General features: G+C 58.0%; 54 protein-coding genes and 1 riboswitch. Of the genes, 8 read left to right on the top strand and 46 right to left on the bottom strand.

Annotated features, from left to right (window positions below; genetic code table 11):
• Positions 1 to 217: 217 nt before the first annotated feature.
• The 21 genes from ACFPPD_RS13005 to ACFPPD_RS12905 all read right to left on the bottom strand — a co-directional run bounded on the left by ACFPPD_RS13005 (position 218) and on the right by ACFPPD_RS12905 (position 22204).
• A complete protein-coding gene (locus ACFPPD_RS13005) occupies positions 218 to 1060 on the bottom strand; it encodes a flagellar hook-basal body protein (RefSeq protein WP_209745198.1) in 843 nt (280 codons plus the stop codon).
• 26 nt (positions 1061 to 1086) lie between these two features.
• Positions 1087 to 1953: a flagellar hook-basal body protein gene (locus tag ACFPPD_RS13000; protein WP_209745195.1), complete on the bottom strand. Its 867-nt coding sequence runs from the start codon at positions 1951 to 1953 to the stop codon at positions 1087 to 1089.
• Positions 1954 to 1980: 27 nt separating this feature from the next.
• Positions 1981 to 2979: a rod shape-determining protein MreB gene (gene mreB / locus ACFPPD_RS12995; RefSeq protein ID WP_209745193.1), complete on the bottom strand. Its 999-nt coding sequence runs from the start codon at positions 2977 to 2979 to the stop codon at positions 1981 to 1983.
• A 121-nt stretch (positions 2980 to 3100) separates the two neighbouring features.
• A complete protein-coding gene (spoIIID, locus tag ACFPPD_RS12990; protein ID WP_209745191.1) occupies positions 3101 to 3388 on the bottom strand; it encodes a sporulation transcriptional regulator SpoIIID in 288 nt (95 codons plus the stop codon).
• A gap of 204 nt (positions 3389 to 3592) precedes the next feature.
• On the bottom strand, positions 3593 to 4714 hold the full coding sequence (locus ACFPPD_RS12985) for an HD-GYP domain-containing protein (RefSeq protein WP_209745189.1): 1122 nt from the start codon (positions 4712 to 4714) through the stop codon (positions 3593 to 3595).
• Between the two features lie 157 nt (positions 4715 to 4871).
• Positions 4872 to 5618 (bottom strand): peptidoglycan DD-metalloendopeptidase family protein, encoded by a 747-nt coding sequence (locus ACFPPD_RS12980; RefSeq protein ID WP_209745187.1) that lies wholly within the window; start codon positions 5616 to 5618, stop codon positions 4872 to 4874.
• 83 nt (positions 5619 to 5701) lie between these two features.
• Complete coding sequence (gene spoIID, locus ACFPPD_RS12975) at positions 5702 to 6853, bottom strand: stage II sporulation protein D (RefSeq protein WP_209745184.1); 1152 nt, start codon at positions 6851 to 6853, stop codon at positions 5702 to 5704.
• A gap of 690 nt (positions 6854 to 7543) precedes the next feature.
• On the bottom strand, positions 7544 to 8929 hold the full coding sequence (gene murA, locus ACFPPD_RS12970) for a UDP-N-acetylglucosamine 1-carboxyvinyltransferase (protein ID WP_209745182.1): 1386 nt from the start codon (positions 8927 to 8929) through the stop codon (positions 7544 to 7546).
• A 191-nt stretch (positions 8930 to 9120) separates the two neighbouring features.
• Entirely contained in the window at positions 9121 to 9378 is a 258-nt protein-coding gene (locus ACFPPD_RS12965) for a DUF1146 domain-containing protein (protein ID WP_209745181.1), read from the bottom strand.
• 35 nt (positions 9379 to 9413) lie between these two features.
• Entirely contained in the window at positions 9414 to 11498 is a 2085-nt protein-coding gene (locus ACFPPD_RS12960; RefSeq protein ID WP_209745179.1) for a S8 family serine peptidase, read from the bottom strand.
• A 426-nt stretch (positions 11499 to 11924) separates the two neighbouring features.
• Positions 11925 to 13484: an NADH-quinone oxidoreductase subunit N gene (locus ACFPPD_RS12955; RefSeq protein ID WP_209745168.1), complete on the bottom strand. Its 1560-nt coding sequence runs from the start codon at positions 13482 to 13484 to the stop codon at positions 11925 to 11927.
• 1 nt (position 13485) lies between these two features.
• Positions 13486 to 15108, bottom strand: coding sequence for a complex I subunit 4 family protein (locus tag ACFPPD_RS12950; RefSeq protein WP_209745165.1), 1623 nt, complete (start codon positions 15106 to 15108; stop codon positions 13486 to 13488).
• A complete protein-coding gene (gene nuoL / locus ACFPPD_RS12945) occupies positions 15108 to 16976 on the bottom strand; it encodes an NADH-quinone oxidoreductase subunit L (RefSeq protein ID WP_209745163.1) in 1869 nt (622 codons plus the stop codon). The genes ACFPPD_RS12950 and nuoL overlap by 1 nt, the downstream gene beginning before the upstream one ends.
• A gap of 5 nt (positions 16977 to 16981) precedes the next feature.
• The gene (gene nuoK / locus ACFPPD_RS12940; protein ID WP_209745591.1) at positions 16982 to 17284 is read right to left on the bottom strand and encodes an NADH-quinone oxidoreductase subunit NuoK; all 303 of its coding nucleotides are present in this window, start codon (positions 17282 to 17284) and stop codon (positions 16982 to 16984) included.
• Positions 17285 to 17286: 2 nt separating this feature from the next.
• Positions 17287 to 17811, bottom strand: a complete 525-nt coding sequence (locus ACFPPD_RS12935) for an NADH-quinone oxidoreductase subunit J (RefSeq protein ID WP_209745160.1) — start codon at positions 17809 to 17811, stop codon at positions 17287 to 17289.
• 3 nt (positions 17812 to 17814) lie between these two features.
• Positions 17815 to 18261 carry an NADH-quinone oxidoreductase subunit NuoI gene (gene nuoI / locus ACFPPD_RS12930; protein ID WP_209745158.1) on the bottom strand — a complete coding sequence of 149 codons (447 nt, stop codon included), beginning with the start codon at positions 18259 to 18261 and terminating at the stop codon, positions 17815 to 17817.
• A 13-nt stretch (positions 18262 to 18274) separates the two neighbouring features.
• Positions 18275 to 19282: an NADH-quinone oxidoreductase subunit NuoH gene (nuoH, locus tag ACFPPD_RS12925; RefSeq protein ID WP_209745155.1), complete on the bottom strand. Its 1008-nt coding sequence runs from the start codon at positions 19280 to 19282 to the stop codon at positions 18275 to 18277.
• Positions 19282 to 20382 (bottom strand): NADH-quinone oxidoreductase subunit D, encoded by a 1101-nt coding sequence (locus tag ACFPPD_RS12920; RefSeq protein ID WP_209745152.1) that lies wholly within the window; start codon positions 20380 to 20382, stop codon positions 19282 to 19284. The genes nuoH and ACFPPD_RS12920 overlap by 1 nt, the downstream gene beginning before the upstream one ends.
• A gap of 6 nt (positions 20383 to 20388) precedes the next feature.
• The gene (locus tag ACFPPD_RS12915; protein WP_209745150.1) at positions 20389 to 21333 is read right to left on the bottom strand and encodes an NADH-quinone oxidoreductase subunit C; all 945 of its coding nucleotides are present in this window, start codon (positions 21331 to 21333) and stop codon (positions 20389 to 20391) included.
• Entirely contained in the window at positions 21330 to 21848 is a 519-nt protein-coding gene (locus tag ACFPPD_RS12910) for a NuoB/complex I 20 kDa subunit family protein (RefSeq protein ID WP_209745147.1), read from the bottom strand. The genes ACFPPD_RS12915 and ACFPPD_RS12910 overlap by 4 nt, the downstream gene beginning before the upstream one ends.
• The gene (locus tag ACFPPD_RS12905; protein WP_378082420.1) at positions 21833 to 22204 is read right to left on the bottom strand and encodes an NADH-quinone oxidoreductase subunit A; all 372 of its coding nucleotides are present in this window, start codon (positions 22202 to 22204) and stop codon (positions 21833 to 21835) included. The genes ACFPPD_RS12910 and ACFPPD_RS12905 overlap by 16 nt, the downstream gene beginning before the upstream one ends.
• 285 nt (positions 22205 to 22489) lie before the next feature.
• On the opposite strand from ACFPPD_RS12905, the gene ACFPPD_RS12900 reads away from it, so the two are divergent.
• Positions 22490 to 23173, top strand: a complete 684-nt coding sequence (locus ACFPPD_RS12900; RefSeq protein ID WP_209745140.1) for a hypothetical protein — start codon at positions 22490 to 22492, stop codon at positions 23171 to 23173.
• 558 nt (positions 23174 to 23731) lie between these two features.
• Here the strand turns inward: ACFPPD_RS12900 and ACFPPD_RS12895 are convergent.
• The 16 genes from ACFPPD_RS12895 to ACFPPD_RS12820 form a co-directional block, all read right to left on the bottom strand.
• Positions 23732 to 23908: a ferritin family protein gene (locus ACFPPD_RS12895; protein ID WP_378082419.1), complete on the bottom strand. Its 177-nt coding sequence runs from the start codon at positions 23906 to 23908 to the stop codon at positions 23732 to 23734.
• A gap of 103 nt (positions 23909 to 24011) precedes the next feature.
• Positions 24012 to 24854 (bottom strand): carbohydrate ABC transporter permease, encoded by an 843-nt coding sequence (locus ACFPPD_RS12890; RefSeq protein WP_209745133.1) that lies wholly within the window; start codon positions 24852 to 24854, stop codon positions 24012 to 24014.
• A gap of 10 nt (positions 24855 to 24864) precedes the next feature.
• Entirely contained in the window at positions 24865 to 25746 is an 882-nt protein-coding gene (locus tag ACFPPD_RS12885) for a carbohydrate ABC transporter permease (protein WP_209745130.1), read from the bottom strand.
• A 101-nt stretch (positions 25747 to 25847) separates the two neighbouring features.
• Complete coding sequence (locus ACFPPD_RS12880; RefSeq protein WP_209745127.1) at positions 25848 to 27212, bottom strand: ABC transporter substrate-binding protein; 1365 nt, start codon at positions 27210 to 27212, stop codon at positions 25848 to 25850.
• A 135-nt stretch (positions 27213 to 27347) separates the two neighbouring features.
• On the bottom strand, positions 27348 to 28955 hold the full coding sequence (locus ACFPPD_RS12875; protein ID WP_209745125.1) for a response regulator: 1608 nt from the start codon (positions 28953 to 28955) through the stop codon (positions 27348 to 27350).
• Positions 28952 to 30772, bottom strand: a complete 1821-nt coding sequence (locus tag ACFPPD_RS12870) for a sensor histidine kinase (protein WP_209745122.1) — start codon at positions 30770 to 30772, stop codon at positions 28952 to 28954. The genes ACFPPD_RS12875 and ACFPPD_RS12870 overlap by 4 nt, the downstream gene beginning before the upstream one ends.
• Before the next feature lie 165 nt (positions 30773 to 30937).
• Positions 30938 to 31339 (bottom strand): F0F1 ATP synthase subunit epsilon, encoded by a 402-nt coding sequence (locus ACFPPD_RS12865; RefSeq protein WP_209745119.1) that lies wholly within the window; start codon positions 31337 to 31339, stop codon positions 30938 to 30940.
• Between the two features lie 26 nt (positions 31340 to 31365).
• The gene (gene atpD, locus ACFPPD_RS12860; RefSeq protein WP_209745116.1) at positions 31366 to 32784 is read right to left on the bottom strand and encodes a F0F1 ATP synthase subunit beta; all 1419 of its coding nucleotides are present in this window, start codon (positions 32782 to 32784) and stop codon (positions 31366 to 31368) included.
• A 65-nt stretch (positions 32785 to 32849) separates the two neighbouring features.
• Complete coding sequence (atpG, locus tag ACFPPD_RS12855; RefSeq protein WP_209745113.1) at positions 32850 to 33710, bottom strand: ATP synthase F1 subunit gamma; 861 nt, start codon at positions 33708 to 33710, stop codon at positions 32850 to 32852.
• Positions 33711 to 33795: 85 nt separating this feature from the next.
• On the bottom strand, positions 33796 to 35310 hold the full coding sequence (gene atpA / locus ACFPPD_RS12850; RefSeq protein WP_209745110.1) for a F0F1 ATP synthase subunit alpha: 1515 nt from the start codon (positions 35308 to 35310) through the stop codon (positions 33796 to 33798).
• Positions 35311 to 35355: 45 nt separating this feature from the next.
• Positions 35356 to 35904, bottom strand: coding sequence for a F0F1 ATP synthase subunit delta (locus ACFPPD_RS12845; RefSeq protein WP_209745107.1), 549 nt, complete (start codon positions 35902 to 35904; stop codon positions 35356 to 35358).
• Positions 35901 to 36386, bottom strand: coding sequence for a F0F1 ATP synthase subunit B (gene atpF, locus ACFPPD_RS12840; RefSeq protein ID WP_209745103.1), 486 nt, complete (start codon positions 36384 to 36386; stop codon positions 35901 to 35903). Before atpF ends, ACFPPD_RS12845 begins: the two co-directional genes overlap by 4 nt.
• A 106-nt stretch (positions 36387 to 36492) precedes the next feature.
• Positions 36493 to 36708, bottom strand: a complete 216-nt coding sequence (atpE, locus tag ACFPPD_RS12835; protein WP_209745100.1) for a F0F1 ATP synthase subunit C — start codon at positions 36706 to 36708, stop codon at positions 36493 to 36495.
• A gap of 56 nt (positions 36709 to 36764) precedes the next feature.
• Complete coding sequence (gene atpB / locus ACFPPD_RS12830) at positions 36765 to 37532, bottom strand: F0F1 ATP synthase subunit A (RefSeq protein WP_209745097.1); 768 nt, start codon at positions 37530 to 37532, stop codon at positions 36765 to 36767.
• 4 nt (positions 37533 to 37536) lie between these two features.
• Positions 37537 to 37947, bottom strand: a complete 411-nt coding sequence (locus ACFPPD_RS12825; RefSeq protein WP_209745094.1) for an ATP synthase subunit I — start codon at positions 37945 to 37947, stop codon at positions 37537 to 37539.
• Complete coding sequence (locus ACFPPD_RS12820) at positions 37944 to 38192, bottom strand: AtpZ/AtpI family protein (RefSeq protein WP_209745090.1); 249 nt, start codon at positions 38190 to 38192, stop codon at positions 37944 to 37946. The genes ACFPPD_RS12825 and ACFPPD_RS12820 overlap by 4 nt, the downstream gene beginning before the upstream one ends.
• A 308-nt stretch (positions 38193 to 38500) precedes the next feature.
• Between ACFPPD_RS12820 and ACFPPD_RS12815 the strand changes: the two genes are divergently transcribed.
• The 4 genes from ACFPPD_RS12815 to ACFPPD_RS12800 are packed head-to-tail and all read left to right on the top strand — an operon-like array spanning position 38501 to position 42524.
• Positions 38501 to 39958, top strand: a complete 1458-nt coding sequence (locus ACFPPD_RS12815; protein ID WP_209745087.1) for a spore germination protein — start codon at positions 38501 to 38503, stop codon at positions 39956 to 39958.
• Positions 39955 to 41172, top strand: a complete 1218-nt coding sequence (locus ACFPPD_RS12810; protein ID WP_378082415.1) for a Ger(x)C family spore germination protein — start codon at positions 39955 to 39957, stop codon at positions 41170 to 41172. Before ACFPPD_RS12815 ends, ACFPPD_RS12810 begins: the two co-directional genes overlap by 4 nt.
• Positions 41173 to 41174: 2 nt before the next feature.
• Positions 41175 to 41402 (top strand): hypothetical protein, encoded by a 228-nt coding sequence (locus ACFPPD_RS12805; protein WP_209745084.1) that lies wholly within the window; start codon positions 41175 to 41177, stop codon positions 41400 to 41402.
• A 15-nt stretch (positions 41403 to 41417) separates the two neighbouring features.
• The gene (locus ACFPPD_RS12800; protein ID WP_209745081.1) at positions 41418 to 42524 is read left to right on the top strand and encodes a GerAB/ArcD/ProY family transporter; all 1107 of its coding nucleotides are present in this window, start codon (positions 41418 to 41420) and stop codon (positions 42522 to 42524) included.
• Positions 42525 to 42557: 33 nt separating this feature from the next.
• Here ACFPPD_RS12800 and wecB read toward each other — a convergent pair whose 3' ends face one another.
• Both wecB and upp read right to left on the bottom strand, forming a co-directional pair.
• Positions 42558 to 43676 carry a non-hydrolyzing UDP-N-acetylglucosamine 2-epimerase gene (gene wecB / locus ACFPPD_RS12795; protein ID WP_209745587.1) on the bottom strand — a complete coding sequence of 373 codons (1119 nt, stop codon included), beginning with the start codon at positions 43674 to 43676 and terminating at the stop codon, positions 42558 to 42560.
• 59 nt (positions 43677 to 43735) lie between these two features.
• On the bottom strand, positions 43736 to 44365 hold the full coding sequence (upp, locus tag ACFPPD_RS12790) for a uracil phosphoribosyltransferase (RefSeq protein ID WP_209745078.1): 630 nt from the start codon (positions 44363 to 44365) through the stop codon (positions 43736 to 43738).
• Between the two features lie 247 nt (positions 44366 to 44612).
• On the opposite strand from upp, the gene ACFPPD_RS12785 reads away from it, so the two are divergent.
• Both ACFPPD_RS12785 and ACFPPD_RS12780 read left to right on the top strand, forming a co-directional pair.
• Positions 44613 to 44906, top strand: a complete 294-nt coding sequence (locus ACFPPD_RS12785; protein ID WP_209745075.1) for an LSm family protein — start codon at positions 44613 to 44615, stop codon at positions 44904 to 44906.
• Between the two features lie 219 nt (positions 44907 to 45125).
• Positions 45126 to 46586: a methyl-accepting chemotaxis protein gene (locus tag ACFPPD_RS12780; protein ID WP_209745072.1), complete on the top strand. Its 1461-nt coding sequence runs from the start codon at positions 45126 to 45128 to the stop codon at positions 46584 to 46586.
• A gap of 92 nt (positions 46587 to 46678) precedes the next feature.
• Here ACFPPD_RS12780 and ACFPPD_RS12775 read toward each other — a convergent pair whose 3' ends face one another.
• The 7 genes from ACFPPD_RS12775 to thrC form a co-directional block, all read right to left on the bottom strand.
• Entirely contained in the window at positions 46679 to 47926 is a 1248-nt protein-coding gene (locus tag ACFPPD_RS12775) for a serine hydroxymethyltransferase (protein WP_378082476.1), read from the bottom strand.
• A 45-nt stretch (positions 47927 to 47971) separates the two neighbouring features.
• Positions 47972 to 48586, bottom strand: coding sequence for a TIGR01440 family protein (locus tag ACFPPD_RS12770; RefSeq protein ID WP_209745066.1), 615 nt, complete (start codon positions 48584 to 48586; stop codon positions 47972 to 47974).
• A gap of 183 nt (positions 48587 to 48769) precedes the next feature.
• A riboswitch (ZMP/ZTP riboswitch) is annotated at positions 48770 to 48852 on the bottom strand.
• Positions 48853 to 48896: 44 nt separating this feature from the next.
• Entirely contained in the window at positions 48897 to 49487 is a 591-nt protein-coding gene (locus ACFPPD_RS12765; RefSeq protein WP_209745064.1) for a low molecular weight protein arginine phosphatase, read from the bottom strand.
• Positions 49488 to 49522: 35 nt separating this feature from the next.
• On the bottom strand, positions 49523 to 50083 hold the full coding sequence (locus ACFPPD_RS12760; protein WP_209745062.1) for a manganese efflux pump MntP: 561 nt from the start codon (positions 50081 to 50083) through the stop codon (positions 49523 to 49525).
• A gap of 168 nt (positions 50084 to 50251) precedes the next feature.
• Positions 50252 to 51337 carry an L-threonylcarbamoyladenylate synthase gene (locus tag ACFPPD_RS12755; RefSeq protein ID WP_378082412.1) on the bottom strand — a complete coding sequence of 362 codons (1086 nt, stop codon included), beginning with the start codon at positions 51335 to 51337 and terminating at the stop codon, positions 50252 to 50254.
• Positions 51338 to 51423: 86 nt separating this feature from the next.
• Positions 51424 to 52110 carry a stage II sporulation protein R gene (locus ACFPPD_RS12750; RefSeq protein ID WP_209745060.1) on the bottom strand — a complete coding sequence of 229 codons (687 nt, stop codon included), beginning with the start codon at positions 52108 to 52110 and terminating at the stop codon, positions 51424 to 51426.
• A gap of 133 nt (positions 52111 to 52243) precedes the next feature.
• Positions 52244 to 53503, bottom strand: a complete 1260-nt coding sequence (thrC, locus tag ACFPPD_RS12745; RefSeq protein WP_209745058.1) for a threonine synthase — start codon at positions 53501 to 53503, stop codon at positions 52244 to 52246.
• A 113-nt stretch (positions 53504 to 53616) separates the two neighbouring features.
• On the opposite strand from thrC, the gene ACFPPD_RS12740 reads away from it, so the two are divergent.
• The gene (locus tag ACFPPD_RS12740; protein ID WP_209745056.1) at positions 53617 to 54540 is read left to right on the top strand and encodes a LysR family transcriptional regulator; all 924 of its coding nucleotides are present in this window, start codon (positions 53617 to 53619) and stop codon (positions 54538 to 54540) included.
• The last annotated feature ends 166 nt before the right edge of the window (positions 54541 to 54706 follow it).

Raw genomic sequence — 54706 nt, 5'->3', positions numbered from 1 at the left:
TTGATCACGAAGATTTTCAGGAAGCCGATTCGGCGTCGAATCTTGAATGCTGCACGGGACTTCCGGTTCTCACGTAGGTTTGCCTACGCTCCGATCCTCACTCCCTAGCTTCTTTCAACCTTCTCGGTGCTGAAAACCGGGCTTTTTGAACACTCACTTTTAGCGCGCGACGACGCGGGACGTCCGACACCTTATCTCGGCCGTTCCGCCTCCGGTCTTAGCCGCGCAGGTTGTTCGTCATCCCCATCATCTGTTCGCTGGAGGATAGCGCCCTGGCGCTGAGCTGATAAGCCCGTTGCACGATCATCAAATCTGTCAGTTCTTCCGTCATGTTCACGTTCGATTGCTCTACGAAGCCTTGGCGAACCGAGATGCCGCTCTCTCCGTTCGGGAGTCCGGCGATCGTGCGAACGACGTTGTCGGGATCGACGTCGGAAGGGATGCCGTACAGGTTATCCGAGACGGCTTGGAGCAATTCCGGATTCGTCACTTCCACGAGCTTCAGCTTGCCGAGCGCGATCGGTTCGGAGCCTTGGGCGCCGACCGCGGTCAACGTGCCGTCGGTCGCGACGCTCAGGTTGTAGCCCGCGGGTACGCGAACGAAATCTTCCGCTCCGCCCACGTCCGCGACGACTTGCTGCCCGGAATTCGTCACGAGAATGCGATCCCCGCTCGCGTCCGGCATCAATTGAAACGGTCCGTGGCGCGTGAACGCGCGGGCGCCGTTCAAGTCGCCGTCCGTGCGAACCTCGAACAATCCGTTGCCCTCGATCGCGATGTCGGTCATGTTGCCCGTCTCCTGCAGCACGCCTTGGGACAGGTCGGTCTGCATCGAAGAGATTCTCGCGCCCCAACCTTCCGTGAAGCCGAGCGGAGAACGGCGGCCCGCCTGGTTGAAATCCTGCAATTGCGGTTGAATGCTCGTCAATATATCTTGGAACACCGCGGATTTGCGTTTGTATCCGACGGTATTGGAGTTGGCGACGTTATCCGCGAGAAGATCCAGCTTCCGCTGAAGGGCGTTCATCGAAGCCGACGCGATAATCATGGAGTTGTTCACTTAGGAGTTCCTCCCACTCGAGTTGGTTATACCCGGCCGATCTCGTTCACGGCTTTGTCCAAGCTGCGGTCGTAAGTCTGAATGACTTTCTGGTTCGCTTCGTAGGCCCGAAGCGCGGCCATCAGATCGGCCGAGGACTGGGCGGGATCGACGTTCGAGCGTTCAAGGTAGCCTTGGCGAACCGCAACCCGGTCTCCCGCTTCCATCTGCGCCAGTTCCGTCGCGTCTCCCGCGTAACGGAAATTGCCGTCTCCTTCGCGAACGAGCAAGTTCGGGTTGTCCACTCGCACGAGACGAAGCTGCGGCTCGCCGGCCAGCGGCGTCCCCGTCGACTTGTCGACGAGTCGGCCGTCGCCGGTGACGGTCACTCGATCCCACGGAACGGTCACGACGATCGGTTGACCGTTCGCGCCGACGACCGCTTGTCCGTTCGACGTGACCAGGGTGCCGTCCGGCGCCGTCTTGAAGCTTCCGTCCCTCGTGTACCTCTCCTCGCCTTGCGGCGTCGACACCGCGAAGAAAGCTTGCGGCTTGTAAGTGACTTGTCCGTCCGCGTCCACGAATTTACCGGATGCGTCGAACGGAATGCCGTTCACGAGATAATCGGACACGAGCGCCAAGTCTTGGCTTCTATACGTCTGTTGAAGATCTCCTTGCGTAAACAAAGGAAGGTTCTCTTCCGCGAAAATGCCCGTGCTGAGCTTGCCGATGCCGCCCGTAGGCGGATTTTCTCCGCCCATGACCGAGATCAGCATCTCGGGGAAGGATCGCGCGACCGTATTGCCGCCCTTGAAACCGGGCGTATTCAGGTTCGCGATATTATTGGTGATCGTATCGTGGCGCCGTTGTTGGGCGATCATTCCCGATGCGGCCGTATACAACCCTCTTAGCATGGAGCTGCCTCCCTCGGATGCGCGAGTTTATCCCAGCTTGCGGGTCATTTTGTCGAGATGGTCGAGCATGATTCCGGTTCCCTTGACGACGCAGTGCATCGGATCTTCCGCGATGAGCACCGGCACTTTGATCTCGTCCGCCAAGAGCGCGTCCAATCCGTCGAGCAGCGCGCCGCCGCCCGTCAGAATGACGCCGCGGTCGATAATGTCCGCCGACAATTCCGGCGGCGTGCGCTCGAGTACGGTCTTCGCGGAAGCGACGATCGACATGACCGGCTCCCAAAGCGCTTCGCGCACTTCGTCGGAGTGGATCGTCACGGTGAGGGGAAGCCCCGTCACCATGTCCCTTCCGCGAATGTCCATTTCCTCGCGGCGGCCGCCGAGGTAGACGGTGCCGATCTTGATCTTGATGTCCTCGCTCGTGCGTTCGCCGATGAGCAGCTTGTATTTGTTCTTTATGTACTTCATGATCGCGGCGTCGAACTTGTCCCCCGCGACTTTAAGAGAAGAGGCGGTTACGACGTCGCCCATGGACAGGACGGCAACATCCGTCGTACCTCCGCCTATATCGACCACCATATTGCCGCTAGGCTGGAAAATATCCATGCCCGCGCCGATCGCGGCCGCTTTCGCTTCCTCTTCGAGGAACACTTCCTTGGCGCCGCTTCTTTCGGCCGCTTCGCGGATCGCTTTCTGCTCTACCGACGTAATATTGGTAGGAGCGCAGATCAGAATACGCGGACGGCTGTACCAGTTCCTGCCGCCGACGCGTTGAATGAACGCTTTCAACATCATGTCCGTCACTTCGAAGTCGGCGATGACGCCGTCCCGGAGCGGGCGGATCGCGATGATGTGCCCGGGCGTGCGCCCGACCATGCGGTGGGCTTCTTCCCCTACCGCCAATACTTTGCGCGTGTCGCTCTCGATGGCGACAACGGACGGTTCGTCGAGTACGACGCCTTTGCCTTTAACGTGAATAGATACGTTTGCCGTACCCAGATCGATGCCGATGTCTTTGCTAAACATGAGAGGATATTCCCTTCCGACGGAAAAATGGTCACGTAGAGGATGTTCGAATAAGTCTAATAGTATATTATTCGGGGCGCATCCCGCAAATCCTTCTTTCCTTTCGACACGATTAGCAAAATTATGCTTTTCCCGCCGTGATCGCTTCCCTTTTCTTGATCGTCGTCTTCTTGTATTTGATTTTGGTCGCTTCTCCCCCCCTTAGGTGCCGGATCGATTTGTGATACTCAAGGATGTGCTTCACCTGGTCCGCCAAGTCCGGATTGATCTCCGGCAGACGCTCGGTTAGGTCTTTATGCACCGTGCTTTTGGAGACGCCGAATTCCTTGGCTATCGTTCGCACCGTATTGCGCGTCTCCACTATGCTGCGGCCGATTTTAATCGTGCGTTCCTTGATGTAATCGTGCACGCTCCCGCCTCCCTGCTGAAATAGAATTGGTACAGTATATGAGGGGCGCGGTCACTTATTCTATGTTGCCAAGCCTGACGGGCTAGGAAAGTCCATTTTATGACGCGATTTATAGGTCCGAAGGGCTTGAAGGTGCTTCTTAAGCCCTAATAAATAAAGACGGAAGGGGGTCTCCCTTCCGTCTTCGCGGACAAGCTCGCGGAACTATTGGCCGGCTTTGCCGACGATAACGAGGCTCGGATGCAGCTGCAAATCGAGAATTTCCCTCTTGCCGTCCTCTTTCCCTCTCGCGACGGCCAGCTTGACGATCGGCTGCTGAAGCGGTTTGCCCGCCGTCTCCATGACGGTCGCCGCCCGACCGTCGCTGAGCATGACCTCCGTGCCGACCGGATAGATGACGAGTCTGCCGAGGAACGCTTTGACGAGCCCCCAGTCGAAATGATAGTTGCCCGCCGCGAGCAAATATTCGACCGCCTCTGCCGGACGGTACGCGTTGCGGTGGTGCCTGGCCGCGCCCAGCGCGTTATACACGTCGGCGATCGCGACGATGCGGGCGAACTCCGGAATATTCTCGTTCGTCATGCCGAGCGGGTAGCCGTTGCCTTGATAACGTTCGTGATGGAGTAGCGCGCATTGCGCGGACGCGAGCGGCACTTCCTTAATCCCCTTCAGCACCCGATATCCTTCGCTCGTATGCTGCCGGAGGATGGTCATCTCCGATTCGGTTAATTCCCGGTTTGCCTTCGCCAATTCGTGGGGGATCCGGGTCATGCCGATATCGGAAAACATAGCGCCGAGCGCAAGCTCGAATTGCTTGGAACCGTCGAAGCCGAGCGCGCTTCCGAGAATGCTCGAGCATAACGTAACGTTAAGCGAATGCTCGAACAGAATCCGGTCCGTCCCCATGACGACGCCCAGTTCGGCGGCAAGACCCGGATGGGCGACGATCTCCAGCAGAATGTCGCGGAATTTTTTGCGGAAATCCGGGAACTGCGCGAGGAGTCGCTCGGGCATCGCCCCCTTCTCCGCGAACTCCGCGACCAGCTTGACCGCCTCCTTGCGCGACTGATCGTCGTTCTTCATCTCCGCGATATTCGGCCGAATCCATTCCGGGGCCATTCTGTCCTGGCGGGCGTTAACGGCGTTCGCCGCCAGCTCGCCCGAGAATCCGATCTGGACGCTGCTTATTCGGAGCGCCTTCAACCGATCGATATATTTGTCGGTAAGCACCGTCCCCGCTTCCAGCATGACGATGCCGTTATGGCCGTGCACCGCCTTGGCGAGCACGTCGCCGACTTCGAGCTGGGCGATTCCAACGTTTCTCATGCAGTCCCTGCCTTCCAGCCGTTCTGTTGCGCGCGGCTTCTCCTGTTGGAAAAGATTATGACATAGCGTTCGACGGGTTGTCGATAGTCTCGCGGACGAAATAAAGAGAGCCTCGCGCGTCTCGCGCGAAGCTCTCCCTATCGCCACATCGAATCTCTTACTTTTTCTCCGACTTGATCAAGGTGTTCGGGTTGACCGAAATGCCGTTGTCGCGAACTTCGAAGTGGACGTGGGCGCCTTTTTCGGATTCGAGCTCGCTCGTTCCGGCGGAGGCGATTTTATCGCCTTGCTTCACTTCGTCGCCGACTTTGACTTGCAGGTCGGTCAAGCTTTGGTACACCGTCACGCGGCCGTTCGGATGCTCGATTTGCACCTCGTAGCCGTTCTTCGGACTTTGTCCGGCCACTGTGACCTTGCCGCTCAAAGCGGCCAGGACTTCGAACGACGCGCCGTCTTGTCTTGCCAGGTCGGTTGCCATGTGGGGCTTGAACGTGTTGTCCTCGTACTGCACCATCGCCGCTTCTTTGTCTTCCGCGGACGCCGAAGCGTCATAGAAAGGAATCGACGTGGTCAAATCTTCGATCTTGCTGACCGGCCATTGAAGCTTTTCTCCGTTGGCGATTACCGCGGTTGCTTCGGGATCGGATTTCCCGTTCGTGGACGACTCGTTCTCGACGTCTGTCAAACCCGGGACGGCTTGATTCGGGTCTTTCTGACCCGTTCCCGCGTTCAGCCAGAGTATCGTAACGATGATTGCTGCCGCGGCCATGTAAGCTGCAGGGAATACCCAGCGTTTGGAAAGCAGCTTTTTCCATCCGGAAGGCCTGGCAGCGGACGACGTTCCCGCAACCGTCTTGCTAGAGTCTTCGATCTTGCGTGGCGTTTTGTTATTGCCATCATTCATGATTATCATCACCTCAGTAAGCCATTGTTACCAGGTGACGGCGTTTTATACCTGAATCGGTTGAAAGATTGCAATTTTTATAGCTAGCGGTTCCTTCGAGATTCCTCCGGGCTATTCGCAAGCTTCGAAACTTCCTCCACGCGGGCCCCTTTATAATAGTATTCGACGATAAACGAGGACGTCTTCCCCAGCTTGGCCAATCCTTCCGCGCCCCACTGGCTCATGCCGACGCCGTGCCCGCTTCCGTAAGTCGTGACGTAGACGGCGTTTCCTTCTATCTCCAAATCGAACGAAGCCGACCGAAGCCCCAACCGTTCGCGCGCTTCTCCCCCCGTCAGCCTCTCGGAACCCGCCTGCAGCGTCTTCACGCGGCGGCCCGGCGTTCGTTCGAGCACGCGGACCGGCTTCTTCGCCGAGAGGCCGGCTTTGCCGACGACCGGCAGGGCGCCTATCCCGAGCTTGCGATAGAAATCCGCCAACCCTATCTCTATCGTTTCCTTCGCCCTCGGCGATTCGGCTGCGTCCCAAGGACTGGGTACGGAGCGGAGGTAGGGCTGCCGGGCGGCGAATACTTCCTCCGAATTTTCCGTATAGCCGTTGCTCGTAGAGAAAAACAACGCTTCGATCGGCTGCCCGCCGTAGACGATGATCCGCCCTTTCGTCCTCTCGACCGCCGACGCCGCTTTCCGGTAACCGTCTACGTCCTCCGCGCGCAGCCGTTTCATGTCGGACAGGGATCGATAGACTTGATGCGCCACCGTATCGGTCACGTCCGCCCCCTCGGCCGGCACCCCCGATCGATCGCCGAGCGCCAATCTTCTTTCGATATAGGTACGGGCCGCCAGCGCCTGCGCTTCCAGCGCCGCAGGTTCGAAATCCAGCGGCATTTCCGCCGCGACGACGCCGAGCACGTAAGTCTCCAGCGGAACGGACTCGATCTCGCCCGTCTTCGTCAAGTATACGTTCACAGTTGCCTCATCCGACTCCCCTTCGCTTGCCCCCGAGTTCGACTCCGGATTCGTCCGACTCTTCGGATCGTTTACCGTCGGGATCGTCTTCGCGTTCTCCGTTGCTTGTCCGTCCGACAAATAGGGGATAACGGTTACGCTAGGCGTACCCCGTCCTTCTTCCTCCCGATGGAACGCCGTCCATAACATCCCTGATAAGAGAATGCCGGCGACGAACGCGATCCAAGCCGCCCCGCCTCCGTCCGTGAATTTCGCTTTCGCTCTCAAGCTTCCACCTCCGGCGAATCGATGCTTCAAGCAAAAACGGTTTCGGCGTCCTTCGACGCCGGAATAGCTTTGCGGAGGTATCGGAATGAATATAAGCGGGATATATAAGCTTGTAGATTCTGATATTCTCAAAATATGCGAGACTCGCAACGGCTAGAACCGAGATCCGCTAGATGAGGCCCGACTTTGGAAGTCTAGAAAAAAATGGTTGGAGATTCGGCGCGATTCTGATATGATCCGAATAGGAACGTATGTTTGTTTTAGACGTCAGTTCCGAAAGACAGCAGCAACCTGCAAAAATGCAGTTTGTTTTTCCGATTCGTTTGCTGCCAAGCCAACAACCTGCAAATATGCAGGTTGTTGGCCGCTTTTTCTAAGAAATGTCCCGTTTTCGCATAACAACATGTACTTTTGCAGTTTGTTGATCCTCTCAGCCGGTTTCGTCCTAATCAACCTGCACTTTTGCATTTTGTTCTAGTACGAATTTAAATATCTACCCTTCAAGGCGCGCGAAATAGTCTCTCTCGATTGTAACCCGCTGCTCGATGTCAAGCTTGACCGGGTGTTCGTCGCTCTCGATCAACAACTCGCTGCTCGGCGTGAAACAACAAAAAATCCCCCGCGGCGTGCCAGGGGATTCGTTCCGATAATCGGTCGTCTAAGTAGGAAGAATAAGTGCAAAGAATCGAATTAAGCGAGCGTCGGTTGAATATTCCGGATGACGACGTCGGCCGCCGCGGAAGCCCGCTGCTCCAACTGCTGCAGAAGAACGTCCGGTTGCAGGGAAGCCTGCTCCGATTGCAGCAAAATTTCTTCCGGCGACGGCGCGCGGTAAATATCCGCGCCGAGCGCGGCAAGCTTATTGACGATGTTCATGTAGCCGCGTTCGATATGGTGAACGCCGGCGATCTCGCTGCTGCCGTCCGCGACCAGCGCGGCGCAGATCAAAGCGGCTCCCGCCCGAAGGTCGGTCGCGCATACGCTCGCGCCGGACAGCTTCGTGCCGCCCGTCACGATCGCGGTGCGTCCGTCGACTTTAATCTCGGCGCCCATCTTGATCAATTCGTCCACGTGCATGAAGCGGTTCTCGAATACGGTCTCCGTCACGATGCTCGTGCCGTCTGCGACGAGCAGCAGCGTCATCATCTGCGCCTGCATGTCGGTCGGGAAGCCCGGGTAAGGCAACGTCTTCACGTCGACGGCCCGGAGCGGACTGCTCGCTTGAACGCGAATGCCGTTCTCGTCGCAATCGACGCTTACGCCCATTTCTTCCAGCTTGGCGACGATCGGTCCGAGATGATCGCGGATCGCGCCTTCCACGTATACGTCTCCGCCGGTCATGGCGGCCGCGATCATGTAAGTACCCGCCTCCACGCGGTCGGGAATGACTTGATGCTCGGAGCCGCGCAGACGTTCGACGCCTTCGATGCGAATGACGCCGGTGCCCGCGCCTCTGACCTTCGCGCCCATGGCGTTCAGGAAGTTGGCCAGATCGACGATTTCGGGCTCTTTCGCGGCATTCTCGATGATGGTCGTTCCGACCGCCGTCGTCGCGGCCATCATAATATTCTCCGTGGCGCCTACGCTGGCGATATCGAGATATATTCTCGCGCCGCGCAGCCTGCCCGAGACGGACGCTTCGATGGAGCCTTGGCCGAAGCCGATTTCCGCTCCCATCGCTTCGAAGCCTTTCAGGTGTTGGTCGATCGGCCGAGTGCCGATCGCGCACCCGCCCGGCAACGAGATTCTGACTTTGCCCAAGCGGGCGAGCAGCGGTCCCATCACGAGGAATGACGCCCTCATTTTCCGAACGAGCTCGTAAGGCGCTTCGTATGAAGTCAACGACTCGGCTTGCAGGCGAACGCTTCCGTCGCGCTCTTCCGAGCTAACCCCCAAAGCCGAGAGTACTTGCAGAATGTTCTTCACATCGTCCAGGGCGGGTACGTCATGAATGACGCTGGATCCTTGCTCCGCAAGCAAAGCTGCGGCGAGGATCGGAAGGACGGAATTTTTAGCGCCGTGCACGCGGACTGTTCCCGATAGGGTACGTCCGCCGCGGACGATGATTTTGCTCATGGGTGGTTCCCTCCGCGCGTAATAGTTCATTCCGAAGGCCATCGCATAACATGCATAAATGGATGCCCCGAAAAACCCAAATTTTATCATACCACTAGGTACTTCTTTGACACAAGCGGCATTTTATGGTCATTTTCGACTTCGCTCGACGCTTTTCGCTGCCTAATCGGGCGATTTCGCTGTATCGTTTATTATTGCCGGAACAGCCACTTCAATGTACCGACCCAATTCCAATAATCGAGAATGAATCCCGCGACGGTTCTTCCGAGCGCGATCGCAAGCAATAATTGCAGTACGCGCGCTTTAGGCCCGCGAGACTGCCGGACGATTTTGTCGAAGTTGACGTCCTGCAGAATGATCCATGCGACGAGCACGCATCCTAACGTCACGAAGATCGAGAACAACCCGTTCAATCCGGCCGCCGCGAACAATCCCGAATCGTCGTTCATCCTTCAAGTTCCTCCTCCCGCTTGGCATCGGCTCGTCATTTGGTTTTGGCGGCGAATTGCAGCTTTAATCCGTAATATTGACTGCGGCTGTACCGATCCGCGGTCACCTTCACGTAATACGCGCCCGGCGGAAGCTCGACGCGGCCCGTCAACGATCTTTTCCCGTCCGCGTTGGACCATTTCATTAACGTTTGCAGCTTTTTGTTCCTCAATTCAACGTTCAGAAGCATCCGTTCCGGAATCGTCACGGCGCTCAAATCGACCGTTTGCTTCTTGGTCAAGGAGAAACGGTACCAATCTTGATCTTTCGCGACGGAGATCAACCCGTTGTACACTTTATCGGGCGACATCGGCGTCGACGTTAGCGGAGCCTCGTTCGGCTCGTAAAGATCTTCTTTCTCGGTAATATATTCCAACGAGGCGGCATACGTCCCGATTACCGCTTCCGGGTTCGATGAAACCGCGTTCGTGATTCGAAAATAATACTTGCCCGCCTTCGCTTCGGCCGATTGCCACTGTTCGTTGCTGCCGTGTCCGCGGTCGTCGACGAGAATCGGCTTGCCGCCCGCCGGCTGAATCCACATTCCCGGATCGATTCTCGTCGTGTCGGTCGTCAGCGTCAGCTTGAGCATACCGGGCTTCGGCAACGTGACCGTAAACCAATCGGCATCTCCACGCTTGTGGAACGACCCCGTCCACTTCTGGCTTCTGGCGGGCAACGTGCGGGCCGCTGCCGAGCTGTCGTTCGGCTCGCTCGCGTCCGGATTCATAACGAACCTCGTTTCCAGACGGTACTCGGATTCCGCCGAAGGCCCGACCGGCTTCAATGCTTGGAGCCAATACCGTCCCGGCGCCGCCGTCCATTGCTTGTCGAGTCCTCCCTGCAGGTTCGTCGCCGAACGGGGCTCCACCAATCCGTCGGGTCCGAACAGCAGAAGCCTGGCTTGACTGCTTCGGGTGCCGAACACCCCCGCGTAAGGCAATTCGAAGGAGTACCAATCGGCATCTCCGATTCCGCTCCATGTTCCCGCCGCTTCTTTGCCGAGCGGCAACGGCTTCGCCGTGCCGAGCGTATCGTTAGGCTCTCTCCAGTTCAAGATGTCGTCGCCTGCCCGCAAAGCGCCCGGCGCTGACAACACGCCGTACCCGAGATCCGGATTCCACTCGTCGTCCGCGGCGCGCCAGGCGGTGCCGCGGAGCGTCTCCCTTACCCGCACGGGCTTCCAATCGGGATGCTCGGCAAGCAGCATGGCCGCGACCGCGGCAGCCTGCGGGGCCGCCATCGACGTCCCTTCCATGTCGAGGCTGCCTCCGCCGAGCGCCGCGGTTCTCACGCGCCAAGCGCCGCTAATATCGTTCTCTGTTCCCGAAGTCGACGCCGCGACGGGAAGCCCCCCTTCAGCGCCCGCGACCGACAACACGGTCGGGTACGCGGCCGGATATTGAACGGCCGCCTTCGGACCGAACAAAGCCGCGTCGTTGCCGCTGGCCGCGATAAGAAGCACGCCTTTGCTTTCCGCGTAGGCGACCGCTTCGCGCAAGCTTAGGGCGTCTCGCATTAAGCCTAGCGAAAGCACGATCACGTTCGCCTTCTGATCGACGGCGTAACGGATCCCTTTCGTAAGCTTCTCTTCGTCGCCGGAACCGTCTCCGTCGAGAGCCTTTATCGGCAGAATGCGTCCCTTCCATCTGGCTGAGCCGGACGATGTTTCTCCCGCCCGAGCGATCGCGGCGACGACGCCCGAGACGGCCGTTCCGTGTCCGTTGTCGTCTTGGGCGCTCTTCCCGGCGTCGACCAGGTTGATTCCTTCGGCTAAATAAGGCTTCAAATCGGGATGATTGTAATCGGCGCCTGTATCGACGATCGCGATCGTCGCAGTCACGTCGTTGCGTAGCAAAGGCCATGCTTCGCCGATGCCGATTTCTTGCAGAAAAGCCGCCTGATCGGACGATTTCGCGGGCGCAAGAAACTCAGTCTCCTGCGCGCGGACGACGGAAGAAGCGATAACCCCGCTTGCTTTAGATAAAACGAGGGAAGCTCCCGTTCGGTTCGGCGCTTCCGAATGCGCATAGACCGGCATGGCGGCGATGGCCGCCAAGAGAACGATCTTTACCCGCAATAGCCTCACACCTTCGCTCGGTTGCGACCGACAACGTCCGGACCGGTCGCTCTTTAAGAGGTTGTTCAAAAAGTCCGATTATGATCACGAAGTGAATCAGGGAGCATATTCGGCATCGAATCTTGAATGCTGCACGGGACTTCCGGTTCTCACGTAGGTTTGCCTACGCTCCGATCCTCATTCCCTAGCTTCTTTCAACCTTCTCGGTGCTGATCACCGAACTTTTTGAACGCGCTCTTATGTAACATTCAACGCGCACTTGATGTACAAGTTCTCTTTCCGACAAGAATTCCCTTCTTTCGCGGTAAAAATCGGGTCTTTGGTCATAGCTTTCCCGGAATCGGCAACCCTTTCGTATGTCCCCGAGCGACAGAAAGCCCTCAAGCCATATGCGCTTGAGGGCTGCACTCCACATCCATATGCCCGTTACCGAAGCAACATGAATAGATCCGATTGATCGCTGAATACCGAGAACGTATCGTGAATCCAAGACATGACCGGCGAAGGAAACACGCCGAGGGCGAGCGTCGCGATCACGCAGAGCCCGATAACGATGCCCGAAGCGGCCGGCACTTCGAGTCCGCCGTCGACCGAACCGCTTCTCAAGTACATCTGGCGGATAATGCCGAAGTAGACGGCGTACGAGACGATCGTCGTGACGAGCAGAATCGCGCCGATCCAATAATCGTGCGTCTGCGCCGTGCCGAACAAAATATACAGCTTACCGAAAAATCCTCCGGTTACCGGCAGGCCGGCAAGCGAGCAAAGCAGCACCGTCATCGATACGGCGATCCACGGCGATCGATGGTATAAGCCGGCGAACGAAGATAGCGTCTCGCTGCCCGAGCTTCGGCCGACGACCGTCAACACCGTGAAGGCGCCGACGTTCATGAAGACGTAAGCGAGCAGGTAGAATAGGAATTCCGAGAAGAAGTCCGCGTGCATTTCGGTTTTGAAAGCCGTCGTTAGCGGAATGAGCAGAATGCCCGCGTTGGCGACGCCGGACAGCGCGAGCAGCCTCTTGAGGTTCCGTTGCCGGAGCGCGCCCGTCGTGCCGACGATCATCGCCGCGGCAGCCAGCACGGACAGGGCGAGCAACAGATCGTTCTTAATCTGCGCGTTCGATTGTCCGAGCGCATATATCGTATTCACGAAAATACGGTACAGCATCGCGAACGCCGCGCCCTTGGCGACGACGCCGAGGAACGCCGTCACCGGCGTCGGCGCGCCCTGGTAGACGTCCGCCGCCCACGCATGGAACGGAGCGAGCGCCAGCTTGACGGCGAAGCCCGCGATCATGAGGAAGAAGGCGATGTACAGCAAGGCGTCGAACCCGCCCTGCATGGAAGCGAGGCTTTCCCGGATCGCGGTAACGTTCGTCGCGCCGGTTATGCCGTATAGGAACGACATCCCGTACAGGATGAACGCCGACGCCACGCCTCCCGTCACGACGTATTTGAACGCCGCTTCGCCGGAGGCCCGGTTTCTTTTGCGTACCGCGACCAGAATATACGACGTGATGCTGAGCAGTTCCAATCCGACGAACATCGTGATCAGATCCCCGGAAGAGCTCATGACCATCGCGCCCAAGACGGCCGGAAGAACCAAGTAATACATCTCGCCTTTGATCGGCACTTGATCGTCTTTGACCGTTCCGAGGGACCCTAGCACGATCAGCGCCGCCGCTCCCAAGAACGCCAGCTTCAACAGATTGCCGAAGTCGTCGACGACGTAGCTGCCTCCGAGCAATATCTGCACGCCCGACGAACTGTCGGACGACGATCCGTTCACGAGGTCGATCATGAAGAGCACGCACGCCGCCGCGGCGACCAGTCCGGCGATGGACAGCCAACCGATGAGATCCCGGTTCGTCCGCTTCGGCAAGAATAGATCCAAAAGAATGAGGAGGATCGTGAATAAGGACAGCACGATTTCCGGGGCTAGCGTCCATGCGTCGTCCCACGTTAATGTCTGTACGGCCGCCATGTTATCCCCCCACCCTCGTCTGGAAATGTTCTAGCGCGACGCCGAATCCGTTCCTCATCAGATCCGTCAGCAAGGAAGGATAGACGCCGAGCAGGACGATGAACGCGGCCAGCGCGATCATCGGCAACGCTTCGATGAATCTGGCGTCCTTCATGCCGACGAACTTCTCGGGAAGCGCTCCGAAGGTGATGTTCAGCACGCTTCGAAGCACGTACACGGCAGCCAGCAGAATGCCGATCGCGCCAATGGCGGTGAGCGTCTTCATCGAGCCGAACAAACCGAGGAAGGACAGGAATTCTCCGACGAAGCCCGATAGCCCGGGAAGACCGAGCGAGGCGAGTCCGGCGATCAGCAGGATGCCCGACATGAACGGAACGGCTCTCGCCAATCCGCCAAGCTCGCCGAGCTGCGTCGTCCCCGTCCGTTCGTACAAGCTGCCGACGATCAGGAACAGCAGCGCCGAGATCAAGCCGTGCGACACGGATTGGTAGATCGCGCCTTGCAGCCCGACTTCTTCGAGCGACGCGATGCCGAGCAGCACGATGCCCATATGGCTGATGCTCGAGTAAGCCAGTACGAGCTTGAACTCCTTCTGCACGCAAGCGAGCACGGCGCCGTACAGAATATTAATGACGCCGAGCACCGCGATGACGGTCGTCCACGAATTCATCTGCTCGGGGAACAGGAAGAGCACGAACCGAATGAGGCCGTAGACGCCCATCTTCAGCAGAATGCCGGAGTGAATCATGACGACCGGAGGCGGCGCTTCCGTATGGACGCGCAGCATCCACGTATGGAACGGGAAGATGGGCACCTTGATTCCGAAGGCGACCAGGAGCAGCACGAACGCTCCCCACTTGGCCTGCTCCGAGAAAAACAAGCCGAAGTAGCGCGTTTGCTCGTCGTCGATGTTCGCGATCGCGTTCGGGTCCGTCAGATTGGACAGGATGACGTCGTAATTGCCGCTGAACAGAAACTTCGATCCCGACGCGTCGCCTACGGCCGTGAAGCCCAGCGTCGTGATCAGGATAAGAAATCCGAGCAGCATGGCGGCGGAGCCTAGCCCGTTATAGATCAGGAAGCGGGTCGCCGCTTTCTCCCGTCCGTAATAGCCCCATATGCCGATCAGGAAGAACATCGGAATGAGCGTGATCTCGAAGAAGATGAAGAACAGGATCAAGTCCCGCGCGAGGAACACGCCGTATATTCCCGTCAATAAGAGCAAAAACAAAGAATAGTACGTTTTCCACCGTTTGCGAATATGCACCGAGGCGAGCGCCGACATCGTCGATACGACGCCGGCGAGCAAGATCAGCGGCAACGAGATGCCGTCGACCGCGAGATGGTAGTCGAACGCGACTTTAATGGACGAGACGCTCGGACCGAACTGCTCGCCGTTCATCGCGACGGACAACCATGTCGCATGCTCGGTATATTCGCCCCCTCCGACGTTAGGCTGGTAAGCCGCGAAGAGCAGAAGGGTCAGAACGAACGGAACGAGCGAGAAGACGATGGCCGTCGCGCGAAGCCAGTTGCTGCGCGAACCGGGAAGCAGCAGGACGATCAGCGCGCCGACGAGAGGCGCGAACACGATCAGGGATAACACCGGCAGGTGATCCAGCATTACCAGAACCTCCTTCCGGCGATGGCGACGACGAGAATCACGATGCCGATAAGCGCCGTCAGGGCGTAGGTCTGAACTTGGCCGTTCTGGAGTCTCGTATTCAGCCGGCCGATGCCGGCCGCGCATTGCCCCGTCAAGCGAACGACGCCGTCGACGACGTATTCGTCGAACGCTTCTAGCGCTTTGCCCAAGCCGCGGAGCGATCTTACGAACAACAGGTCGTACAGCTCGTCGATGTAATATTTGCGTTCCAGCACTTTAACGAGACCCGGCATGCGGGAAGACACCGCGTCGCGCCGGATCGTTCCTTTGATGTACGTCAGCCATCCGATGTAGAGGCCGAGCAGCCCGACGGCCGCGGAGACGATCATGACAAGGCCGCTCGCTTGATGTTCTTCCCCTTCGCCGAACAACCAGTGACCGAACCAGCCGGAGAACGGCGTCTCGACGAAGCCGGCGACCGTCGCGAGCACCGCGAGTACGATAAGCGGTATCGTCATCGCGGACGAGGATTCCTTCGCGTGCTGGCCCTCGCGCGGCTTGCCCGCGAAGACGAGGAAGAACAGCCGCGCCATATATAGCGCGGTGAAGAAGGCGGCTAGCGCCCCGACCGCGAACAGGATCGGATTATCGTCGAGAGCCGCCGTCAGAATGGCATCCTTGGACCAGAAGCCGGAGAACGGGGGAATGCCCGACAACGCCAAAGCGCCGATGCCGAACGTCCACGCCGTGATTTTCATCTTGCGGCCGAGTCCGCCCATCTCGCGAATATCCTGCGTATGTACGCTATGGATGACGCTGCCCGCTCCCAGGAACAGAAGCGCCTTGAAGAACGCGTGGGTGAACAGATGGAACATCGCGCCCGTCGCGGATCCGACCCCTAGCGCCAGCATCATATAGCCGAGCTGGCTGACGGTCGAATAAGCGAGAATCCGCTTGATGTCGTTCTGCACGAGGCCGATCGTCGCCGCGAAGATCGCCGTGAACGCGCCGACGATCGCGACCGTCGTCATCGCGACTTGCGACGCTTCGAATACGTCGAACGTGCGGTCGACGAGGAAGACACCCGCCGCGACCATCGTCGCCGCGTGGATGAGCGCGCTGATCGGCGTCGGCCCCTCCATCGCGTCCGGAAGCCAGACGTGAAGCGGGAATTGCCCCGACTTGCCGACGGCACCGACGAAGATCAGAATGGCGATCAGCGTCGTGATGCCCGTCGAGATCGCGCCCGTCTGCGTATCGTAGACGTTATGCAGCGTCGTGAAATCGAGCGCGTGCCCCGGCATGTACCAGAACAGCAGCAAGAGTGCCACGAACAAGCCCAGATCCCCGATGCGGGTCACGATGAACGCCTTCTTGGCCGCCGCCTTCGCTTCCGGCTTCTGGTACCAGAAGCCGACGAGCAGGAACGAGCAGACGCCGACGAGCTCCCAGAAAATATAGAACGTCAGCAGATTGTCGGACAGCACCAAGCCGAGCATGGAGCTCGTGAACAGGGCTACGTACGCGAAGAACGTCGAGATTCTGTCGTCCTTCTTCATATATTCCTGGGAATACAGATTGACCAGGAACGCGACGAGCGTCACGACGACGAGCATGACCGTCGACAAGTTCGTCACCTCGAAGCCGGCGACGAGCTTGATGTCGCCGATGTGGATCCAGTCCATCTGATTGCGGTAGTCCGGCGTATCTCCCGATATCCGCTCCGTCGCTATGCATAGCGACAAGACGAGCGACAGGAACGACGCGATCGTCGCGATCCAGGCGCCGGCCCGCTTCATTCCCTTGCCCATCGCCGTCAGGACGGCGAAGGCGACGAACGGGAATACCGGAACGAGCCACGCCGATTCCGTAAAGAACGTGCTCATGGTCGTTACCTCCTCAGCTCGTCGAATTCGTCCACGTTCACCGTCGCGCGGCCGCGATAGAGGACGATAAGTACCGCGATGCCGATCGCGGCTTCCGCCGCGGCGACCGTGATCGTGAACAGGGAGAAAAATTGTCCCGCCAAGCTCGGGTTGACGCCGTACTTGGAGAAGGCGACCAAGTTCAGGTTGACCGCGTTCAGCATCAGTTCGATAGACAGAAGCACGACGATCGCGTTGCGCTTCGTCAGCACGCCGTACAAGCCGATGCAGAACAACACCGCGGCCAACGTCAAATACGAGGACAGCATCGTCAAGGCGCGTCCTCCTCTCTCTTCGCGAGGGCGATCGCGCCGATGAACGCCACCGTCAGCAGCACGGAGACGAGCTCGAACGGAATGGCGTATTGGGAGAAGAGCTGCAAGCCGATCTCGCGCGTGTTGTCTTCCTTGAACGCGGCGGATTCGGCCGGGAAATTCGCGTTACGGATGCCGTAGAACAGAATGCCGAACAAGCATAGGCAGCCGATCGCCGCGAGCGTCTCGAGCAGCGGCCTGGCCGGCTCGCGGCCTTCTCCGTCGTGCTTCGTCATCATGATGCCGAAGATCATCAGAATCGTGATCGCCCCGACGTACAGGAGCACTTGAACGAACGCGACGAACTCGGCTTCGAGAACGACGTATAATCCGGCGAGCGCCACGAACGTGAAGGCGACGGACAGCGCCGTATGGACGACCTTCGTGAAGTTGATGGCCATCACGGCGCCGACGATCGCGCATACCGACAACGCGAAGAACGCCGCGAACTCGCCCGTAAAATCGATATCGAAGTTAAGCACGGATTATTTGGCGCCTCCTTTCGGAGAGCCGATGTTGTTGTTGTCCTCGCGAATGTTCTTGTTGTTCTCGTAAAGCCACTGCTTATCCTTGTACAAGTCGTCGCGGCTGTAGGCGGCGAGCTCGAAGTTGTTCGTCATGACGATCGCCTCCGTCGGACACACTTCCGTGCACAAGTCGCACAGGATGCAAATCTCGAAGTTCACGTCGAACGTGTCGATGACTTTTCCTTTTTTCTCCGGGTCCGGATTCGCCTTGCCCGTCAGCGTGATGCAGTCGGTCGGACAGATGCGAGCGCACTGGTTACAGACGATGCACTTATCCGGTTCGAAATATTGAATGCCGCGGAAACGGTCCGGCATGACGACGGGCATGTCGGGATAAGCCATCGTGACCTTCTTCGTCCCCATCGTTTTCAGCGTTACGCCAAGCCCTTTGAGCATACCTTTCATGGCTTCAGCCTCCCTATCCTAGCAACTCTATGCCTAACGCGGTCAAGAAAATATTGAGGATCGCCAGCGGCAGAAGCACTTTCCAGGCCAAGCCCATGAGCTGGTCGACGCGAAGTCTCGGGAACGTCGCCCGGATCCAGAAGAGCGAGAACACGATGACCGCGAATTTCAGGAAAAACCAGACGAGTCCCGGAACGAAATCGAGCTGCGGAATCGGCGGGTTCCAGCCCCCGAGGAACAGAATCGTCGTCAGGCAGGCGATCGCGTACACGTAGATGTACTCCGTGAGCATGAAGAACGCGAAACGGAAGCCGCTATACTCGACGTGGTAGCCGGCGACGAGCTCCGATTCGGCCTCCGGCAAATCGAACGGCGTCCGGTTCAGCTCGGAGATCGCGGCGATGACGAAGATGCCGAAGCCGAGAATTTGCGGGAGGAAGTTCCAATGCCAGAAGTAGCCGTTCTGCGAGAGGACGATCTCCCTCAGATTCAGGCTTCCGGACATCATGACGACGCCGACGACGGACATGACGAGCGGAACCTCGTAACTGATCATCTGCGCCGCGGACCGCATGCCGCCCAAGAGAGAGTACTTGTTGTTGGACGCCCAGCCGGCGACGACGATCGCGATCGTCGTGATGCCGGAAAGCGCGATGTAATACAGGAAGCCGACGTTCAAGTCGGCGAATTGAAGATCCATCGTGTAAGGGATGAAGGCGAGAACCGCGAAAGACGGCACGAACGCGAGAACGGGGGCGAGCACGAACAATCCCCTATCCGCTTTGTTCGGAATCGTGTCTTCCTTGACGAGCAGCTTCGTCACGTCGGCGACCGATTGCAGCAAGCCGAGCGGACCGGTGCGGTTCGGGCCTTTGCGGTACTGCATCCAGCCGATGAATTTGCGTTCGAAATAAATCGCGTACGTCACGAAAAAGATGACGACCGCGAGCACGGCGACCGCTCCCGCGAAGAAAATGCCGCCGTAGCCCCAGGTCAGGGGCTTATCCCAGAAGTGCTGCATCAGCAGTCGACCTCCCCGAGCACGATATCGATGCCGCCGAGAATCGTGACCAAGTTCGTCATGCTCTCCCCGACGAGGAGCTTGGGCAGGATTTGCAGGTTCACGAACGACGGCCGGCGGAATTTGAGCCGGTACGGCTCCGCTTTGCCCTTCGAGACGATGTGGCAGCCGATCTCGCCGCGCGGCGATTCGATGCGCACGTAGATCTCGCCGGCCGGCGGACGAATGACGCGGGGCACCTTGCCCATCGTCTCCCCTTCGCCGGGGAACTGTTCCAACGCCTGTTCGAGAATGCGAAGGCTCTGCTCGATCTCCGCCATCCGAACTTGATAGCGGTCGAAGCAGTCGCCGTTCTTACCGACCGGCACGTCGAATTGGAACCGGTCGTACAAGCTGTACGGCTCGGTTTTGCGCAGATCCCAGTCGACGCCCGTGCAACGAAGGTTCGCCCCGGACAAGCCGTAATCGATCGCCGTCGCCGCGTCGTACTTCCCGACGCCCTTGATGCGGGCGAGGAAGATCTCGTTGCCGCTCGCCAGATTATGATATTCGTCCAACCGGACGTACATGTCCTTGACGAACGTCTTCACGCGGTCGATCCAGCCTTCCGGCGCGTCCCATTTGACGCCGCCGACCCGCATGTAGTTATAAGTGAGCCGGGCGCCGCACAGTTCGTTGAACAATCCGAGAATGCGTTCGCGGTCGCTGAAGGCATAGAGGAACGGACTCATGGCGCCGATATCGAGCAAGTACGTCCCCCACCAGACCAAGTGGCTCGCGACGCGTTGCATTTCCATGACGATCAACCGCATGAATTCCGCGCGTTCCGGAATTTCCAGCCCCATCATTTTCTCCACCGCGTGGACGAGTACGTAGTTGTTGGTCATGGCCGACACGTAATCCATCCGGTCGGTGTACGGAACGATCTGCGTGAAGTTCAGGTCCTCCGCGAGCTTCTCGGTCCCCCGGTGCAAATAGCCCATGACGGGCGTCGCTTCCGTGATGACTTCCCCGTCCAACTTGACGATGATCCGAAACACGCCGTGGGTGCTCGGATGCTGAGGACCCACGTTAAGCAGCAACTCTTCGGTACGTATCACGGTCGCTTACACCTCCGGGTCGAGCGGGACGTAGTCTTTGCGTAGCGGGTGTCCGACCCAATCGTCGGACATCATAATGCGTCTAAGATCCGGATGGCCCGGGAAATCGATACCGAGCAAGTCGTAGATTTCGCGTTCGTTCCAATTGGCCGTCTGCCAGACCGGCGTCACGGAAGCGACCGACGGGCTCTCGCGGTCGGTTTTCACCTTCACGCAGTAGCTCTGGCGGGCGTCCATGTTCAGCGGATAGTAGACGACTTCCATATACGTTTCGTAATCGACGCCGGACACGTTGCGCAAGTACGCGCAAGCAAGCTCCGGATGCTCCCGGAAGAGGCGGGCCGCTTGAGGCCAGCTTTCGTTCTTCAGGGACAGCGTCGGCAAATGGTCGTTCGCTTCATTAATGTAAGCTTCTTCGACGGCGTCCTCCGCGACGAGCTCGCGCAGCAGCCGGACGACGCGATCGAGCCGCGGTTGGTTCGGGGACGGAGGCTTCGGCGGCGGCTCATCGGCGGCGGGCTCGCCCGCCTCGGCCGACTTCGCCGCGGCGCGGCCTTCCGTTCCGGCCTTGGCCGCTTCGGCTGCCGCTTGGGCGGCCGCGGCTTTGGCCGCTTCGCGAGCCTCGAGCGCCGCCTTACGGCGGGCGGCCTTCTCCTCGTCCGTCTCGACGCGGCGCGCCGGCGGCGCGGCAGGCGCTTCTTCTTGCGGAGCGGACGCGGCGGGAGGCGCTTCGGCTTCGGCCGCGGGCTTCTCGGCCGCAGGCGCCGCATCGGGCTCCGCGGACGCAGGCACTGCCGGCGCGGCTTCCGCCGCAACCGGCTCCGACGCCGACGGCGACTCCGCTACCGGAGGCTCCGGCGCCTCGGGTTCGACCGCGGATGCCTCGGGCTCGACGGCGACGGGCTCGGCGGACGCCTTCTCTACCGGGTCGCGATTGTCGTTCTCGCTCATCGGTTCGTCACCTGCTTCCCGGTCTTCGCCTCGTAGCGAATCTTCTCTTGAAGCTTGTTGATGCCGTAGATCAGCGCGGCCGGGTTAGGCGGGCAGCCCGGGATGTAGACGTCCACCGGAACGATCTGGTCTACGCCCTTAATGACGGAGTAGGACTTGACGTAAGGTCCGCCCGCGGTCGCGCAGGAGCCCATCGCGATGACCCACTTCGGCTCCGGCATCTGGTCGTACAACCGCTTCAGCAGCGGTCCCATTTTCTTCGTGACCGTGCCCGAGACGATCATGACGTCCGCTTGCCTCGGAGACGTGCGGAACATGACGCCGAACCGGTCCAAGTCGTAATGGGCGCCGCCGGCCGCCATCATCTCGATGGCGCAGCAGGCGAGCCCGAACGTAAGCGGCCACAGCGAGTTGCTTCTTGCCCAGCCCTTCAGTTGATCGATGGTGCCAAAGAATACGTTGCGCTCGATTTCCTTCCGGTCTTCCGGAGATACGTTCGCTAAATCGAATTCCACTTAAACACCTTCTTCCTCCAAGCGTACACGAGTCCGACAAGCAGCAAGCCCGCGAATATCGCCATCTCCGTTAACGCAAATAACCCTAGCTGCCTGTAAGCTACGGCCCAAGGGTAAAGAAACACGGTTTCCACGTCGAACACGACAAACATCAGCGCGTACAAATAATACCTGACATTAAAGCGGATCTGGCTGTCCCCGACCGGGTCGTTGCCGCTCTCGTACGTCGTCTGCTTCTCTGCGTTCGGCTTGTTCGGCCGAAGCAGGGAACCGAGCCACAGGACGAAGATCGGAAAAGCGATGCCCAAGATCAGGAAGACGGTCACAATGACGTAGGAATTGATGTATTTCTCCACTTCAACGCCTCCCAAGTCCAACGGCGAACAGGTAAATTTCCCCCATAAGTATAACAAATGCTCCCAATGGGTGTCCATGAAAATAGCGTTTACATTGGAAGGCCATCAGATTTCCTTATAAGTGCCATTATTCGAGAAAAAAGGGCTGTCCATATGTCATAACCGATGACTTTGGCAGTTCAATTATTTATGGTAGAATACGAGAAGAGACGAAGAACGTCCTAATCCACCGTACAAAGACGGGGGTTGGGGCGTTTTTCATTTTTATCCGGAGGAGGAATAGGAATGAAATTTGAAGAAGCGCATGCCGCATTTATTCGGTGCCATCTAGATCATCGGGCAGGAGAGCGCAAGGGCCGTTTGGAAAGGGGGCACGGTCATGGAGAAAAGCTCTTTTGTCAAAATATTTGGTGGGAGTTAAAGGGGAATTTTGACGGGCTTCATCCGGAATACGAGGTAACGGATTGGCGTGGGAAGTCCTACTTTGCGGATTTTGCCTATAAAATCCCCGGGTGGAAAGTGACGCTTTTATGGGAAATTAAAGGCTTTAACAGCCACGTTAAGGAGATGGATCGCAATAAATTTTGCGGGGAGTGCAGGCGAGAGCTTTATCTCGAGGCATTAGGCTTTCGTGTCATTTCCATCGCATATGACGATGTGGAGAGCAACCCCGGGCTTATCGTCGCTCTTATGCGCATGCTTTTAAGCCAATATGAAACGAGCCAAACTACAGTAAAACGGGCCGTTTTTGAGGAGAACGAAGTAATCCGTCTGGCTGCCAGCCTAGCTCGGCCAACCCGTCCAAAAGATGTGGAGGATCACTTCGAGATCAATCATCGTACGGCAGTCAGGTTATTGAGATCTCTTTGCGATAAAGGATGGATGGTCCCAGTTGCGAGAGGAGCGGGAGAGCGAATCGTCCAGTATGAGTTGACGAGAGGGGGATTGGAGTCGATGTGGAAAAAATAACTGTAAAACAAACAGTAATTATCGTTCTATCGCATGCAATTTTAAGTTTTACTGCAGAAGGTACAGGTAATATGGCTTATTTCCCGGTATGTGGCTAGAATCGGTTTAATTATATGTATGTTGTGCAGGCAGATGATATTGTTCAACATTATATAACTGAATTAACCGTATGTTTTACAGTTCATGGTTCTGAAGAAAGTTTATTTGGACAAATGGGGAACGATAGAGGTTTGGCGTTTGGTCACCAATATCCAAAAAGAAACGGGACGGAGAGTAATGCTGGATCTGCTCCGTACCGTTTTCGTCAATTACATGCTTTTAACTAAAATCGATTTGTCCCTGAAGTAAGCTTACTTACTTTCGGGATAGCTCCTTTGCTTCCGCGCCATTCCTCTTTCGGACACCGCTCATCCCAACGTGGAACGGAGCATCCATATTTGCTTCTGCAGCTCCCCGGCCTGGCCGAAGAGCACGTCGTGCGTCACGGTGTCGCCCGTCTTCTCCGCCGTTTCGGCCGCCTTCGAGTCCCGCGGACAATTCCTTCAAGTCCGCGATCGCCTAAGCGAGCATGTCTTCCTCCGCCGCGGACTTCCCGCTCTCGCGAAGAGTCGCGAGCGATAAGTACTCCTTCATCGTCGACGACGGACTCCCTTCGACGGTCAGGATACGCTCCGCGAGCTCGTCCAGCTTCAACGCCGCGAGGTCGTACAATTCCTCGAACTTCTGGTGCAGCACTTGGAAGTGCGGCCCCTTCACGTACCAGTGAAAATGATGGAGCTTGAAGCCCCGGAGGAATGCCCGTCAACCGCGAACTCTCGAATCCGATTCGCCTAACCGATCAACCTTTTACCGCCGCGTCGACCGTCAACGAGTTCTCGACTTTTTCGCTGAAGAAGACGTAGACGAGCACCGTCGGCAAGCTCGCGATCGTCATGGCCGCGCCCATCGCGCCCCAATCCGTCGTGAATTGGCCTTGGAAGAACAACAGGCCGAGCGGCAGCGTCTTGAGCGTTTCTTTGCTGATCATGATGAGGGCGATCGGGAACTCGTTCCACGCCGCCAAGAAGACGAAGATGACCATCGTCGCGATCGCGGGCCGGATGATCGGCAGCATGATGCTGAAGAACGTGCGGTAGATGGACGCGCCGTCCATGCACGCGGATTCTTCGAGCTCCAGCGGAATCGTACGGAAAAACCCGTAGAAAACCATCGTCGTGAACGACAGATTAAACGCGATGTAAGGAACGATGAGCGAGAACAAGGAATTCACCAAGTGGAAGTCCCGCATGAGCACCGCGAGCGGGATCATGATCACCTGCACCGGGATAAACAGCCCGATTAGCATATAGACGCGGGCCGCGTTCTGGAACCTCCATCTCATCCTCGCCGACGCGTAGGCGAACAGCACCGCGAGCGCGACCGCGCCGACGACGGCCGCCACGGAGACGATGACGCTGTTCATGAAGTACACCGGAACCTTGAAGCTGTTCCAAGCGGACTCGTAATTCTCGAAGCGAAGCTTCGTCGGGACGCCGAACGGGTTCGACACGAAGATTTCGTCGTTGTTTTTCAGGGAATAGAAGACCATCCAGATCAGAGGATAAACCGATATGAGACCGTAAACCCACATGAACAGCTGAAGAATCGGTTGGCTCTTCCGGAAGTTGGATAATGTTCGCATGGCCGACCTCCTAGTATATGATCCGTTCGCGCGCGACCAAACGGTTAATGACCAAAGTGACGAGCAGGCATTCGATGACGAGAATGGCCGCCGACGCGCTGCCGTAGCCGAATTCGTTCACCCGGAACGCCGAGCGGTACATCATGTAAGTGAGCGTATACGTCGAGGTGCCCGGTCCTCCGTTGCTCATGATGAGCATCTGGGCGAAGGCGTTCAAGCCGCCCGTAATCGCGAAAATCAAACAGAAGCGGTAAGTTTCCCGCATGAGCGGAATCGTAATCATCAGGTGCGCCCTTAATTTGCTCGCGCCGTCTATCTTGGCCGCTTCGTGGAAGGCCGGCGGAATCGACTTCACTCCGGCGTACAGCAAGGCGAAGTGGTAACCCATGAACTGCCAGGCGTTAACGGCCGCTATCGCGAATATCGCGACCTTCGGATCGCTAAGCCAATCTTGCCGGTACGAGAAACCGAATACCTCGAACAATTTGTTCAACAAGCCGTACTCGCCGTTGTACACGGCCATCCAGAGCTGGCACACGACCGTGACGGACAGCACGACGGGAATGAAGAAGCTGACTCTGAGCCATTTGCGTCCCTTGATGTGGGCTTCCGCCACGCCGAAGGCGAGCAACGTTCCCATCCCGATCTGGAACACGGCGATCACGGCCGCGAAGTACAATCCGTTCTTGACGGAAAGCCAGAACAGGTCGTCTTGGAACAGCTCCTTGAAGTTGTCCAAGCCGATGAAAGTCGCGGCGCTTAAGCCGTCCCAATCGAAGAAGCTGCGATAAAACGTCTGCATGACCGGCCAGAAGACGATCACGGAATACAAAGCCACCGCCGGCAATACGAACAACGCGATCGCCAGCCGGTTACCCATAAATTTATTCATCACGTTCACCCTCCTGCACGCGGTCTCGGTACCGCATGACCCCTTTAGAAAAGACTTACACCGCGCTCGCACGCGGTGTAAGTTCGCAAGCGCCGCCCGTGTTACTTGGCGAGTCCCTTGTCTACGTCTTTGACGAATTGGTCTACCGAGCTGCCCGCAAGAAGGGCTTGGGATGCGTCTTCGATCGCCGCTTTGAATTTCGGATTGGACAATCCCCAAGCGAACGCGGTCGTTTTCATGTTCGGGATGATTTTACTCAATTCGTCCATCATCGGCGGATACGGTTTCTCGATCGCTTTGTCGACTTTCGTCGCGACGATCGGCGTGCCGTATTGCGTGTATTTATACTCCGCGTATTTGCGGGACAGGAACGCCGCTACTTTAGCCGCAAGCTCCGGGTTTTTCGTGTGCGGGGACACCGCGTAACCGCCAGGGCCGCCTCCGCCGCTGAACACGAGCTTCGAAGCTTCTACGCTCGCCGCGTCTTTGGCCGGGTAGTAGATCCAGCCGGCTTTGTCGCCGAGCGCTTTCGTGGAAGCGTCGATTTCCCATTGGCCGTTCAGGAACATCGCCGCTTTGCCCTCGTAGAACAAGGCCGCCGCTTGGTCGTAGTTCATGCTCGTCGCGCCTTTGGCGAGCAAGCCCGCTTTCACGAGCTCCGCCAGCTTTTCCGCTGCCGCTCTGTAGCTCTCGTCGCTCGCTTTCGCTTCGCCTTTGTCCATTTTGAGCACGCCGCCTTCGTCGTAACGGGAAGCGAACATGTCGTACAAGGCGACGCCCGGCCATTTTTCTTTCGCGAACACCGCGAGAGGCGTGATTTTGTTTTGCTTGAACGTATCGACGGCCGCTTTCAGTTCGTCGAACGTCGTCGGAGGCGTAACGCCGTATTTCGTGAAGATTTCTTTGTTGTAGAAGAGCAGGATCATTTCGTTGCCCGCGTAAGGGAACGCGTACGTATGGCCGTCGTCGGCCACGAGCGTGTTCTGCGCGCTCGGCAGGATCGCGTCGCGGAAGCCCGTGCTGTCCACGTACTGATCGAGTTGCAGGATGTTGCCCGATGCCCTGAACGTGCTGATGATGTCTTGGCCCGCTTGGAAAATATCCGGCAGGTTACCCGTCGCCGCGTACGTCTTAAGCTTCTGGCCGTCGTCTTGCGCTTGAATGTCCAGCTCCAGCTCGACGTTCGGCATTTCTTTCTTCAATTCCGCTACCGCGTAGTCGTATGGCTTCTCGGTATCTTCCCCGGCGTATTGCGCGTAAATGCGCAGTTTGACCGGTTCCGCCGACGCGTCCGCGGACGGGCTTGCCGCCGGGCTTGCCGCCGGGCTCGCCGCCGCGCTGGCCGGCGTCGTCGCCGAAGCCGACGGAGACGCCGACGATTCGTTGTTGTCGTTGTTGCTGCCGCAAGCCGCAAGGCTGCCGGCTAAGGTCAAAGCGAGCAGCACCGATCCTGTTTGCTTCATCATCTAATTGGACCTCCCTGATTCTCTTCACTTTCGCTACATGCCCATTATATAATTCAGCCCCCTCTCGCTATAAGGGAAAAACCGATACGGATTGGTACTATCCGCTTGTATTCGAAGCCCTCGCGACCGCGGGTTTTACTTCTTGTTGCGCAGCAAGCCGTTCTCGTACTCCGACGGCGTCGAGCCGTAGAACTTCTTGAACACCTTGCCGAAATAGCCCGCGTCCTGGAAGCCCACCCGTTCCGCGATCTCGGAAAGCCGGATGTTGGCGCCCATCAGTTCCTTGGCTTTGTTCATGCGCGTATGCGTGATGAACTCGCCTACCGTCACGCCGAACGCCTTCTTGAACACCGCCCGCAAGTAACTGGCGTTAATAAAGACGCTGGCCGCTACGCTTTCCACGGATAGCTCGGGGTCGTGGAAGCTACGCTCGATATAAGTCCTGGCTTGCGCCGCGATGACGCCCGAACGCGTCGTCTTGTGCCGGTTGACGTATTCCAGCGTTCGGACGAACAACGATTTGATCCATACTTTCACCGATTCCGCCGTCTGAAGCGATCGGATCTCGGCGTACGGAAAGAAATGCTCTCCGAAGCAATCCTCGATCGGATGTCCGAGCTCCGTAACGTGGGAGAGGCATAGAGAGATCCACCCCATGCACGCGACATAGGTCATATCCAAGCTGAGCTTGTGCTCGCGGATGCTCGCGAACAGCTCGTCGATCCGCTTTTCCAGTCCCTTGGCATCGCCTACCCGAAGCAGATGCTGAAGCATCTCGTTGGCGTCCTGCAGGAATGCCGACTTATCCTTGTCTGCCGGCGGCCGCTCCGCGTAAGGAATCACTTTGTCGTCTCCGAGCAGGAATTTCTGCCGAAGCGCGTCCCTCGCCTCTTCGTAAGAGCGCCGGATACCGTCGATCTCCTTGTACCTTCTTCCCACGCCGATCGTGACGGTGAGCTTCAAGTATTTGCGAATGTGGAAAATCAATTCCTCGTAGCTGTCCAGCTTCGGCAAGACGCCCATGGGGAGCTTGATCTCCTTGTCGGCGCGCAAGCAAACGATTCTTCCCTCCGGTCCGTTGAACAGAAACAGCGTCCCTTCTGCGCCCAACGCCTCCGACAGGATGTTCGACACGGCGAATTTCCACAGCTCCCTCTCCGCCGCCTCGTTCCAACGCCTCTCCATATGGTCGATCTCGATGCACGCGACGCTATAAGAGCTCTCCGGCCCGCCAAGAGATACGCCCCATTGGGCGAGTCTTTCCTGCAGCTTCTCCGGCTTCTCCGGCGAGTCTCCGGTCACGAGCCGGAACAACGCGCTGTCGACCATCAACTGCCGGTCGGCTTGCTCGGATTGCCTCGCTTCGAGCGTCTGCTCTTGCTTCCGCCGGCATTTCAGCAGCGTCAGCACGAGCTCGTCCTTGGAGAAGGGCTTCAGAATATAGTCTTCCACGCCAAGCCTTATCGCTTGCCTCGCGTACTCGAATTCGTTATGTCCCGTAATGATGACGACATCGATGTCCGGATGCTTGCCCTTGAGCTTCTCGCATAGCTCCAATCCGTCCATGATCGGCATGTTGATATCGACGAGCGCCATATCGTAATGGCCCTCGTCCGCGAGCTTGAGCGCCTCCGCCCCGTTCTTGGCTTCTCCCGCGATTCTGAAGCCGTAGCGGCCCCAGTCCAGCGCTTGCCGAAGATAGTCCCGGAAAATCGATTCGTCGTCCACGATCATGATGTTCATCGTTCATCCTCCTTCGCCGGCGAACGAACGTCCGCGTTGTCCGGAGCCTCGAAAGGCAACGTTACGATCGCTTCCGTTCCCTGCCCCGGTTCCCCGGTTAATTGCAGTCCGTACGAATCGCCGAAATACAGCTTGATTCTTCTGTCGACGCTGCTGACGCCGAACGAGATGCCGTCGGCCTCTTGTCTATTGCTCAACTCTTCGATCTTCGCGAACGAGATACCGACGCCGTCGTCCTTCACGACGAGCTTGACGCCGTCTTTGTCCGCTTCGCCCTTAATCGTGAGTTTTCCGAACCGGTCAGCCGGCTTTAACCCATGATAGATCGCGTTTTCCACGAGCGGCTGCAGCGTCATCTTCAAGACCGCGGCGGCATGCAATTCCGACGGCACGTCGATCTCGTAGTCGAACACGTCCGCGTACCTCATTTTCTGAATCGCGAGATAGTCTCTGACGTTCTGCAGTTCTTGCCCCAGCGTAATGATCTCCCGCCCTTTGCTCAGCACGATGCGATAATAATCGGCCAGCGCCTTCGTCGTTCGTTGAACGTCTTTATCCCTTCCCATGCCCGATAAAGCGTAAATCACGTCCAACGTGTTATACAGAAAATGAGGCTTAATCTGCGCTTGGATCAACGCGAGCTCGTACTCCCTCTTGCTCTTCTGCTCCCTGGCGATCTCCTCCAGCAATCGGCGGATTCGCCCGATCATCGAGTTGAATCCTTCGCCGAGCAGGCCGATCTCGTCTTTGCCTTGCACGTCGAAAGTGGGGTCCAGCGATTCTTCCTTGACCTTCCTCATCGTCCGGGTCAGCCGCACGATCGGCGTCGCTATCGTCTTGGACAGCAAGCCGGCGCTCGCGACGACGAGCAGCAAGCCGCTGGCGACGAGGACTAGGACGAATAACGTGATACCGCGCGTTTCCTTCGTCAGCTCTTTCATCGGCACGACAGAGACGAGCGTCAGTCCCAGCTTCGCTAGCGGATGACCGATCGCAAGCGTGCCTCGCTCGCGATAAGGCACTTCGACGCCGGTTCTTTCGGCTTCGCCCGTGGCCCATTGCCGCAAGTCTTCATCCCCGATCAAGCGAAGCAACGCCTCCTTGTCCACCGACGACACGATCTTGCCTCCCGCATCGGCCAAATAGTTCATCTCCGACGGCAGCGCGCCGTTGATCGGGAAAATGCGGGAGATACGATTCTCGTCGACGTTCAAGATCAGCCAACCGAGCGTCCTTCCCGTCGCGATGTCGGATACTTTCTTGCCGAGCGTCAGCACCGTCTGCTCGCCCGACCGGCTTAAATAAGATCTCTTCTCCATCGGGAACCAGACGTTATTGCCGGATGACTGATATAAGCGCTCATAGATACCGCTATCGAAATAGAGCTGCGATTGTTCGAGCAGGCTCGGGTTCGAAGCGTAGGCATAGCCTTCGGCGTCGATGAATGCCGCCGCGTCGACATCCGGAAAGACGAGCAGCGCGAAGCTCAATTGGTTCGTCAGCAGCGAGACGTACCGCGCATCAGGCTCGTCCGTTGGCTGACCCTCATCATGGATGACCCGGTTCAAGTTCAAAGTCAGGATATTGGCGCAGCTTTCCGCGTTCCGGGCGATGCCTTCGACCTGCGTCGCGATCAGCCTCGAATTGTCGGAAATGCTCTTCTCCGTTTTCTTGACGATATTGCTCGTATACATCCGGTTCGATACGATCCCCGTAACGAGAAGCGGAATAATGACGAGAGGAATGTAGATCAGGATAATTTTATTGCGGATCGTCGCATCGCTCAGCCAGCGCGATCTCGCCCTTCGTTCGTTCATCGGTCTCCTGCTTCCCGCGCCGGCAAGCGTCCTCCGGCAATCGCTACCACTATAATTTCTCTCCGGCGCCTTCGTCAACCCCGGACTCCGCGAGAGCTCGCCGTCGAAAGACGAAAAAGCCTTTCCCGGAATCTTTCGATTCGGGGAAAGGCTTTCTCGACAGGCTTATTTATCGCCGGAAATTTCCAATCGGTTGATCGCGCGTTGAAGCGCCAATTCGGCGCGAGCCGAGTTGATGTCCGATTGTTTCTGCGCGAGACGGCGTTCCGCGCGTTCTTTCGCCAAACGCGCGCGGGACACGTCGATGTCCGCGCCGAGCTCGGCGGCTTCCGCGAGGATGACCACTTTGTCTTTGCGTACTTCGACGAAACCGCCGTGAACGGCAATGAATTCGTTCTCGTTGCCGATCTTGGCTTTAACCGGAGCGATCTTGAGCGGAGTCACCAAAGGGATGTGGTGCGGCAAAATGCCGAGCTCACCCGCGATGCCTTTGACGACGACCATGTTCACGTCTTTCTCGTAAACCTTGCGCTCCGGAGTAACGATTTCTAACCGTAAGGTACTCATATCGTATCCTCCAAACCGGCGGCTGATTAAACCTCAGCTGCGAGTTTCTTCGCTTTCTCGACGGCTTCCTCGATGATGCCGACGTTATGGAAAGCCGGCTCCGGAAGATCGTCATGCTTGCCTTCGAGGATCTCTTTGAAGGAGCGAATCGTTTCTTTGATCGGCGCGTACACGCCCGGAATGCCGTTGAACGCCTCTGCGACGTGCAGCGGCTGGGAAAGGAACAATTGAATGCGACGCGCGCGAAGTACGAGCTGCTTGTCTTCGTCGGACAACTCGTCCATACCGAGGATCGCGATGATGTCTTGCAATTCTTTGTAGCGTTGCAGCAGGCGCTTAACGCCTTGCGCTACCGCGTAGTGCTCTTCTCCGACGATTTCCGGAGCCAAGATACGGGAAGAGGATGCCAGCGGATCTACCGCAGGGAAAATACCCATTGCCGCGATGTTACGCTCCAAGTTCGTCGTCGCGTCAAGGTGAGCGAACGCCGTTGCGGGAGCCGGATCGGTGTAGTCATCGGCAGGAACGTAGATCGCTTGAATCGACGTTACGGAGCCTTTTTTCGTGGACGTGATACGCTCTTGAAGTTGACCCATCTCGGTTGCCAACGTCGGTTGGTAACCTACCGCGGAAGGCATGCGTCCGAGCAACGCGGATACTTCCGAGCCCGCTTGCGTGAAGCGGAAGATGTTGTCGACGAACAGAAGAACGTCGCGGCCTTCGACGTCGCGGAAGTATTCCGCCATCGTCAGACCCGTCAGAGCGACGCGCATACGCGCGCCCGGAGGTTCGTTCATCTGGCCGAACACCATCGCGAGCTTCGCGATAACGCCGGATTCCGTCATCTCGTGGTAGAGATCGTTACCTTCGCGTGTACGCTCGCCTACGCCGGCGAATACGGAAATACCGCCGTGGTTGGAAGCGATGTTGTGGATCAGCTCTTGCATCAATACGGTTTTGCCTACGCCGGCGCCGCCGAACAGACCGATTTTACCGCCTTTGGTATACGGAGCGAGAAGGTCGACGACCTTGATTCCCGTCTCCAGCATTTCCGTCTGGGTCGTCAGCTCTTCGAAAGAAGGAGCCGTGCGGTGAATCGGGTTTACGCTGGAACGGTCGACTTCGCCTTTGCCGTCGATCGCGTCGCCGAGTACGTTAAATACGCGGCCGAGCGTCGCGGGTCCGACGGGAATCGTGATCGGAATGCCGAGATCGTTGACTTCCGTTCCTCTGACGAGTCCGTCGGTGGAAGACATCGCGATCGCGCGAACGAGGTTGTCGCCAAGGTGCTGCGCGACTTCGACCGTCAGGCTGATGTCTTTTCCGTTAGAGCCGTCGGATTTTGCTTCGATTTTGATCGCATTGAGAATGTCAGGCAAATGTCCGTGGTCGAATTCGATATCGACGACCGGGCCCAGTACCTGAACAACGCGTCCCTTGCTCATGGGTTTACCTCCTGAAGTGCGATTGAATTCAACGCCCGCGGGCTTGCGTTCAACCGTCACGAAATTTATTGCTGTGCGTTCGCTCCGGCCACGATTTCCGCAATCTCTTGCGTGATCGCCGCTTGCCGAGCGCGGTTGTAAGTCAGCGTCAAGTTCGCGATCATCTTCGTCGCGTTCTTCGTCGCGTTGCCCATTGCCGTCATCCGGGATCCGAATTCGCTGGCCTTGCCCTCGAGCACGGCGCTGAACACGAGCGTTTCCGCGTATTTCGGCAGAAGGACGCTAAGCACTTCCTCCGCGGACGGTTCGTACTCGTAATCCGCCGTTCCACCGGAAGCCTTCATCTCTCCGAGCGGGAGAATCTGCTTCAGCGTCGGAATTTGCGTGATCGCGTTCTTGAACTCGTTGAAAGCCAGATACAGCGCGTCGAACGTTCCGTCGACGTAGCCTTGGACGGCACGCGCAGCGATCTCCTTGATGTCCGAGAACTTCGGAGAATCGGATAATCCGGTCACTTCGTCGACGAGCGCGATGTTGCGGCGCTTGAAGAAGTCGCGGCCTTTGCGTCCGATGACGAAAATCGCGTACTCGTCGGCCGATTTGTGGTTTTCTTTGATCGTATTCAGAACTTTACGAAGGATGTTGGCGTTATAACCGCCGGCAAGACCGCGGTCCGACGTGATGACCAGATAACCGGTCTTCTTGACCGGGCGGCTGATCAGCATCGGATGTTTGCTGCCGCCGGACGAGGAGGCGATGCTGGAAATCACTTCCTTCATCTTGTCCGTGTACGGGCGGGCTGCAACCGCAGCTTCCTGAGCGCGTCTCAGCTTGGAAGCCGCGACCATCTCCATCGCTTTCGTAATTTGTTTCGTATTCTGCTTGCTCTTGATCGAGCGCTTGATTTCGCGCATCCCTTTAGCCAATCGTTGTCACCACCTTATTGCCGGGCTTGCCTCGTGGCAATCCCGGCTCAAGCTAATGTTGCGTTCAGATCCGCTCTCGTATGGCTTACGCCGTTACGGCAAAACCTTTTTTGAACGTTGCGATCGCGTCGATCAACGCTTTGTCCGTATCGGGCGTCAAATCTTTCGTGTCGCGGATGGAGCTGAAGATTTCCGGACGGTTCGCGTCGACGAAGCCGAGGAACTCCGCTTCGAAACGGCGAACGTCTTGTACCGGAATCGTATCGAGATGACCTTTGGTCACGATGTACAGGGAAACGACTTGGCGCTCTACGGCCAGCGGCGCGTTAACGCCTTGCTTGAGGATTTCGAGCGTGCGGATACCGCGATCCAGACGGGATTTGGTTACTTTGTCGAGATCGGAACCGAATTGGGCGAACGCCGCGAGCTCGCGGTATTGCGCAAGGTCGGTTTTGAGGGTACCGGCAACCTTCTTCATCGCTTTGATCTGAGCGGAGCTACCTACCCGGGATACGGAAATACCGACGTTAACCGCCGGACGTTGACCGGAGTAGAACAGATCGGACTCGAGGAAGATTTGACCGTCGGTAATCGAGATGACGTTGGTCGGGATATAAGCCGAAACGTCGCCCGCTTGCGTCTCGATGAACGGCAACGCGGTCATCGAACCGCTGCCTTTCTCGTCGCTCAGCTTGGCCGCGCGCTCGAGCAGACGGGAGTGCAGATAGAATACGTCGCCCGGATACGCTTCGCGGCCCGGAGGACGGCGGAGCAACAGGGACAATTCCCGGTATGCCGCGGCTTGTTTCGTCAAGTCATCATAGATGATCAGAACGTGTTTGCCGTTGTACATGAAGTGTTCGCCCATGGAGCAGCCCGTGTAAGGAGCCAGGTACAAGAGCGGAGCAGGCTCGGAAGCGCTCGCCGATACGACGATCGTGTAGTCCAACGCGCCGTGTTTGCGAAGCGTTTCGACCAGACCGCGAACGGTGGATTGCTTTTGTCCGATTGCAACGTAGATACAAATAACGCCGTTGCCTTTTTGGTTAACGATCGTGTCTACCGCGATCGTCGTTTTACCCGTTTGGCGGTCGCCGATGATGAGTTCCCGTTGGCCGCGGCCGATCGGAATCATCGCGTCGATCGCTTTGATGCCCGTTTGCATCGGTTCGTGAACCGATTTACGGTCCATAACGCCCGGAGCCGGGGATTCGACGGGACGCGTTTGCGTCGTGTTGATCGGGCCGTTGCCGTCGACCGGTTGGCCGAGTGCGTTCACGACGCGTCCGAGCAATGCTTCGCCGACCGGAACTTCCATGATGCGTCCCGTGCGTTTGACTTGATCGCCTTCGCGGATGCCTTTGAAAGGTCCCATGATGACGACGCCGACGTTGTCTTCCTCGAGGTTGAGCGCCATGCCGACGACTCCGTTGGAAAACTCGAGCAATTCGCCGGACATACATTTCTCCAAACCGTGTACGCGGGCGATACCGTCACCGACTTGGATGACGGTGCCTACGTCAACGACTTGAATATCGGATTGATACTGCTCGATTTGTTGCTTAATCAGAGTGCTGATTTCTTCGGGCTTAATACTCAATTCGTTCACCCCTGTCTCCATTGCTAACAAATGGTAGTGTTAAAATTAAATCGCCGCCGTTTGCAGCGCTTTGTCCAGCCGTTGAAGCTTGCCGCGAAGGCTTCCGTCGTACAGCGTGTCGCCGATGCGAACGGTCAGTCCTCCGAGCAGGGTCGGGTCGACTTCGTTCGTTACCCGTACCGTTTTGCCAAGCGTGGCGCCGAATTTCTCGGCCAGCTTGATTTTCTCGAGCTCGCTGAGCGGCTGAGAGGATACGACATGCGCGTCCGCGCGGCGAAGCACGTCGCCCGCGACTTGCAGGTAAGCGGCCAATACGGCCGGCAATTCGCTTTCGCGTCCGCGTTCGATCAGCAGGCTGACCAGGTTGAGCACGATCGGCGACGCGTGACCGCCGAACGCGTTATTCAAAGCTTGCAGCTTCTTGTCTAACGTGACGTTGGGAGCGACCAGGAACGCGCGAATGCTCGCGTCTCCGTCGATGGCTCCTACGATCGCCTTCAATTGCACTTCCGTCTCGGCCACTTGGCCGCGTTCCTGCGCGAGCTGGAACAGCGCCTTCGCGTACCGTTTGGCGACTACCGTGCCGCGGCTCATGACTTATTCCCTACGTCTTGCAGGTATTGATCCACGAGTTGCTTCTGGGACTGTTCGTCCACTTGCTTCTCGATGATTTTGGAAGCGATCAGAACGGACAAGCCGCTGACCTGCGCTTTCAACGCCGCAACCGCTTTGTTCTTCTCCGTCTCGATGTCGCGTACCGCGTCTTCCTTGATGCGGCTCGACTCGTTGCGGGCGGATTGAACGATTTCGTCCGCCTGCTTGGAACCGGTCGTTCTCGCTTGCTCGATAATGTCGTGCGCTTCTTTGCGCGCTTGTTGCAACGCTTGCTTCTGCTCTTCGATCAAACGTTCCGCGTCGCTGCGGTTATTCTGGGCGCTCTCCATTTGCTCCTGAACGAGCTGACGGCGCTTCTCCATGACTCCGAACAACGGTTTGAACGCGTAACGGGACAGTAGCCAGAACAAAATCGCGAAGGCTACGAGTTGGATGAAAAAATTGGACCAAGAAATTTCCACCGATCTACACTCCTTTCACACGGCTCAATCAAGCTACGTGCATTAACTGCAAAAGGAAGGCGTGGAGGCTAATCCGACTCCGCGCCTTACGATTCGAAAAAGTTGATTATTTCGCCCACATGAAGGCAAGAACGAGGGAGATGATCGGCATTGCTTCAACGAGACCTACGCCGATGAACGCCGTGGAAGTCAACGTACCGCGAAGCTCGGGCTGGCGGGAGATGCCCTCTACCGTTTTGCTGAAGATCAAACCGTTACCGATACCAGCGCCGAGCGCGCCCAGACCAAACACGATACCTGCTGCTAAATAACCGTATTCCATTTGTAAATCCTCCTCGAGATAATTGTTTTTTTAGTAGTTATTCGGGTTTTAATTTTTTAGTGATCCTCTTCGTGAACGATCGATTGCGAGATGTAAACCATCGTCAGCATCGTGAAGACGAAAGATTGGATCGCGCCTACGAAAATACTGAAGCCTTGCCATACGAGCATCGCCGGTATACCGATCCAGCCCATGCCTAGAATAACGCCGATCATGACCTCGCCGGCAAAGATGTTGCCGAATAGCCGCAAGCCGAGCGTTAACGGCTTGGACACGACTTCGATCAAGTGAATCGGCAAGAAAACGATGTTCGGGTTGTTGATGTAGTGCTTGAAGTAATGCTTGGCGTTCTGACGAATACCCTCGACGTGCGACAGCACGATGACGATCAACGCGAGCGCCATCGTCATGGAAGCGTCCGCCGTAGGCGATTTCCACCAAGACCAAGCGGCGTGTTCCGTGTCTTCCGGTATGATGAGCTCATGCCCGAACACCTTCGGAATGTGGTGTCCGTGCGCTTCCGTCACGATGCTGAAGGGAAGACCCAACATATTCGAGACGAAAATGTAAAGAATGAGCGTCAAACCGAGAGCGAGGTACGGTCTGCCTTTCTTGGGATCCATCGTTTGCCCGATGATGCTTTGGACGAATTCGACGACCCATTCCAGGAAGTTCTGCAGCTTGCCGGGATTCTCCACCGAAAGGTTACGTACGGCAAGACGGGCAAGGATAAAGACGATGAGACTGGAAATGACGATCATCATGATCGCGGCCAAGTCGAACTCGATGCCGCCGACCTCGATTTTTGGTGCTAAATGTTCCATGTTGTCATTTTTCACCCCTTTCGTCAGTGGACTGTCTCTTCCGGATACCGTGGCTGGCGAATAAACCCAGTAACAGTGTCACCAACGGCAAAGCGAATATTCCTGCCGCCGTCGCCCCGAGATTGAAGCGTAATCCCTCTACGGACAACAGTGCGGCAAACACTCCGATGGCTGCGCGGGTAATGAATCCGAACCCGCCCCTGCTCTTGCGGCCGGCGGCCGCCATTTCACCGATGCGCGTCGCCTTCCACGCCAGGTGGTAAGAACCCAGCAAGCTTCCGACGATGCCTACCATGAAACCGCCAAAGTACGGTTTGTACTCCGGCCACACAGCGAGTCCAATGCAGCCAATGGACAAAAAAAAGAAAGTCAGGCGCGTTGAGCGTCTCAGTAAAGCGGGCAAATCGTCCTTCACGGTTTTCCGGCCCCCGTATATTTGCGAATCAGCGCGACCGCCGATCCGATCCCGGCAACCAACCCGATCACGACTCCGGTCAAGTACCCGTAATCCGTGCCGTTATGGTCGTCGTACACGGAGCCGAGCCACCATCCCAGACCCACGCAGACGGCGAACTCCATGCCCAATCCCGCTACGAGTCCGGCCGTTCGCCAAGGGTTCTCGTCCGGGGGTAATTGCGGCTTGCGGGGAGATTCCGTCATGGATTTGTCGCTCCTTCGACGCTGCATGGATACGAAAAAAAGGATATAGTAAGCCCTTTCTTCCCATGTTCCACGTAATATTGTATCTTTCGGCGACAACGTTTGTCAATTGATCGAAAATCAAACATTATGTGAACGACGAGGACGCAAATCGCTTCAAATCAACCCTTTTCGGCTGCGCAAACCATACAGTTCCACTGTACACTGTAGGTCTGCCGCTTGCGAAACCCGTCAGCGCGCTTTGGAAAACTCATGGATGGCATTACCATGTCAGGGGCAAGGTAAATGGTGGAAGGAGGCGGTGAATCATGTTATCAGGTCGGCTGGAACAAAATATCCGGCGCATTCAAGAGGACATGGGCAACAGCGGGGATTTGCAGATCCGGACGTTATCGATTTCATGGACGCGGCCTTCCCCAACCGGAGTAGCTATTATCTATTTGGACGGAATGGCGGATGTATCGGCGATACAGGAATCAGTCATTCCCTCTCTGCTGGACAGGATTCCCCACCCCACATCGGCTAATTCCCCTGACTTGCTGGAGGTAATGCGCTCCTTCGTGCTGGATGCGGGCAGCGTCTTAAGGATACCGGAATGGGAGGTCTGTCTCGACGCCGTCATTGCGGGCAATGCCCTTCTGCTGATCGACGGGGAGCGCGAGGCGCTCGTCTTGGAAATGTGCGGGTACGAGGATCGGGGCATCCAAGAAACGAAAACGCAAATCGTCGTCCGCGGACCGCGGGATGCCTTCACGGAAACATTGATCAAGAACGTTTCGCTGATCCGCAGAAGGATCAAGGATCCGCGGATGCGCGTCGTGATGCAATCCAAAGGGAAAGTGTCTAATACCAACATCTGCGTGATGTATTTAGAAGGCATCGCGGAACGGCGGATCGTAGATGAAGTGTTCGCCCAACTGGAAAAGGTCGACCTTCGCGGGCTTTTCGACGGACAATATCTTGAAGAGTTTTTCACAGCGGACAAATGGACACTGTTCCCGACGGTATACAACACCGATCGTCCGGATTCGGCATCCGCGATGCTGCTCGAAGGGCGAATCGTCATCATGGTTGACGGCAGCCCGTTCGTGCTGGTCGTTCCCGCCGTGCTGGTCGATTTCATCCAATCCGCCGAAGACTACTACCAACCGGTCTATTTCAGCAATCTCATTCGTACGCTGCGGGTGCTGGCGCTTGTTATTGCGCTTCTCGCTCCGTCCCTTTATATCGCCGTAACGACGTTCCATCCCGACCTGCTTCCGACGCAACTGCTGCTCAGTCTTTCCGCGCAAAGGGAAGGTATCCCTTTCCCCGCCTTCATCGAAGCCTTGATGATGGAGATCACTTTCGAAATCCTGCGCGAAGCCGGTATCCGCATGCCTGTTACGGCCGGCCAATCCGTTGCCATCGTCGGGACGATCGTCGTCGGACAAGCTGCCGTGGAGGCCGGCATCGTATCCGCCGCGATGATCATTGTCGTTTCCATTACCGCCATTGCCAGCTTCGTCATCCCGTCCTACGCGCTCGGACTGGCGATTCGCGTTCACCGGTTTTTCTTTATGGCGCTTGCCGCGACCATGGGCATATACGGCCTGACGATCGGGATCATCGTTTCCGTCCTTATGCTCTGCCGGCTGGATTCGTTCGGGGTCGCCTACTTGAGCCCGTTCGCTCCTTTCGTAGCGTCGAAACAGAAGGATGCCTTCCTTCGATTTCCATTTTGGATGCTCAGTCGGAGCTCCTCCGAAAGGAGACGCCGGACGTGAAACGCTCGCGCATCCTGATGGTATCGTTGGCGATTGTTCTTAGCTATTCACTGACCGGCTGCTGGAACCGGAGAGAATTGAACGAGCTCGCCATAGTGCTTGCCGCTGGTATCGATCTAGTGGACGGCGGCAAGTACCGGGTGACGGTCCAGGCTGCCGATCCGTCCCAAATGGGCCGAACCCGGGCTGGCAATAAAACCGCCGGCCTGATTTATACCGCCGAGGCCGACACCGTGTTCGAAGCGATCCGCAAAATGACGACCAAAGCGCCGAGAAGAATGTACTTCGGTCACCTGCAAATGCTGTTCGTGAATGAAGCGCTCGCCCGCAAAGGAGTCTCGAAGCCCCTGGATTTGATGTTCCGAGCTCCTGAAAACCGTCCGGATTTCAACGTCGCTGTGACCAAGGGCGTATCCGCCGAGGATGTTCTGGCCATGATCTCTCCTTTTGAAACCATTCCGGCCATGGACTTCTATAAATCGCTGAAGACGTCGGAAAAAGCGTGGGCTCCCACAAGCGCTACCCGAATCTTGGATCTGATGATGCAGCTTTCCACGGACGGACTGGAGCCGGCGTTGACCGCCATTACTATGATCGGGAACCGGGAAGGGGCCAAGTCCGCCGGCAATGTCAAACAACCTAAAGCTCTCGGTGAATACCAATACCAGGGTCTTGGGGCATTTATGGACGATAAGCTGCTCGGTTGGATGGGCGAGGAGGACAGCAAGTCTTATGCCTACATGACTAACCGGGTATATAGCACGGTCGGACCGCTAGACTGCCCTCAATCGAAGGGCCAGGTCACCGTTGAGGTCGTCCGGGCTAAGTCCAAGATCTTCCCCCGTATCCGGAACGGTGAACCGCTCTCGGAAGTGAAGCTCCGACTCGAGGTCAATATCGGCGAGGTCGAATGCGACAACATTAACCTGACGAGCGCGGAGACGTTCCGCCAGCTGGAGCGGGATGGCAGGAAAACCATAGAACGGATTGTCGGGGACGGCATTCGGCATGTTCAGCAAAATTTCGGAACCGACATCTACGGCTTCGGAGACCGTTTCCATCACAAATATCCGAAGCAGTGGCGACAGTGGAAGGATGACTGGAACAAGAGGTTCAGCCGAATGCCGATCGAATTGAAAGTGGAGTACCACATACGCAGAATGGGCAAAATCACTAACCCGATTCGCCCCGCCCATCCGGAAGAAGGGAAATGAGCATGTCGATCATCATTGCGTGTACCGGAATTGCCGCCCTATGCGCCGCATTCGCGAAATGGCGAAGCTCAGGGCGGAAAACCCCGTTCGCCTCCATAGCGGTCCTGTACGGGGCGGCCTTGTTCATCGACGTGTGGAGCGCCTTGGATCTTCCTCTCCCCAGCGTGGCCCGATGGATCTCCCAAATGTCTCGACCAATTGCCGATACGGTCTACGGATGGCTGAAGTAGCAAAGGGGGATGACGTTGAACCAATCTATGATTACAACCCGGCAAGCGACTCTCTGGTTGACGATGTACTATATCGGCAGCGCCGTGCTTATCGTTCCCGTCATGCTGGCCTCCGCAGCCAAGCAGGACGCATGGATGTCCGCTATACTTGCGCTCGGCCTGCATTTCGCGATTATCCCGGTGTTCGCAACGCTCGGGCATCTGTCCGGATCGGAGGGCGCCGGCGCATTCCTGTCGAGGCTGTTCGGCAGATGGGGCGGCAAATTGACGCTGTTCGTCTTGCTGCTGACGGGGCCGTTCCCGATCTTAATCTTCAATTTGAGGGATCTAAGCGACTTCACGACCACCGTAGTCATGCAAAGAACACCTATGGAAGCGATCAGCTACATGATGCTCTTTGCGGTTGTCATCGGCCTTTATTCCGGTGTCCGAACGGTCGGGCGGGCGGCGGAGGCGCTGTTTCCTTTTGTCTTTTTCCTGATCATCGTCTTGTTGATTTCGATTACTCCTTCACTTAGTTTCTGGCGGCTATTTCCATTTATGGAGAACGGAATCAGGCCGGTTATCTCCGCGTCGATACCGCTGTTCGGCTATCCTTTTATGGAGGTGTCCGTTCTGTGGCTCATCTGCTCTCGTATGAAGCAACCCGGGCAATTTGGCCAAGTGTTACGACGCAGCGCCTGGATGAGCGGCACGGTTTTCCTCCTGCTGACGGTGTTCGTCATCATGGTGGCCGGGGCGCCCATCACGGCCCAGCTGTCGTTCCCGAGTTACTTCATCTCCCGAACCATCAGCATAGGCGACTTCTATGAACGGATCGAAGCGATCGTTACGATGATCTGGTACATGACGATGTTTTTCCGTATGGCGTTGCTGCTGTACGTTTCTTCGGAAGGCACGGCAGCGCTGTTGTCATTGAAGGACGGGCGCCCCTTGCACATCCCACTTGCGCTGATCGCGCTTCCGCTATCCCTTCACGCGTGGCCGAATCCGGCCTCGATTATGGAGTACGATCGAAACTGGCCCTTCTTCCGACTCGCGTTCGGGGTGCTCCTGCCTCTGTTGATCCTGTGGGCTGCTGTTGCCAAACGAAAAACGGGAACCCGTTCCACCGCTCGATAGGCGGTAAAAGGTTCCCGTGAAGTTGCGCGAAAATTACCGGAACGAATCCGGGCGCTCGCCTTTGCCGAAATGGTGGAGAATCGCCTCGACGATGCGCCCGGATGCCCGGCCGTCTCCGTAAGGATTGGCCGCTTGGCTCATCTTCGCGTACAGGTCCTCGTCGGACAAGAGAGCCCGCGCGCGTCCGTAGACGACTTCCTCGTCCGTTCCGACGAGCTCGAGCGTGCCCGCTTCGATACCTTCCGGGCGCTCCGTCGTGTCCCGAAGGACGAGGACGGGGACGCCGTAAGACGGCGCCTCTTCTTGCAGGCCGCCGGAGTCGGTCAGGATCAGGTGCGTATGCGGATAGAAATTATGAAGCTCGACGACGTCCAGCGGATCGATGAGCCGGATGCGCGGATGATCGCCGAGTATTTCCTGCGCCGGTCCTCGAACGGCCGGGCTCGGATGTACCGGGTAGACGATGGCGATATCGTCGAACTCGTCCGCGATCCTCCTCACCGCGCGGAAGATTTGGCGATGAGGCTCTCCTTGCGATTCCCTGCGATGTGCGGTCATGAGAACGAGCCGCTTGCCGGACGCCCAGTCGAGCACCGGATGGGAGAAATCGGATTTCACCGTATATTGGAAGACATCCGTCACCGTATTGCCGGTGACGTATATGCGATCCGGATTTTTGCTTTCCTTCGACAGATTGCCGGCGGACCAGTCCGTCGGCGCGAAGTGCACGTCCGCGAGCACGCCCGTCAGCTGCCGGTTCATCTCTTCCGGATACGGGGAGAGCTTGTTCCAAGTCCGCAAGCCCGCTTCCACGTGTCCGACTTGGATTTGTTGCAGGAACGATGCGTAGCTAGCCAAGAACGTCGTTAACGTATCTCCGTGGACGAGCACGATGTCCGGCTTCGCTTCCTGAAGGACGGGCTCCAGCCCTTGCAGCACGCGGATCGTGATCCCGTTCAGCGTCTGGTTCGCCTGCATGACGTCCAGGTCGTAATCCGGCTGGATGCCGAACACCTCGAGCACTTGGTCGAGCATCTGGCGATGCTGCGCCGTGACGCAGACGATCGGCTCGATATGCTCCGGGTGCTTCTGCAATTCCAGAATAAGCGGCGCCATCTTGATAGCTTCCGGACGGACGCCGAATATGGTCATGACTTTGATTTTGTCGCTCACGTCGGTTTCTTCTCTCCTAACCGGTCATTTCGGGTCGATTATTTAGTGCCGTACAGCCGGTCGCCGGCGTCGCCGAGACCCGGCACGATATAGCCGTGTTCGTTCAGCTTCTCGTCCAGCGCCCCCAAGTAAATGTCGATGTCGGGATGGCGTTCCTGGACCGCTTGCACCCCTTCCGGAGCGGCGATCAGACACATCAGCTTCGTCGGACGGCAGCCCTTGGCTTTCAGCATGTCGATCGCGGCGTTGGCCGAGCCGCCCGTCGCGAGCATCGGATCGATGACGATCAGCTCGCGCTCCGCGACGTCGGACGGCAAGCTGCAGTAATATTCGACCGGCTGCAGCGTCTCATGGTCGCGATACAGGCCGATATGTCCGACTTTGGCCGAAGGGATAATCTTCAGCACGCCGTCGACCATGCCGAGGCCCGCGCGCAGAATCGGGATCAACCCCATCATTCTGCCCGCGATGACTTTGCCTTCCGTTACCGCGACGGGCGTCTCGACCCGCACGGGAGACAGAGGAACGTCCCTCGTGATCTCGTAAGCCATCAGCATGGCGACTTCGTCGACCAGCTCGCGGAATTGTTTCGTATTCGTCATTTTGTCACGGATAAACGTTATTTTGTGTTGGATTAACGGATGATCGCAAATGACCAAAGTTCCCATGTGTTCTTCCCTTTCCATGACGTCCGCGCATCCGCTCTAGCGGCGCTCCGGGACGTTTTTCTATGTAGGCTGCCCGTACATTATATCATTGTCTCCGAACGGGTGCATAACATCCGTCGAACGATCGCGACAAGCGTCGGAAATCCGGGCGATACGCCCGGAAGGAGCGCCGCGAATCCGGAGCCGCTCCGCACCCCTTGCCGGGCATCCGCATATCATGAAAGAGAAAGCCCTAGGAGGAATGCCCATGAACGTCCGAGCTACCCAATCCCCTGTTCACTTATACAAGGCGGACCAAGAGTGGACCGCCCACGTGCGCAGAACCCGCCAGAAGCTGGCCGAAGCGTGCGGCCAATGCATGAACCGAACCGTCAGGGTGCAGACGATCGACGGTCATACGTACGAAGGCGTCGTCGTCGGCTCCGACCGCACGTACCTGCACATCATGACCGGCGACTCCCGCTTCTTCGGCCCGTACGCGTCCAACGCCATCCTGACGCTGGTGTTGTTCGAGCTTCTCGTCATTACGTTGTTGATTTAAACAAAAAGAAGAAACGAACGACGAAAATTAGCAAACCCCGTTGACAATGTTTGTCATCCTCTTTAGTATTATCAGAATTATTCAACATGTGCCGGATCACATCGAAGTGACTCGACATCGGGCAATGAAGCCCTGCAGACGGAACGACCAAACCGGTTGCTTGCGGTTTAGTCGTTCTGATCGCAGGGTTTTTTTGTTCATTTTACGAGGAGGAAACCTATGCTGCGCTTCATTCGGTCATCTATGTACCGGCAAGTCGTCAACGAGTTGGAACGGTTCGCCGTCGGAGATTTCACGGGAAACAACGGGTTTCGCGCCGTCGGAGGCAAGCTGATCCATACGCTTCGGCGGACGGCGAGAAGCCTGAATTCGCTCATACGCATTGTCGACCGTTCATCGAAAGACCTTCACCGGAAAATGAACGACATATCAACCAAATCCGCCGCCGTAGCGGAACAGGTTCATGCCGTTACGGAAACGATCCGCGAAATGGCGGACGGCATGCAGGACGCCTCCGATCACGTATTCGCGATTTCCGAGGAAGTAAATCGAATCGGCGGATATATAAAAGGCGTTAAGAACGGCAATACGGAGCTTGTCGGATCGGCAGAGCAATTCGCCCGGGAAGTAAGCCTGACCCGAACGGAAATACTGGAAGCAACCGGACAGATGAAGACGATCTCCCAAGAAAACGCCGCAGCGCAGGCTAAGATGAAACAATTAGAGCAAGCGCTCGGCCAAATAACAGGCATGTCCCGTCTCATCGGAGAAATATCCGATCAAACCCAATTGCTTGCCCTTAATGCCAATATCGAAGCCGCTCATGCCGGCGAATTCGGCAAAGGATTCGCCATCGTCGCCGGCGAGATTTCCCGGTTGGCCGAACAAACGCGCACGAAGACGCAAGAAATCCACGCGGCGATCGGACTCGTTGAATCGAGCGCCGGAGAACTCGACGGTTCCATCGGACGCATGCAGACAACCGTAGAGCGCGGCGCTACCGCCATGCAAGCCGCCGCGGATAAATCCGATGCCGTATCCTCCTTTCTGATCGGCATGCTCGACCGAATCAATGAAATGGACGGCCAATTGGAAGGAATTTCGGAGAGCGCGCAATCCGTCACGGATGCGGTTAATCTCACTTCCGCCATGATTCAAGAGACAGCGGCCGGAAGCGAGGAAGTGCTGGCATCGGCGGAAGTGCAATTATCCCATATCCGGGAAATAAACGATGACTTGATCGAAGCGACGCATAACAGCCTCTCCCTTCGTTCGGTCGTCTCGCAATTCAAGCTCCCTCCCAAAGACCAATCCCATCCGCTGCAGAAGGAACTCGATACTTGGGTAGCGGGCGCCATCGGAATACGGGCCATCATGGTTTCCATGGTGGAATCCAGGGATCCCGAGGAAATTCGGGAATGGTACCGGAAGAAAACCGTACAGGAAGAGAAGCATTCCCATCAGTTCTTAGAGTTGGAACGCAAAACCCGCACGGAACGGGACAAGCTTAATCTGCGATTGCTGCGCGATGCTTGGGCAGCATTCTCCGAAGCCAAAGAACGAAATGCGAAATGGATGCTGGAGGAGGCTTACGACAATGCGCATGAAGGACTGACCACGTTAGGGAGACAACGATTCAAAACGGTAATGGACGCGGTCGATGAATGGATAGACGGCTAGTTCAGGCGGATGGCAATTATAAGCTCAAATCGCGATATTCGAAAACAAAGCCCGAAAACCAATCGGTTTTCGGGCTTTGTTTTCTCTACTGATTAGTATTGCAGGTTCGGGTACAGCGGGTATTGCGCCGTCAGATCGGCGACCATCGCGCGCGCTTTGTCCAGCGTCGCTTGGTCTTCCGGGTTTTTCAACGTCAGGGCGATGACTTGGGCGATCGTCTTCATCGCTTCCGGTCCCATGCCGCGCGTCGTGACCGCAGGCGTGCCGACGCGGATGCCGCTCGTGACGAACGGGCTCGTCGGATCGAACGGAATGGCGTTCTTGTTAACGGTGATCGCGACGGAATCGAGAACGTGCTCGGCCACTTTGCCCGTGATGTTCAGGTTGCGCGTGTCGATCAGCATCAAGTGGTTGTCGGTGCCGCCGGAGACGAGGTTCAAGCCTTCGGAGACGAGCGCTTCGGCCAATGCTTTCGCGTTCACGACGACGTTGCGCGCGTAGTCTTTGAACGAAGGCTCGAGCGCTTCGCCGAGAGCGACCGCTTTCGCCGCGATGATGTGCATGAGAGGTCCGCCTTGCGTGCCCGGGAATACCGCTTTGTCGATCGCGGCCGCCCATGGCTGACGGCACAGGATCATGCCGCCGCGAGGTCCGCGAAGAGTCTTGTGCGTCGTCGTCGTGACGAAGTGCGCGTGCGGAACCGGGCTCGGGTGCTCGCCGCCGGCGACGAGACCGGCGATGTGGGCCATATCGACCATGAACAGCGCGCCTACGTCGTTAGCGATTTGTCCCATTTTCTCGAAATCGATCGTGCGCGGATACGCGGAAGCGCCGGCGACGATCAGGCGCGGACGGTGTTTGAACGCCGCTTTGCGCACTTCTTCGTAATCGATCGTGAACGTGTTCTCGTCGACGCCGTATGCGACGAAGTTGTACAGCAAGCCGGACGCGTTCGCCGGGTTGCCGTGCGTCAAGTGACCGCCGTGGGCAAGGTTCATGCCGAGGACGGTGTCGCCCGGCTTCAGGACGGCCAGGTAGACGGCCAGGTTCGCCTGCGCGCCGGAGTGCGGCTGCACGTTCGCGTGATCGGCTCCGAACAATTGCTTCGCGCGGTCGCGGGCGATTTGCTCCGGAATATCCACGTATTCGCAACCGCCGTAGTAGCGTTTGCCCGGGTAGCCCTCCGCGTATTTGTTCGTGAGGACGGTACCCATCGTTTCAAGCACGGCTTCGCTGACGATGTTCTCGGAAGCGATCAGTTCGATATTGTCGCGTTGGCGTTTCAATTCCAGGTTCAGCGCTTTGACGATTTCCGGGTCTTGCTTGTTCAAGTTTTCCAACATAGTCGTATATCCTCCCGTAATGTGTAGATGGATTTAGATGAATTACTCACACGATGGCGAAGCGATGTTGCCTTGGGGCGGTTCGTAGACGGCGCGGGCGCCGCCGATCAGCTTCGGGCGGGTCGTCGCCATGTTGACCCGGGCGTGGCCGATCTCGCGAACGGTCGGCCTGAGCGGGACGGCGACCCTGCGAAGGTGCATGCCGATCATCGTCTCGCCGATGTCGACGCCCGCGTGGGCGCCAACCTCTTCGACGAGGCACGGCTCGGCCAGCTTGCGGTAAGCGTAAGCGGCCATCGAGCCTCCGGCTTTCGGGACGGGAACGGCCGACACTTCGTTCCAACCCATTCGTTCGGCCAGGGCGCGGTCGGCCACGAGCGCGCGGTTCAGATGCTCGCAGCATTGCCAGACGACGTGGAAGCCGATGCGCTCGCGAACGCTCTCCACGCCGTCGTAGATCATCTTCGCGATGTCTTCGGCGCCGGAAGTGCCGATCCGCTTGCCTCGGACTTCGCTCGTGCTAGCGCCGACGACGACGATCTGCCCGGCGCGAAGGCCGGCGATCTCCGCCAATTCCCCGAGAAGCGCGGCCGTCCTCTCTTCGACGTCCTTGAAGGGAGCCTCTGGAATTGCAGGTTGTTCGGATTCAGCAGCCATCAGACAGCCTCCCTTCGCGGTAACGCGGTTTAATCGACCGAACGACATCAATAAAGGTATTATACCTGAATTCGATCCGCGCAAACAGCGAACCCCCGTCCGCGCGGACGCGCTCCCGCCCCCTCCTCCGCTGGTCTGAAAGAGTCAAAACGACAAAAAAGAGCTAGCGCGCATATGCACGCTGCTCTTCGCCCAGGCGACCGGCCGTCATTCCGATGCTCCACCGTGGTTGATCCCACTTGTCGTCGCCAGTTACATCGGAACCTTGAAGTTGTATTCCCATCATAACGAACCGGACGGAAAAAATCAATCACCGATCGTTCGGATCCCGGTCCAATTTGTCGATGAGCGTCAGCAATGCGTCCTCGATCTCGTCCGCCGTTTGCTCGTAAAGCGCGAGAGAGCCGCCGAACGGATCGGCGACGTCGAAGTCGGGTATGCGGCGCTGCAGCTCCAGCAGGCGCGTCCTCTCCGCGCCGGTCAGATTCTGCCCGAGCGCTTGCTTGACCTGCCACTCCGAATACAGCCGCTCCGCCTCGGCCACGTCGTCCATGACGGGATCTCCGCGCAGCGCGTATTCCTTCAGCGTGAACGTCTTGCTCAGCGCCTGCGGGAACCTCTCAAGAATGGATCTCTTGTGCCCGGCCGTCATCGTCAGGATCAAGCTTGCCCACAGCACGTCGTCCGCCTTCAGCGACGTCGAGCCTTCCGGCAACGCCAGCTTTCTTTTCCGGAGCGCCGTCGCGGCGTGGGGAGATACCGGCAGTCCGTCGATCGTCGAGATGCCCGCCGAACGAACTTCGATCGGCTTGCCGCCGCGCGCCGCCAAATCCTTCATCAACGCTTCCGCCATCGGGCTTCGGCAGGTGTTGCCCGTGCATACGATCAATATCCGGTTCATTCTCTCCTCGCCCTCCCGTCTCTCGATGCTTCGTCTTATATAAGAAATAATAGACCAAACGCGAACAAAATAACACCGCCCAGCGCTTCTCCATATCCTCCCAACGACCGGCTCGCTTTCCTGCCGAGCATCAGGCCGAGCACGCTCATCGCCCCGCCGAACAAGCCGAACAGGGAAACCGTCATCCACACGTGCGAAGCGAACATCCCGAGCGACACCCCGACGGAAAACGAATCGATGCTAACGCTGAACGAAAAGACGAGCATCCCCCATGCCGTGCGATGATCGAACGAATCGACCGATTCCCCGCGGATGGAGCTATATAGCATATGACCGCCGAGCAATAAGAGCAACGCCCCGGCCGCCGCCGTCGCGATGCCCCCGAGCAGTCCGCTGACGTATTGGCCCGTCATCATGCCGCCGAGAGGCATAAGCACGTGAAACAGGGCGATAAGCGCGCTGAGCTTCGCGATATCCCGCAAGCGAATGCCTTTTAACCCGATGCCGATTCCGAGCGAAAAAGCGTCCATGCCCAATGCGACCGCCATGACGGTAATCGTCAGCAATTGGCCCGTTGCCGCGCCCCCGTCAAACATAGCCTGTCCCCTCCCGCGCGATTATTCGCCGTACCCGCCGTCTCTTCCCAACATATGCGGACAAGAGGGGGAACATGCAAATGCGGGCGCGGGGAGAGCGCGCGGGCCGAAGGTAGCGGGAGCGAACGCGCGGGACTTAGGGACTTAGGGACTTAGGCGGAATCGCGGTTATACGCGGCTCTCGCGGCCTCCCGCGGCTTTGCGAAGCCTGTTCATGAGCGCCGCGCCGATGCCTTCTTCGGGATAGCCTTCCGCGACGATGTAATCCACGCCGCGGGCGTCGCATTCGCGAAGCAGCGCGTACAGCGCGCGAGCCGCTTGCTCGGGCTCATCGCGGGAGCCGCAATCGAGCACCGCGTCGGCCTTGTAGCTCGCGACGTGCTCCGTGCAGCAGATAATCGCGACCTTGCGTCCTCGCGCGGAGGCCTCGTCCGCGAGCCGCTGCACTGCGGCCGGCAGCCGCTCCTCCGGACCGGTCGCGAGCACCATCTCGCCTTGCGGCGCATAGTGCGCGTATTTGACGCCCGGCGAGCGGGGCGCTTCGTCCGCGGCCGCGTTCGCGCCGGAGGCGCCTTCGGCTTCCGGCGTTCCGGCTACCTCTGCCAGCGAGCCGACCGCCGCCTGAAGCTGCTCGCGCGTCACTCCGCCCGGGCGGAGAACGTGAACCTCGCGGCCGATGACGCGAACGACCGTCGACTCGAGGCCGACGCCCGTCTCTCCGCCGTCGAGCACGCCGTCGATGCGGCCGTCTAAATCCTCGAGCACGTGGCTTGCCCGCGTCGGGCTCGGACGTCCGGAACGGTTGGCGCTCGGCGCCGCGATCGGGCAGCCGGAGAGCCCGATCAGCTCGCGCGCCGCTTCGTGCTCCGGCACTCGTACCGCCACCGTGTCCAAGCCGGCCGTGACGAGCGGAGAAACCGCGCCTTCCTTCGCCGGCAACACGAGCGTTAACGGCCCCGGCCAGAACGCCTCCATCAGCTTCCGTTCGATCTCGTTCACCCGCGCCGCCACGCTCTCCACGTCTTCCGCGCGCGCGAAGTGCACGATGAGCGGATTGTCCGACGGCCTTCCTTTAGCCGCGAAAATACGCTTCACCGTCTCCGTGCTTCTCGCGTCTCCGCCCAAGCCGTACACCGTCTCCGTCGGAAACGCAACGACGCCGCCGGCGGCGAGCGCCGCGGCGGCTTCCTGTATGCCGGTCCGCATGCGTTCCGCGGGCCAATATGTCGTATGCTGCGCCATCTGATGCTCCATCCTACCGGCCCCTCGCGACCGCGAATCCGCCGCGCAACGCCGAGTCCTATATGTTAACGCCATTATAGCACAGCGGGCGGCGAACGTCAGAACAAGGAAGAGAGGAAGGCAATCAGCTTCTCGAGCAACTCCCAGAGGAAAAATTTCGTTTCCGGCTTCTCGCCGGCTGGATCGGGAGCCGTTTCTTTCGCTCCAGAGGTTTTGACGATTTCCCCGGATGCGGCGTCATCGTTTGCCGTTGCCGCCGTCAAGCAAAGAGGGGGAAACAGCACGCACCACCAATTCGCGCCTTTGCCGTCGCCGAGCGTCACGCGGAGCGCTTCGTAGTTGCCCGCCGCGTAAGACTTACCTTCGAACGTTTTGGCCGGGAACGGCACTTTAGCCAGCTCGACTTTGCCGCCGTAAGGCGCGTCCAGCTGTTTCAGCTTCGCGGCGACCACCTTGCGTAGAGCGGGTAATTTCTTCGCGATCAGCGCGCGGGCTTCGTCATGCGTATCCGGCATCGCTCCCCAAGAGCGAATGGACGAAGCGACCGCGTCACGCACGCCGGCTTTGATGCGTTGATCCGTCTCGCCGTCGGAATTCGCGATAATGCGAATGCGAATGGCGTCGTCCGGAATGAGCGCGCCGGTACCCGCCGAAGCGGAAGGGCGCAGGAAAACGAGCAAACCTATCAGTAACGCGATGCCGAACAACACGAACTTGCCGGCGGCGCGGGCGAAACGGGTTTTCGAACGGGAAGAAGATAAAGAAGAATGATGGCTAATACGCATAGGATTTCGCTCCTTGATGCACCCGTCGGCGCAGCGCTATGCGTTCCGGAACGTCTTAGCCATCAGTATGTCCGGATTCCGAATCTATAAACCTATCAAACTCGCACCGGTCGTAATACGACCGCAGAGAAGGTTAAGCCGGCGAACCGAGCCGCTCGAGAACCGCTTCCGCCGTCAGTTCGCCGACGCTTCCTTCGAGGGAGCCTCCTACTTTTTTATCGGCATACATCCCCAGGGAATCCGTATCCTTCAGCAGGTTCCCCGTGAGAATGCACGCGACCGTCTCTTCCTTGTCGATCGTCCGTTCGGCGATCAACTTGCGCACTCCGGCCACCGTCGAGGCCGACGCGGGTTCGCAGCCGATGCCGCATCCGTCGATCTGCCTTTTCGCCGCAAGGATTTCCTCGTCGGTGACCGAACACGTCACGCCGCCGCTCGCCTTCAGGAAGTCGCGGGCTTTCCTCCAGCTCGGCGGGTTGCCGATGTTCATCGCCGAAGCGACGGTCGACGGCGAACTTTCCGGTACTAGCTCCTCGCCCGCTCCCGCCATCATTTTGTGAAACGGACTCGCGCCTTCCGCCTGCACGAGCGCCACCTTCGGCAGCCGGTCGATCATTCCGAGCCGCAGCAAGTCGTTAAGCCCTTTCCCGAGCGCCGTCACGTTGCTTAGCGCCCCGCCGGGAATGACGATCCAATCCGGCAACGTCCAGTTCAGCGATTGGGCGAGCTCGTAGACGATGCTCTTCTGCCCTTCTATCCGGAACGGATTGATCGAATTGCAGATGTAGAGGCCGAGTTCGTCGCCGTGTCTCTCGTAGAAGCGGATCCCGTCGTCGTAGGTGCCGTCGAACCGGACCATCCGGGCGCCGTAGGCGAGCGTCTGCAGCACCTTGTTCGCCGACACCCGCTCGCTGGGCACGAGCACGACCGATTCGCATTCCGCCAGCGCCGCGTACATCGCCAGGGAAGCCGAGGTGTTGCCCGTCGACGCGCAAGAGAAGCGCCGATACCCGAGCGATCGCCCGTGGGACAAAGCGACCGTCATTCCGTTGTCCTTGAACGAGCCGCTCGGATTTTCGCTTTGCGCCTTCAGCCATAGCTGCCGGATCCCGAGGAAACGGCGGATCGGGTCTGCGGAATAGAGCCCCGTATTGCCCTCGTACTTCGTGACGATGTAGCGGTCCGGCAGCTCGGGGTGAATGAGTTCCTTGTAGCGCCACACCCCGCTTGCATACGGGGTCATCCTCTCCGACAACCTCTCGCGAAACGTCCTCTCCAATTGCTCCAGGTCGAGTCCGGTAAAATCGTGCGAGATTTCCAGCATTCCTCCGCACTCGCATTGATAGGCCGCTTCCTTCTGTTCGCGTCCGCATTCGTAACACGTGATTTTCATTTGCCCAACGCTCCCTTCTGCCTCTAAAATAAGGGATGTCGAATCATAAATCTAATATATAAAAATTTTATTATCATAAGTTTTAATTATGAGTTGTGAGGGAGTGGCATCGAATGTTGAATCTCCATGCGTTGCGCTTATTTCATGTCGTCGCCGAGCTCGGGAGCGTGACGAAAGCGGCCGAACGGCTTAACGTCAGCCAACCCGCCGTAACGGGCCAGATCAAAAAGCTGGAGCGCGAGCTGGGGCTGCGGCTGTTCTCTCCGCGCGGCAGGGGCATCCTGCTGACGGACTCGGGCCGGGCGCTCGCGGCGGAAGCTATCCGTTTGTTCTCCCTCGAAGCGGATATCGAGCGTGCGATCTCGCGCCTGAGGGACGGCACGGCCGGCGTTCTGACAATCGCGGCGACTTACTTGCCCGCCAATTACTTGTTGCCGGACCTCGTCGCCGAATACAAAAGCCGTTATCCGGATGTCAACGTAAGGCTATCGACCGTCGGATCGGCCCGAGCGACGGAACTGCTGCTCCGCTACGAAGCGGACCTCGCCGTCGTCGGAGGCGCGCGGATCGCCAACCCGCTTCTGAAGACGTGGCCATGGCGCAAGGACGACATGTGGTTCGTCGCGCACGCGGGACATCGGCTCGCCGGGCGGGAGACGACGCTTGCCGATATCGTATCGGAGCCTTTCGCGTCGCGGGAAGAAGGAAGCTATTCGAGGGAGCAGCTGAAGGCGTTGTGCCTCGCCGCCCATGTGAGGATGCCCGAGATCGGGCTCGAAACGAACGGTTACGGGGAGTTGCTTCGCGTCGTCGCGAAAGGGTACGGCATCGCCTATCTATCCGCGCTGGAGGCGCGCGAGGAAGTCGAACGCGGGACGCTGCGCCGGATCGTCGCGACGGACGCGGCCGCCGACAACCTCGTCTGTGCGTATTGTCGGGACGAACCGGGCGGCTTGAGCGTTCTGGCGGAGCAGTTTCTCTCGCTCTTGCCGGAGCTGCCGTCCGGCGGGATGCCGAGACCGGTAGCGCGCGAGTAGATGTAAGTAGCTCTGTGCTACCATTGTCCGCGTTCGAGCGCGCGTGGGCATGTGGAAACGCGGAATACGCGAATCGAGTAGGCCCATGCGCAATTGCATGGGCCTCTCACAGATCCGTACGTGCGGGTCATCGCATACGGCTCCTCCATGATTATCCCCACTGGGG

It is taken from the genome of Cohnella suwonensis, from assembly GCF_042655365.1.
Lineage (GTDB): Bacteria > Bacillota > Bacilli > Paenibacillales > Paenibacillaceae > Cohnella > Cohnella suwonensis.
Note: the sequence above shows the minus strand (reverse complement) of the source record. Positions and strands in the feature narration are given on the sequence as shown.

Coding starts and splice junctions, on each gene's coding strand:
- ACFPPD_RS12965 (WP_209745181.1), bottom strand. CDS start 9,378: ATGAACGACGATTCGGGATTGTTCGCGGCGGCCGGATTGAACGGGTTG.
- ACFPPD_RS12865 (WP_209745119.1), bottom strand. CDS start 31,339: ATGAGTACCTTACGGTTAGAAATCGTTACTCCGGAGCGCAAGGTTTAC.
- ACFPPD_RS12770 (WP_209745066.1), bottom strand. CDS start 48,586: ATGGCTGCTGAATCCGAACAACCTGCAATTCCAGAGGCTCCCTTCAAG.
- nuoH (WP_209745155.1), bottom strand. CDS start 19,282: ATGCAGCACTTCTGGGATAAGCCCCTGACCTGGGGCTACGGCGGCATT.
- ACFPPD_RS12880 (WP_209745127.1), bottom strand. CDS start 27,212: ATGATGAAGCAAACAGGATCGGTGCTGCTCGCTTTGACCTTAGCCGGC.
- murA (WP_209745182.1), bottom strand. CDS start 8,929: ATGAGCAAAATCATCGTCCGCGGCGGACGTACCCTATCGGGAACAGTC.
- ACFPPD_RS12805 (WP_209745084.1), top strand. CDS start 41,175: ATGTCGATCATCATTGCGTGTACCGGAATTGCCGCCCTATGCGCCGCA.
- ACFPPD_RS12845 (WP_209745107.1), bottom strand. CDS start 35,904: ATGAGCCGCGGCACGGTAGTCGCCAAACGGTACGCGAAGGCGCTGTTC.
- atpB (WP_209745097.1), bottom strand. CDS start 37,532: ATGGAACATTTAGCACCAAAAATCGAGGTCGGCGGCATCGAGTTCGAC.
- ACFPPD_RS12890 (WP_209745133.1), bottom strand. CDS start 24,854: ATGCGAACATTATCCAACTTCCGGAAGAGCCAACCGATTCTTCAGCTG.
- ACFPPD_RS12760 (WP_209745062.1), bottom strand. CDS start 50,083: ATGTTTGACGGGGGCGCGGCAACGGGCCAATTGCTGACGATTACCGTC.
- ACFPPD_RS12765 (WP_209745064.1), bottom strand. CDS start 49,487: ATGAACCGGATATTGATCGTATGCACGGGCAACACCTGCCGAAGCCCG.
- ACFPPD_RS12785 (WP_209745075.1), top strand. CDS start 44,613: ATGAACGTCCGAGCTACCCAATCCCCTGTTCACTTATACAAGGCGGAC.
- ACFPPD_RS12870 (WP_209745122.1), bottom strand. CDS start 30,772: ATGAACGAACGAAGGGCGAGATCGCGCTGGCTGAGCGATGCGACGATC.
- ACFPPD_RS12950 (WP_209745165.1), bottom strand. CDS start 15,108: ATGCTGGATCACCTGCCGGTGTTATCCCTGATCGTGTTCGCGCCTCTC.
- ACFPPD_RS12740 (WP_209745056.1), top strand. CDS start 53,617: ATGTTGAATCTCCATGCGTTGCGCTTATTTCATGTCGTCGCCGAGCTC.
- ACFPPD_RS12980 (WP_209745187.1), bottom strand. CDS start 5,618: ATGAATGATGGCAATAACAAAACGCCACGCAAGATCGAAGACTCTAGC.
- ACFPPD_RS12985 (WP_209745189.1), bottom strand. CDS start 4,714: ATGAGAAACGTTGGAATCGCCCAGCTCGAAGTCGGCGACGTGCTCGCC.
- ACFPPD_RS13000 (WP_209745195.1), bottom strand. CDS start 1,953: ATGCTAAGAGGGTTGTATACGGCCGCATCGGGAATGATCGCCCAACAA.
- nuoI (WP_209745158.1), bottom strand. CDS start 18,261: ATGAAAGGTATGCTCAAAGGGCTTGGCGTAACGCTGAAAACGATGGGG.
- atpD (WP_209745116.1), bottom strand. CDS start 32,784: ATGAGCAAGGGACGCGTTGTTCAGGTACTGGGCCCGGTCGTCGATATC.
- ACFPPD_RS12820 (WP_209745090.1), bottom strand. CDS start 38,192: ATGACGGAATCTCCCCGCAAGCCGCAATTACCCCCGGACGAGAACCCT.
- ACFPPD_RS12915 (WP_209745150.1), bottom strand. CDS start 21,333: ATGAGCGAGAACGACAATCGCGACCCGGTAGAGAAGGCGTCCGCCGAG.
- mreB (WP_209745193.1), bottom strand. CDS start 2,979: ATGTTTAGCAAAGACATCGGCATCGATCTGGGTACGGCAAACGTATCT.
- atpE (WP_209745100.1), bottom strand. CDS start 36,708: ATGGAATACGGTTATTTAGCAGCAGGTATCGTGTTTGGTCTGGGCGCG.
- ACFPPD_RS12875 (WP_209745125.1), bottom strand. CDS start 28,955: ATGAACATCATGATCGTGGACGACGAATCGATTTTCCGGGACTATCTT.
- wecB (WP_209745587.1), bottom strand. CDS start 43,676: ATGACCATATTCGGCGTCCGTCCGGAAGCTATCAAGATGGCGCCGCTT.
- nuoK (WP_209745591.1), bottom strand. CDS start 17,284: ATGCTGTCCTCGTATTTGACGTTGGCCGCGGTGTTGTTCTGCATCGGC.
- ACFPPD_RS12755 (WP_378082412.1), bottom strand. CDS start 51,337: ATGGAGCATCAGATGGCGCAGCATACGACATATTGGCCCGCGGAACGC.
- nuoL (WP_209745163.1), bottom strand. CDS start 16,976: ATGAGCACGTTCTTTACGGAATCGGCGTGGCTCGTTCCGGTATTCCCG.
- ACFPPD_RS12750 (WP_209745060.1), bottom strand. CDS start 52,110: ATGCGTATTAGCCATCATTCTTCTTTATCTTCTTCCCGTTCGAAAACC.
- ACFPPD_RS12955 (WP_209745168.1), bottom strand. CDS start 13,484: ATGGCGGCCGTACAGACATTAACGTGGGACGACGCATGGACGCTAGCC.
- upp (WP_209745078.1), bottom strand. CDS start 44,365: ATGGGAACTTTGGTCATTTGCGATCATCCGTTAATCCAACACAAAATA.
- thrC (WP_209745058.1), bottom strand. CDS start 53,503: ATGAAAATCACGTGTTACGAATGCGGACGCGAACAGAAGGAAGCGGCC.
- ACFPPD_RS12900 (WP_209745140.1), top strand. CDS start 22,490: ATGAAATTTGAAGAAGCGCATGCCGCATTTATTCGGTGCCATCTAGAT.
- ACFPPD_RS12815 (WP_209745087.1), top strand. CDS start 38,501: ATGTTATCAGGTCGGCTGGAACAAAATATCCGGCGCATTCAAGAGGAC.
- ACFPPD_RS12780 (WP_209745072.1), top strand. CDS start 45,126: ATGCTGCGCTTCATTCGGTCATCTATGTACCGGCAAGTCGTCAACGAG.
- ACFPPD_RS12885 (WP_209745130.1), bottom strand. CDS start 25,746: ATGAATAAATTTATGGGTAACCGGCTGGCGATCGCGTTGTTCGTATTG.